Genomic DNA, 57,671 nt, shown 5'->3' with positions numbered 1-57,671 from the left:
AAATTTGACGTCAATTGGGGTCAAATGACTGCTTGGGGTATTATTTCACTCATACCTGTTGCGATTATGTTTATGTTTATACAGAAGTATATTGTGGCGGGGCTAACTGCAGGGTCAGTAAAAGAATAAGGTTGGATGGGAGAGAAAGAGATTTGAGAAATGTACACATAGAAACTATTAACCCTTATGATGAGGTAGATTTAAATCAGGATGTTCTGATTCCTGAAATAACAAAGGAAGAATATGAACAAAGAATCCGGCTTCTGGTCGAAAAAATGGAACAGGAAGGTATGACGTATTGCCTAGTTTATGCTGATAGAGAGCACTTTGCGAATATGCAATATCTTACCGGTTTCGAACCTCGATTTGAGGAATCCCTTCTAATTGTTTCTCAAGAAGGTAAATTGACACTTCTTGTTGGTAATGAATGCATGGCTTATTCAGATATTAGTCCATTGCCATTGCACAAAGTTCTCTATCAAAATTTTAGCTTGCAGGGTCAACCGAGAGAAAAGCTTGTCTCTCTTTGTGAAATTTTTCAGGATGCAGGCATTAACCATTTGTCAAAAGTGGGTATCATTGGTCATAAGTATTTTGAAAAAGAGCATATCGGTGCTCATTTACACAAAGTGGACATTCCGGCATATATTCTTGAGGAGCTATTGAAAATTACCGAGTGGCAAAACGTCATCAATTATACAGATCGTATGATCCATCCAACTGAAGGAATACGCATGAAGTTAAGGACAGCGACAGAAATTGCTTATTATGAAGCAGTTTCTCATCGAGCTTCAAATGGAATTATTCGCTTATTAAAAGAATTAAAACCTGGAATGGGTGAATTAGAGGCTTCCCGTTTAATTGGATATGATGCATTCCCAATCAGCATGTTCCCGATAGTAAACTTTGGAGAAAAACATGTTCAGTTAGGATTGAGGAGCCCGAACAATCGAAAGCTTGAAAAAGGAGAAATGATAACAATTTGTTATGGTTTACGCGGCTGTTTAATTGCCAGGTCCGGATTTGCAGCCTTAACTAAAAACGGTGTTGATTCATTCATAGAGAATTTCTACAAACCTTATTTTCGGGCAATTGTGGCTTGGTATGAAAGCCTTGCTATTGGAAGAGTGTATGGAGAGACATTTAAAAAGGTAATGGGGATTTTAGGTGATTCTGAAAAGTTTGGAATCTATCTAAATCCAGGACACCTTATTTCCTTAGATGAGTGGCCCCATTCACCGGTTTATGAAGATTCTGATATCCCCATGGTTTCGGGGCATTATTTACAATGCGATATCATTGCTTCAACTCAAAATCCGTTTTGTCAGGCAATTCTAGAAGATGGAGTTATTTTGGCAGATGAGGCGTTAAGGGAACAACTTCGGTTAAAATTCCCCGAGACATATTCAAGGATTCATCGAAGAAGAAGATTCATGATTGAAACATTAGGAATTCGAATTTCAGAGGATGTTCTTCCGCTTTCCAATTGCCAAGCTATTTTACATCCATATTTATTAGATCAAAGTCAATGTTTTGTAATAAGGAATTAATAATGCTAATTGAAGTGGTTGCTTCTACTTTTCAAGATGCGCGAAGAAAAAAATGAACTAAGTAAAGGGGGGGCTTTCTATGAAGATAATCGTTCTGCCAGAGCAACAAGTAGCTGGGTTTATTTTTAACGATTTAGAGCGACAGTTAAACAGAAAACCTAATTCAGTACTAGGTATGACGACAGGTTCCACTCCGTTGACATTAGGAATATACCAGGAATGGGTAAAGAGGGTAAACAATGGAGAAATAGACTTTTCAAAAGCTACATTTGTGAATCCTGATGAGTTGGTAGGCTTGCCTGAGAATCATCCAGAAACGTACCGAATGTACATGAAAAAGCATTTATTCTCACAAATTGGGGTTTCCAACGAACAAACATTGATCCCAAACAGTGGAGCTGAGGATCCTGAAGAAGAGTGCCGTATATTTGAATTATATCTGAAAGAATTGGTAGGAATTGATTGGCAACTAATGGGATTAGGATTGAATGGCCACATCGCCTTTATTGAACCAGCGGACTCCATTCCCACTACAACCTATGTTGTTAAATTGGAGGAAGTGAATTGTCCTCGACTGATAGACTTGGATTCTGAAAAGATCATTACTCATGCAATTACAGTCGGTCTAGGCACTGTTTTTGGGGCTGGGTCTATTATGCTTGCAGCGGTAGGAGAAAAAAAGGCAGACATCGTTGCACAGGCATTGCTTGGTCCAGTTACCACTCGAGTTCCAGCCTCGTTTCTTCAACTACATAGTAATGCTACCATTGTATTGGATGAAGGTGCTGCCAGTAAGTTGCCTGAAAATCTATTGATAAGACTGAATTGAGGTGAGAACATGTATTTATCACCCTGCATTGACGCTATTTTCTTTAACCGTTCTATTAATCTAAATGACCAAATCCTAGCAGTGAAGAATACTGGATATAAACATTTTGAATTTTGGAGCTGGTGGGATAAGGATCTTGATTTATTAGAGAGAGTGGTGAAAGAGGAAGGTCTTAGAATATCAGCCATGTGTACGCGTTTTATTTCTTTAGTAGATAAAAAGGAACGATCACACTATCAACAAGGCTTAATGGAAAGTATAGAAGCTGCTAAACTGCTAGGAGTGAAAACATTAATATCTCAAACGGGAAATGAGCTAGACTTTTCTAGAAGTAAACAGTTGGAGAATTTGAAAGAAGGATTAATGGCCTGTATTTCTATTCTGGAAAGGGCAGATATGATGCTTGTAATAGAGCCCTTAAATATAACAGTAGACCACCCTGGGTATTTTCTTTCTTCGTCGGATGAGGCTGCTGAACTGATTGCTCAGATTAATAACCCGCATATTAAAATGTTATTTGATGTGTACCATCAACAAATAACTGAAGGTAATGTCACAAGACGGTTAGAACAATATAATAACTATATTGGTCATATTCATATAGCTGACAATCCAGGAAGAAAAGAACCTGGTACTGGCGAATTAAATTATCATTATATATTCGATTCACTTAAGCATACCGGATATCTTGGTGGACTAGGTCTCGAGTTTTTTCCAGACCATTCTCCTGAAGAAAAACTTAGGTATGTAAAAGTAAACTTTCCAATATAGGGGGAGGGATAAATTAGTGAAAATGCTTAGATACGGAGTTATTGGGGCAGGATGGGTAGCAGACCGAAAACATTTAAAGACTTATGCACAATTTCCCAATATTGAATTGGTGGCTATTTGTAACCATCAAATCGAACGGGCACAATTACTCGCGGAGAAGTACCAAATTCCATTTGTATTTGATAACTATGAAGAAATGTTTAGGCAATGCCAATTAGACATTGTCAGTATCTGTAGCCCTAATGCGCTCCATCTTCCGATGATTGAAGCTGCTATCAAAAATCATGTTCATATTCATTGTGAAAAACCATTAGTCTTAAATGAGCAAGAGGCAGAGCGTATCCTATTGTTAAACCGGGACCATGGTGTAAAGATCTTCGTAGGCATGAATTATCGGTTTGATACTGCGATAAAATACTTAAAAGAATTGGTGACTACGGGGCAAATGGGTGAAGTTTATCATATTAAGGCAATTTGGAATCGAAGAAGAGGAATACCAGGAATGGGTGGATGGTTTACCAACAGTAAATTAGCAGGAGGGGGCCCCCTCATTGACTTGGGAGTTCACTTGATTGATCTTTCAATGTGGTTACTAGATTTTCCTAATCCGATTCATATTATCGGGCAAACTTATGCCCATTTTTCTCATTTGGATGAACAGCAAAATCGTGGGGCATGGGCAATTGACTCAATTCCAAAATCAAAATCTGATCGAATTGTTGATGTAGAGGATATGGCAATCGGGTTAATTAAATTTGATAATTATTCTACCCTTTACATAGAAACTTCTTGGGCTGCGAATGTAAAGGAGGATCAGCTTCAAATTGAACTCTTTGGTACAAATGCTGGCGCGAAAACAGACGGAAAATCTATCGAGGTTTATGGTGAACTTTGTGGAAAGTTGGTCGATATAAGACCAATTATCTATGATTATAACTCACATATATTAGAAGTACAATCTTTTCTTGATTGTATTCTACATGATACAGTCGAGGAGTGTAACGTCGAACAAGCTAAGAAGGTTATGCATATTATTGATAAAATCTATGAGAGCGGAATTCGATTGTAATGAAGATTTATGAAGGAGGGGAGGAAGGCCGCCCCTCTATTTTTATTGTTCTGCTTAAACATTGATATTAGATAGGATTCAATTTATGAAACACCATTGCCTGTGTTTTACATACAATAATGAAAAATTTAGCTCCGGGGTTGATATTATGGATAAGCTAAAACAACAAAACAAAGGCATTAGTGATGAAAAAAGCAAGAAAATCTTAGCTCTGGAAAAAAAGGTTGCCTTCGGTCTTTGGATTCAAGTGGTTGGTCAAATTATTGAACTAATAGCTTTATCAGAACTATTGCAGGTGAAGGAAGATGAAAACACAGTTGGGGAAGAACAAATTCTAACGGGTGTTTGGCTGAGAACGATTGGCCAAATATTTGAGGCTGTGTCTGTTTCAAAACAAATAAACGAAACTGACTTACTAAAGTTGTCCCAACAACAAAAACTGGCTATAACAGGAGATTTACTTGTATCTATAGGTGCAGGATATGAAGTTTTTGGCGGTATTCATGTGCTTGAAGAGGAAACGGTCACTCCACCACGGATTGTTCCATAACAGTCGGAGTAAGAGGAGTGGCTCCCAAAAAAAGTCACTGTAAATCCTTCATGCCCTCCATTTGACATTCTCCAGCTAAAAGCTTTTTACATATCTTAAAATAAAGAATACATTTGTTTTAAATCTTTCAGTCTTCTTTTTAAATATCGTGTAAATTGGATAAAACATTAAGAGATGGGGCGATTAATAAGGAGGAAAGCGATGATGGATCAACCATTTAATTATCCAGAAATTTTCTATAATGAAGTAATCTACTATTTAGAATCAAAATGGAATCGTCGATTAAGTGAGCACGAAAGACATGTGCTGATAGAAGGGTATCGATTTGGAAGGATGATTGAGGCAGAGGCTGAAATCAAAATCCTTTTTACAAATTAATGGGTTTAAAATAAGTTCCAAGAAATAATAAGAACCTAATAAAATGGCTATACGCAAAGGCTGACTCAATTGGTATGAGATCAGCCTTTTTTGCACAAATCTAATCCTTGAATTCCACATGTCCATTCTCGTCAATTTCTATGGTGGTATAACTTTTAAAAACATCCATGTTCGTGATTTCATGTTTTACCGAGCTTGCAAAGCTCTCCATGTACGGTTTGTACACCTCAGAGTTTTTTACTAGATGATAAAAATTCACTCTTTTTCCATCTTTCATATCTGTCATTCTTAGTAAAAAACGATCTCCAAACTGTCCTTTAAACCACTCTCTAGCTTCTTCATGGCTCTGAAAGGAAGGGATTTGACTATGCTCGACCGTAAAATCTTGATCCATTGATACATTCACCTCTTTACTTAAATATGCATTTTTTCATAATTACTATTCCCTATAATAGTTGCATTATTAGTAATATTTTTCCTTTTGGTATAAAAAGGATGTTACTATATTAATATGGGATGAATTTAATTTTTTTAAGGGGGGGAGAAGATTGGGTGAATAAGGAGTTAGCTATGTTTCTAAAAGAACTCGAAAATTTTGGAGTGGCCAATGATCAAAAAATAACGGATAAATCAAAGAGGATGAGAAATGTTACACCAGAAACAGGTCATTTTCTTTCATTCTTGGTTACCACTACTCAAGCAAAAAACATTCTTGAAATAGGAACGTCTAATGGATACTCTACTTTGTGGCTTGCAGATAGTGTAATAGAAAAAGATGGCTACGTAACAACTTTAGAATATTCAGCTAGTAAAGCAGAACTAGCAAAGAGAAATTTCGAACAAGCTAAGATGTCGAAGTGGATTGACCTTATTGTCATGGATGCAGGCAAGTATATTAACAAAGTAGTGAGCAATACAGTTGATATGATTTTTTTAGATTCAGATCGTAAAGAGTATGTAGAATGGTGGCAAGATCTGAGCAGAATTTTAAAAAGGAACGGACTAATTGTTGTAGACAATTTTTTATCACATTCTGAGGAATTACAAGATTTCTATGAATTAGTGTCAAATGATGAAAACTTTAAAACAATGAAATTGCCTATTGAAAGTGGGTTATTATTACTAACAAAAAAATAAAGATAGGTACTAAAAGGGTGGAACAGTGATGCAGATCAAATGTTTGGATCATTTCGTTTTAACTGTTTATGACATAGAGGCAACATGCAAGTTTTATACAACTGTCATGGGAATGGAGCTACAAAAGTTCGGCGAAGGTAGAAAAGCACTTCAATTTGGCCAACAAAAAATTAATCTCCATGTTTATGGTAGAGAGTTTGAACCAAAAGCTTTAAAGCCTACACCAGGTTCAGCAGATCTATGTTTTATAACAGAAACTCCATTAAAACAAGTATTGAGCTCTTAGAAAAAAATAATGTCCCTGTTTTGGAGGGCCCCGTTTCTCGAACAGGTGCTTTAGGGAAAATATTATCAGTCTACTTTCAAGATCCTGATGGAAACTTAATAGAAGTATCCAATTATTTAATGCAATAGAGGTTTTTAAAAAAGTCGACAGATGTCGACTTTTTTTAATTTCCTTCGTTTTAAAGGAAATAAATCATGTATAGCGTATTTTACACACAAGTCAAATATTTGGAGGGAGCGAGATTTTATGGAAGAAAGAAAACGTGTAAGAGAATTAGGTATCAAAATAGGGAGATTTCCAACAGGACAGAACAACACTATTACCGATATCCCTGGTGTAAAAGTCGGACATGAGACTGTTATTACTGACGGACAGGATGGGCAAGGTCCTGCACGAACAGGAGTAACGGTGATTCTACCCAATGAAGACATTTATAACCAGCGTATTTTCGCTAATAGTCATATCATTAATGGTGCAGGTGAAATGAGTGGAATGGTTCAAATGAAGGAATGGGGGGTCATTGAAACACCCATTGCTCTTACAAATTCGATGAATGTAGGGATTGTAAGTGATGGAATCGTTGAATACATGACCCAAAGATATCCCGAACTTGGGGATACGGAGGATATTGTTCTACCCATTGTAGCAGAGTGTGATGATAGCTTCTTAAACAACCCTCGTCGTAGACATGTGAAGCAAGAGCATGTTATTTCAGCCATCAAGAAAGCGACAAACGGGGAAGTGGAAGAGGGCAGTATAGGAAGTGGCACGGGTATGAGCTGTTTTGAGTTCAAAGGAGGGATTGGCACTTCTTCAAGAGTTATTTTAGAGAAATATACAATCGGAACCTTAGTAATGACCAACTTTGGTAAACGAAAGGATTTTCTTTTAAATGGGACCCCCGTTGGCGAACAACTTCAAGATTTTATGCCAAAAAGTCATGTTCCTGAAGGCTCCATTATCATTGTAATTGGAACTGATGCCCCATTGATGCCCCACCAGTTAGGAAGGCTAGCCAAAAGGTCCGCATTAGGATTGGGGAAAATTGGGTCGAAGGCCTACCATGGAAGTGGAGAAATATCACTTGCTTTTTCGACTGGGAATAGATTGAAAAGGGGGGAAAAGACTGAAGTTATGAACTTAAATATGATAAATGATTTACTCCTTAACGATTTATTTGAGGCTGCGATTGAGTGTATAGAAGAGGCAATATTAAATGCTATGTTTAAAGCGAAAACGGTTATTGGCAGGAACGGAAATATTCTTTATGAAATTCCTATTTCTAAAACAATGGAAATTCTAGCAGCAAAATAATCCATATATTTCTAACTACTCTAAATTATCAAAATATATTGACTTTTTATTTTTCAGATACCTATAATGGTACTTAGAAAGTGAAAACCATATTTCCACTAGGTGGAAGCGCAAAAACAAACTCGAAAAATGTTTAGGGGAGGTGTTAAAAATAGACAATGAAAAAAATCATAATATCCGTGCCTTAGAAAGGGCATTCGATATTATTGAAGCATTTTCTTTAGACGATTCGGAATTAACGCTAACAGAAATTTCAACTAAAACCTCGTTATCATTGGCTACCATTCATCGATTTATTCAAACGATGTTGGTAAGAGGATATATTGAACAAGACCCTATTTCCAGTAAGTACAAACTAAGCAAACAATTTGTGCGTTTAGGGGGAATAGTTGTTCGAGGACTAGATCTCGTTCAAACAGCGATGCCCTATCTTCAAGAACTATCCAATAAAACCTCACAGAATTGTAATCTAAGTGTGTATGACCAAGGAAAGGTCTTATGTCTAATCAACATTGAGTCCTTTAAAAGCTATTTTATGGGAATCAAGGTAGGACAGAGCCTCCCCGTATATGGAGGGGCTTTATCAAAAGTCATCTTAGCTCATCTTCCTACAGATTTAATATCTACCCTCATCTCAGAGGATTTACCATCCTTTACACCACAAACGATATCTCACCGAGAATTATTAATAATAGAACTTGAAAAAATTCGATTCCAAGGCTATGCAGAATCCAGGGGAGAACTAACTATAGGAGAAGCAGCCATAGCTGCACCTATCTACGACTATTCGAACGAAGTTGTTGCGGGGATTTCTCTATCTGGCCCTGACCATCATTACGTAGAGGAAAATCAAATTGTATTTAGAAACCTACTCCTTCAGACGGCAACACTCATTTCAAGTCAATTAGGTGCAGTCAACATGAGACCAGTGGGGAGTGAATAAAGTTGAAAAAAATAAAACCTGCCAGTTTAAAAAAAGGGGATACGATTGGAATCGTTGCGCCTGCAAGCCCTTTATACAATAAAAGTGATCTTGTTCGAGGAATAAGAACACTTGAGGAGTGGGGCTTTCAAGTAATAGTTGGAGAACATGTGAATGCAAGGTATGAATATCTAGCAGGGACGGATGAACAGCGGGCACAGGATGTGAACTCGATGTTTAAAGACGATCGGGTAGATGCCATTTTCGTCACCCAGGGGGGATATGGATCAGCCAGGCTTCTGCGATACATAGATTTTGATGCCATTAAACAGAATCCTAAAATCTTTATAGGCTACAGTGATATTACAGCCATTCATCTTGCGATTCAGAAGCTGACTGGTTTGGTATCCTTTCACGGACCGGGAATGGCGGGATTTAATCCTGAAGAGTTAACTGAATACAGAAAGAATCAGCTTTTCAAAGCTTTATTATCAAGCGAGTCGATTGGGGAAATTGAACTCGCTGATAAGAAAAAATGGATTAACATCATTAATCCAGGTGAAGCAAGAGGAGAGATGGTAGGAGGAAACCTTACTTTAATCTGTTCCACTTTAGGGACGCCATACGAAATTGAAACTGAGGGAAAAATTCTATTTTTTGAAGAGCTAGATACTGAGCCATGGGTTATGGATCATATGCTTTCGCATTTATTAAACGCAGGAAAACTGCAGAAGGCTGCAGGGATAGTCGTTGGTGAATGTAAAGATTGTGAGCCATACAAACACAATCCTGGGTTCCCAGTAACCTTCAGTTTAGAAGATATTTTAGAGGAGTATATAAAGCCATTACAAATCCCTGCCATTTATGGCTTGCCACTTGGACATACAAAAGATTTAGCAACCATCCCATTAGGGGTACAAGGCTTTTTAGATGCAACAAATGGAAAACTAATCATAGAGGAATGCGGAACGCGTTCGTAGGGGGTAAAGGATGAAAAAGAAGTTCTCGGCATTATTTATTGTTTCTATTATTTTCGTATTGATATGTGCACCACTGACTAGTATGAATGTAAAAGCTGCAAGTCCCTCTACCTTAAGAGTCGGTTGGACAAAAGAACCGGATAGCTTAAGTCCATTTATTTCGAATCGAGTTTCTACTTTTGAATTGCACTTATTAATCTATGATACTCTCGTTGCTTTCGATAATAATCTAAAGCCAGTAGGAAGGTTAGCAGAGAGCTGGAAAGTTAGTGATGATAAATTAACGTGGACATTTAAATTAAAGAAAGGCGTCAAGTGGCATGACGGCAAACCATTTACCTCCAAAGACGTTAAGTTTTCTTATGAAACGATTTTAAAATCGGAAATGGGAATGTACTCTGATTTCTTGAAAGGTATTTCTAGTATTAAAACGCCTGATGATTACACAGTAGTTATAAAAACAGACAAACCAAAAGCAAATATGCTTTATATTACAACTCCAATCATACCAAAGCATATTTGGGAGAAAGTGAAATTTAAAGATTTAGAAACTTGGCCGAATAAAAAACCAATTGGAACAGGTGCATTTAAATTTGTTGAATGGAAAAAAGGAGAATATGTAAAGTTAGAGGCGAATAAGGACTACTTCATGGGTGCACCAAAGTTCGATGAATTAATCTATCCACTGTATGCAAACAACGATACCATGGTCCAATCCTTAAAAGTCGGTGAAATTGATGCGGCAATTAACATTAACTCGAATCAAGTGATATTACTAGAGTCAGAGAAAAACATCAAAGTGGTTTCAAATCCTACCAACAGCTTTACCAATATCGGAATCAACACATGGAAGGATAAGGCATCAAAGGGGAATCCTTTATTATTAAACAATTCTATTAAACAGGCTATGGAATATGCGATTGATAAACAAAAAATAATTGATGTGGCGTTTTCTGGTCAAGGGAAACCAGGAACAACCATCGTCCCTTCCTTTTTAAGTGACTGGCATAATCAGTTGAGCCCAGAAAAGGCTAGAGCATTTGATCTTAATAAAGCAAAATCCATTTTAGATGAAGCAGGATTTATGGATAAAAATGGGGATGGGGTCCGTGAAGAACAAAGTGGCAAACCATTAGAGTTCCGTTTTTATTTACGAAGTGATTCTCCAGAAGAAGTTAAAGCAGGTCAAATGGTTCATTCCATGTTAAAGGATGCTGGAATTGAGACAAAAGTGGAGACGCTTGATGATGGGGTATTAGGTGATCGAATTTATGACAAAGGAGATTATGATTTATTCATTTGGGGATGGACCACAGATATTGATCCTACAACAATCTTAAGTATTGTAAGTACCGACCAAATTGGGAATCTTAGTGAAACCTATTATTCTAATCCCAAGTATGATGAGTTATTAGCTAAGCAAGGAACGACACTTGATTTTAAGGAACGCCAAGGCATGGTGAATCAGATGCAGGATATACTTGCAGAAGACCTTCCTTACATTATCCTAATGGAAGAAAATGCTATGCAAGCTGTCCGTACGGATAAATGGAAGGGATGGACTCCTGTAAAAGGCGCCTACTTTATGGCAGCGAATAACTATAATTATCTTCATGTAGAGCCAGTAAATGGAACAAAGAGTACTTCAAATTCTGAAGAAGGCAGTAAATCTTTGTTAATTTATGGAGGAGTTGCTCTTGTATTAATTATTGGAGTAATCGTTATTTTTACAAGAAGAAAAAAAGGCATCGATCAGTTTGACGAGTTGTAGAAGGAGAATCTATGAAACTAAAATACTTGATAAAAAAGATAGCTAACGCGATATTCACCTTGTTTTGTGTACTTGTCATCAATTATTTTTTGTTTCGGGTTATGCCAGGTGATCCTCTAGCAATGATGCTGCGTGATCCAAAGGCATCCCCTGAATCCATAGAAAAAATGAAGCATCTTTTTGGATTGGATCAGTCTTGGTACGTGCAGTTTGGCTTATATGTGAAACAGCTTCTATCCGGTGACTTAGGTATGTCCTTTTTATTTAAACAACCAGTAACGGAACTTATTGCCATTAAAATTGTACCTACGCTTCTTTTAGTAGGTGTTGCTACCTTAGTTTCGCTGATCGGCGGTATCTTCTTAGGGATTCTTGCTGCGAGGAAAAGAGGGAAGAAAGTGGATGTTATTTCACTCTCATTCTCCTTATTAACCTACTCCATGCCAACCTTTTGGGTTGGTGTGGTGCTGGTTGCACTATTAAGTGTTCATCTAACACTTTTCCCAACTTCAGGAATGACAACGGCTGGAATGGTCTTTTCAAGTTCTATGGACGCGGTAGTAGATGTTGCACACCATTTATTTCTCCCCGCGTTATCACTAAGCTTGGTATTATTAGGCCAATATGTGTTAATTATGAGAAATTCACTTATCGACGAATTAACAGAAGATTATGTCCAGACCGCAAAAGCAAAGGGATTTTCTGAAAAATATATTGTACGTAAGCATGCTGTACCTAATGCTATGTTACCGATGGTTACCGTCATTTCGATTAATCTTGGATTTATGATTGCAGGTGCGATTGAAATTGAAACGGTTTTTTCTTGGCCAGGTATAGGACGGTTGATGTATGAAGCTCTTTTAAATCGTGATTATCCGCTTTTGCAAGGAATTTTCCTTATTATTAGCACATGTGTTATTTTTGCCAACTTAATCGCTGATGTCCTCTACGGCTATTTAGATCCTAGAGTAAAAGGATAGAAAGGAGCTCATCATGGTCGAATCAAAAGTAGTACAGTCATTACCAGAAATAGAAATAATAAGAAAAAAGGATGTCAGTCGAAAAAAATATATAGAAATTATATCTATTTTTAAAAGTAATAAAATGGGTATGGTTGGTATCAGTATTTTCATTTTTTTCGGCTTAATTGCTCTGATTGGGCCTATCATTTTTCCATTTAATCCATTACAAATTGGATCTGGCAATGAGGTTTTACAGCCTCCAAGTAGTGAACACTGGCTTGGGACGGATGATTTAGGAAGGGATGTATTTGCAGCGTTGATTTCAGGTTCACGTGTATCATTGGGAGTTGGAGTTCTTGCAACCGTTATTACTATGTTAGTTGGTACCATGATTGGTATTGCTTCAGGATATAGCGGTGGTAAAGTAGATACCATCTTAATGAGATTTACAGAAATATTCCTTGTCTTACCTTGGCTGCCTTTGATGCTGGTGCTAGCTGCTCTTTTAGGCTCCAGTATATGGAATATTATTTTAGTCATTGGACTAACGAGTTGGTCAAGTACTGCAAGGATTGTCCGGGCACAAACATTATCAGTAAAAGAAAGACAATTTATTGAACGTGCAAAGGCTATTGGGGCCAATGATTTCTATATTATGTATAAACACATATTACCTAACGTTTTTCCGTTAATTTTTGCAAATACCATTCTTGTATCGGCTGTTGCTATATTATCAGAAACTAGTCTTAGTTTTTTAGGTATGGGAGATGCATCCCATCCGAGCTGGGGAATGATGTTACATTACGCCTTTACTTCAGGGGCTGCTAGTGTAGGAGCCTATTGGTTTCTACTCCCGCCTGGTTTATGTGTAGTAGGGGTTGTACTTGGTTTTACATTCCTGGGATATGCATTCGATGAATTCTTCAACCCAAAGCTACGGAGGAAATAATATGAGTTTATTAGAAGTAAAGGATTTGAAAACATACTTTCATACAAAAGATGGGGTGGTTAAAGCTGTAGATGGAGTCAGCTTTAACCTTGAAGAAGGTGAAGCTATTGCTCTTGTAGGGGAATCAGGATGTGGAAAAACAACAACGGCTCTATCTATAACAAAGCTACTGCCACAGGAAGGTCAAATTGCTGGAGGAAACGTCCTTTTTAATGGAAATGATTTGGTCCATTTACCACATGGAAAAATGAGAAGAACTCGCTGGAATGAAATTTCGATCGTATTTCAAGGTGCGATGAACTCACTGAACCCTGTTATGAAGGTCGGGGATCAAATTATTGAGGCTATCATGTTACATAAAGGTAGCAGTCGTATGGAAGCAAAAAAGAAGGTAAAGGAACTCTTTGAATTAGTAGAGATTAATAGTGAACGAATGGATCAATATCCACATGAGTTTAGTGGCGGAATGAAACAGCGTGCAATGATTGCGATGGCATTAGCATGTGATCCCAAGTTAATTATTGGGGATGAGCCAACAACAGCACTAGACGTTATGGTTCAAGCACAAATTCTTAATTTGCTCGAAAAACTTCGGAAAGACTTAAATATGTCCATGATTCTCATTACTCACGATTTATCAGTAATGGGAGAAACTTGTGATAAAGCGGCCATCATGTATGCGGGGAAAATTGTTGAATTAGGTAGTGTGGAAGATATATTAGATAAGCACCTCCATCCATATACAGAAAAGCTAATACAGTCCTTTCCAGATATATATGGAACTAGAGAAATGATTTCTTCCATACCGGGGTCCCCTCCTAATTTATTAAATCCTCCTGACGGTTGCTTATTTCATCCGCGTTGTGAGTTTGCAACGGAGGAGTGTCGTAAAAAAGAGCCTGTTTTAAAGGAAGTCTCTCCTAATCATTTTGTATCTTGTCATGTTAGAGGAGGGGTAGTGTGACCAACGTTGTTGAAGTGAAAAATTTAAAGGTTCATTTTGATGGTCACCAAGGATTTTTAAAGGATTTTTTCTCAAAAGAAAAAAAACTCATAAAAGCTGTTGATGGCATTGATTTAGAAATAAAAAAGGGTGAAATTGTTTCCCTTGTCGGAGAGAGCGGAAGCGGCAAGACAACAACAGGTAAAGCATTACTCAGCTTAACACATCAAAGCGATGGAGAGATCCTCTTTGAAGGAGAGTCTGTCTCTCAAAAAAATAAGAAAGCGATGAAATTATTCCGTCAGAAAGCACAGATGATTTACCAAGATCCTTATCAATCACTTAATCCGAGAAATATAATTATGGACATAGTCGCGGAACCGTTAGTGGTTAATAAACTGGTCACGTCAGAACAGGAAAAAAAGGAACGAGTCATTCAAGCTTTGGAAAGTGCGGGTATAAAGCCAGCTGAACGATTTATGTATAAGTACCCTCACGAATTAAGTGGTGGTCAAAGACAACGGGTAGTCATTGCAAGTGCGTTAATTTTAAATCCTTCCTTTATAGTGGCTGATGAGCCGGTTTCCATGCTTGATGTTTCGATCCGCGCGGATATTTTAAAACTTATGGTTGAGCAGAGAGACGAAAAAGGTATTTCGTATCTTTTTATTACTCATGACCTTTCATTAGCATGGTTGATTTCAGATCGAATTGCCATTATGTATTTAGGGAAAATCGTAGAGGTAGGTGACGCAGAACTTATTGCAGGTTCCTGTCTGCATCCATATTCAAAAGCATTAGTTAGTGTCATGCCTGTACCAAGAAAAATAAAAAATAGAGAAAGAATAATCTTAAAAGGTGAAACTCCCAATCCTGGTCGAATTCCCACAGGTTGTCGTTTTCATCCTCGCTGTTCGGTAGCAACGGATCGATGTAAGACAGAAGAGCCCGTACTAAGAGAAGTGGAAACTGGCCATTTTGTTGCATGTCACCTGGTATAGAAGGAGGAGGATCTTTTGGATAAATTAAATCAGGTTTTGGAGCGGGAACGAAGCGAAGTCATTCATTTGAGCAAACAAATATTCAATCATCCAGAGCTTGGCCTACAAGAAAAATTTGCTTCTTCTATAATGTGTGAATATTTGCAGTCAAGGGGTTTTACAGTCAAAAAAGGTGTGGGTGGTTTACCAACTTCATATATAGCTAGTTTTGAGATGGGCGAAGGTGGCTATCACATATCTTTTTGTGCAGAGTACGATGCACTACCAGAGATTGGGCATGCGTGTGGTCATCATTTAATTGGAATGGCAAGTGTTGCTGCTGGTGTAATGTTGGCCGAACGTTTAAAAGAAGAAGGAATTCCTTTCCGAGTGTCTGTTATAGGTACACCAGATGAAGAAGGGACTGGTGGTAAAATCGATTTAATTCATTCTGGTGCCTTCAGCGATGTGGATCTAGCCATGATGTTTCATCCCGGATTTAGTACGGAGATTCATGTTCAATCTCTTGCTTTCCATTCTTTTGAATTTATTTTTCATGGCCAAACAGCCCACGCTGCTTCAGAGCCTTGGGAGGGAAGAAATGCCCTAGATGGAGTCATTCAAACATTTAATGCTATTAACGCATTGCGGCAGCATGTGAAACCCGATGTAAGAATACATGGAATTATTAAAGAGGGTGGATTGGCGACCAATATTATTCCTGAACGTGCCATTGCTGAATTTTGTGTCCGCTCTCAGGACAATGTCTATCTCGAACAACTAGTTGAAAAAGTTAAAAATTGTGCAAAGGGTGCAGCGTTAAGCACCGGGACGGAACTTGAAATAAAAAAGATTGGTCATTCCTATGAAGCTATGAAAAGCAATCGAGTATTAGGTGACGTTTTTCAAGAATCTTTAGATGAATTGGATTTTATTGATCCTTCCCAATATGAAGAAGGAATGGGCTCAATTGACATGGGGAATGTAAGCAATGTCGTCCCTGCCATTCATCCCGTCCTATCATTAACTGATCAATTTGTTCCAGGACATACTGTTGAATTTGCGCAGATGTGTAATACCGACCATGCTTACGAGACGATGTTGTTAGCAGCAAATGCTATGGCGTTAACAGGATTAAAAGTAGTGAAAGATAAGGGATTACAAGATAAAATTCGTTCTGAATTTGAAGGGAATAGAAAATAAATTTTTCGACTGCACGAGAAATCATTGGTGGTGGAATGATGGTAAACGAGCAAACAGAAGATTATGTGTTCCATAGGGACTTTTCTAAAACGTATCCTATTATCACTCACGGTAAGGGGATCTATCTATATGATGAGAATGGAAAAAGATTCATGGATGCCTGCTCAGGAGCAGTCGCAGCGAACTTAGGCCATGGTGTGGAAGAAATTGCTGAGGCCATGGCTCTTCAGGCAAAGAAGGCTGCCTTTGTACACACGATGAGATTTGAAACAGAGGTATTGTTTAAACTTGCGGAGAAAATTGCAAAGCTTGCACCTCATTCATTGAATAAAGTTTATTTTACTAGTGGTGGGTCGGAAGCTAATGAAAGTGCCATTAAGCTAGCTAGGCAATTTCATAAGGATGCGGGAAGACCTGAAAAACACATTGTAATTGGCAGATGGCAATCCTATCATGGAAACACATTTGGTGCTCTATCTGCCGGAGGCGATATAAAGCGACGACAGACATATACTCCAAATTTAATCAATTTCAACCATGTTCATTCTCCTAACTGTAAGAGATGTCCATATCAAAGAGAGAAAGAGGACTGTGATTATAAACAAAATTGGTCCTGCGTCCGGGAATTTGAAAGCGTTATCAAGAAGCTCGGGCCAGATAATGTCTCTGCTTTTATTGCTGAACCCATTGTAGGCAGTCAGCTAGGTGCTGTCAGTCCCCCTGAAGGCTATTTTAAAGAGATTCGAAAGATTTGCGATCAATACAATATTGTCCTCATAGTGGATGAAGTAATGACAGGCTTTGGACGTACAGGGAAAGATTTTGCTATCCAACACTATGGAATTTCGCCTGACATTATGACGTTCGGAAAGGGAGTATCTGCGGGTTATGCTCCCTTAGCAGGCATGGTTGTACATGATCGCATTGTTGATAGTCTAATAGAAAACAGTAAGGGCAAGTTTGTTCATGGATATACCTACAGCGGTCATCCTGTTTCTGTTGCAGCTGGTCTTTCTGCTTTAACTATTTATGAGCGAGACGGGATTTTAAAAAACGTCCAAGTTGTTGGAGATTATCTTAAACAACAGCTATTGGCCCTGAAAAAACGCTATCCGATTATATTTGATGTGCGTGGAGAGGGGCTATTAGTAGGAGTTGAATTAGCTGCTGATGGTGAAGTAGGAACACCTTTCCCAGAAACGCTGCATGCGTCCGAACGGATTAATAATATTGCAATGGAGCTTGGTGCTGTATTTTACCCTGGTAGTGGATCGCTTAATGGAAATTTAGGAGACCATTTGTTAATATCTCCGCCGCTGAATGTAACATCGGATGAGGTCGACAGTATGGTGAAAATTCTTGGAAATTCCTTACAGATTTTTATAGAAGAATTAAAGGAGGAAATAATGTATGAAATTACAAAATAAATCAGATGAAATTAAAGAAAAGGCCAAAAAACATTTATCTCCTGTCTTAACAAGGGTAACAGAATTAGTTGTAGATAAAGCAAAAGGTGCCAGATTTTGGACGGCGGATGGAGAGGAATATATTGACTTTGTATCCGGTGTGGCTGTAAATGCTGTTGGTCACGCCAACGACGCCATGGTTCAAGCAATTAAGAAACAGGCAGAATCATTTATTCACTTCGGCCTGAACTATGGTTACTATGAATCAGCTGCTAACCTTGCAGAAAAACTTGCTGAAATTACACCAGGTAATTTAGATACTGTGTTCTTTGCTAATTCCGGTGGAGAGGCTATTGATGGAGCATTAAAATTGGCTAAAGCAGCTACAGGAAGACCAGGAATAATTGCTTTTGAAGGTTCCTTCCATGGAAGAACACTTGGAGCAACTGCTATCACTGCTTCTAGCTCCAAATACAGGAAAAACTATGAACCTATTTTAGGTGAGGTATACCATGCTCCTTATCCATATCCATCTCAACTAAAATGTGTGAACGAAGAAGAGATTGTTCCTTATTGCTTGCACCAGCTTCAAAAGATCTTTGAATTACGAATTGATCCATCCCGAGTGGCAGCCATTGTGATTGAACCTGTGATTGGTGAAGGAGGATATTACCCAGCCCCGGCTGAATTTCTCCAAGAACTGAGAAAAATGACAGAAAAACATGGCATTCTCTTAATCTTTGACGAAGTGCAAACTGGTTTTGGGCGAACAGGAAAAATGTTTGCAGCCGAGCATTCTGGTGTAACGCCTGACATTATGGTATTGGCAAAAGCACTTTCAGGTGGAATGCCTCTTGGTGCGATTGTAGCAAGTAGAGAGCTTCATGAAAAATGGCAAGTTGGAGGGCATGGGTCAACCTTTGGTGGTAACCCGATTTCCTGTGCTGCAGCATTAGCAAATATTGCTGTGATTGAAGAGGAAAAACTAGTCGACCGAAGCTGGGACTTAGGAGCAAACATTGTAGTCCGGTTAAAGGAATCTCTAGATGGATTACCTGGAATTAAGGAAGTTCGCGGAATAGGAATGATGATTGGTATCGAATTTCATGAAGATGTTGCTAGCCAGGCTGTTCCCATTATTAAGCAAAAGTGTTTAGAACAAAAACTTCTCATAATGAATTGCGGAGTACAGGGACAAACAATTAGGTTAATGCTCCCTCTCAATATTAATGAAGAGGATTTACATGAGGGCTTATCCATTTTAGAAGAGGCGATTAAAGAAACATTATAAAGGAGGTCAAAGTATGATCCAACAAGCTGAAAGAAAAGGATTGTATATAAATGGTTCTTGGATTCAACAAGAGGAGCAGGAATTTTTTAATAGTATCAACCCTGCGACAGAGGAAGTAGTTGGCTATTGTGCGGCAGCTACACCTTCACAAGTTGATGAAGCGGTAGAAAGTGCCCGATTGGCTTTTAAAGAATGGAAGAACACTCCACTGCCAGAGAGGGCACAATTTCTTTGGAAAGCTGCCAAGGCTTTTGAAGAGAAAAAGGAATTCTTAGCTCAAATGATGACCAAGGAAATGGGAAAAGTAGTAGCTGAATCACTTGGTGAAGTGGGTGTCGTAATTGAAACCTGTAAATATATGGCGGGAGAGGGAAGAAGACTTTTCGGTGAAACCGTTGGTGCGGGTGCTGAAAACCGCCATATTATGATGGTTCGTGAGCCGGTGGGTGTTGTCGCTTGTATCACACCTTGGAACTTCCCAGTCTCCCTGGCTGGCTATAAAATATTAGCAGCCCTTATTAGTGGAAATACCGTTGTATGGAAGCCTGCCTCTGAGGTTGCCCTTTCAGCCCAAATTTTCACAGATATTTTCCATGAGATTGGGCTTCCAAAAGGGGTATTAAACTTAATTACAGGTTCAGGAAGTAAGGTTGGGGCTAAGCTGGCTGAACATAAAGATGTAAAGGTCATCTCATTTACTGGCTCAACGGAAGTGGGGATTAAACTATCAGAAACTGCCGCCAAGACATTAAAAAGAGTAGCTTTAGAGCTTGGGGGCAAAAATGCTGTTATTGTGTTAAAAGATGCAGATTTAAAACTATCTGCGGAAGCGATTGTTAAGGCTGCGTTTACAACAACGGGGCAAAGATGTACAGCCGCTAGCCGTGTCATTGTTGAATCAGAAGTAAAGGATGAATTACTCAACCGAGTTGTTTCTCTAACTCAACAACTAAAAGCAGGAAATGGTCTTGAACCAGGAATTGACATTGGTCCATTAACCAATAAACAGCAGCTAGAAACGGTTGAAAAATATGTAACCTTAGCTGTTGAACAGGGAGCTGTGATAGAATGCGGCGGAAAACGATTAGCAAGTGAAAGAGGATACTTCTATGAGCCTACGATCTTAAGTAATGTAAAAAATAAGGCTGTGGTTGCACAAGAAGAAATTTTCGGTCCGGTTTTAGCATTTATAGAAGTTAATAGTTTTGAAGAAGCGATCGACGTAAATAATGATACCATTTATGGGCTATCTACTTCGTTATTTACAAATAGCCTTTACTATGCGAATCGTGGAGCAAAAGAAATTGAAAGCGGGTTAGTTTACATTAATAATGGTACTTCCAACGCAGAATTGGGTGTAGCATTCGGTGGAACGAAACAATCGGGAAACGGACATCGCGAGGTATCCCATCATGCTTTTGATGTGATGACAGAGTGGAAATCAATTTATACTACCTATTAGGATTGATTAAAGGGAGATGTCTAATGAAAAAGCTTCGAGTTGGAATCGCTTTTTTCTATCATGAATCCCACAGTTTTGCTCCTTTAAAAACGGATATCGAAGCATTTTATAATGAAGGATTTTTTAAAGGAGACGAAATCTTTTCAGCCTATACAGCAACGAAAACAGAAGTAGGCGGTTTTTTGGATGTGCTTTCAAAGGAAGAGCAAATTGAAGTGGTTCCACTTCTATGTGCAGCGGCGACACCTGCTGGACCAGTAACGAATGAAGCCTATCAGCTAATAGAAAAAGAAATGCTGACTGCATTAGAGAAGGCCTACAATTTAGACGGTTTGTTAATAGCTCTACATGGTGCAATGGTCGTAGAAGACCTCTTTGACCCTGAAGAGAAGCTGTTAAGAGAAATAAGAAAAGTTATAGGGAAGGATATTCCGATTGCAACGACTTTAGATATGCATGCAAATGTAAGTGCGAGGATGTTAGAGCATACACCTTATCATTTTGGATTTAAAACCTATCCCCATATTGATATGTATAATCAAGGAGTTAATGCAGCTAATTTACTCATCGAGGTTTTATTAGAACAAAAAAAATATGTCGCTTCTTTCATTAAACTACCCATGATGCCACCTTCAATTAACATGCGTACAGAAGAAGGCCCCATGCATCACTTGATTGAACTAGCATTAAAACTTGAAGGAGAACCTTCTATTATAAATGCTTCTGTATTTGGCGGATTTCCGTATTCCGATATTCCAATGGTGGGGGCTAGTGTTCTTGTTATTGGAAGGGATCAAAACAATGCAGATAGAGTAGCAAAAATGTTAGCCAATCAATTTTGGGCGCTTCGTAATGATTTCATAAAACGACTCCCGACAGTTAAAGAGGGAATCAAGCAAGCTTTATCATTAAAGGAAGAAAAACCTATTGTTTTGGCTGATATCTCTGATAACCCTTTAAGCTGTGGAAGCGGAGACACGACCCTTTTATTAGAAGAGTTTATTAGTATGAATCAACCGCACACGTTATTTGGCGGATTGACTGATCCGGAATCGATTGAAAGATGTAGGAAGGCTGGAGTTGGAAATTTGGTCATGCTTGAACTTGGAGGTAAAATTTCTCCTGAGTTTGGAAGACCTGTTCATGTAAATGCAAAGGTTCGGGCTCTTTCAGCTGGAGTTTTTTACAATAGCGGTCCTTTTAATCAACATTTACGAGTGGATGTGAAATCTGCAGCTTATATAACAGCAGGAGAAGTGGATATTCTTCTCATCGGCCGTCCAATGTCAGCCAATGACCCGGAAATGTTTCGCCATATAGGTATTGAGCCAACCTCTTATACCATTCTAGGGTTAAAAGTCAAAAATCACTTCCGGGCAGCATTTGATCCCTTAATTAGTAAGGTCATCTATGTCGATGCGCCAGGCGTGGCATCGAATGATTTAAAGCATTTTTCTTATAAAAATATACCAGAGAAAATCTGGCCTCTTAAAGATATAGATTATACTGAACTCATGGAGGTATAAGTAATGAAAGTTATTGAGAAGAATTTTTATATTGATGTTCCAGCGAAATTAACACCCGAAGACCAAAAAATGATGATGGATCTCGAATTGGATGCATTTCCAGGAACAGGTGCAGTTGACGAACAGACACTTGTTCCCTTAGCCCGTTATGGAAAACTCATATTATATAAACAGCAGAATGATGAACGGCCTGTGGCCGTTTGCGAGTGCATGAGAGATTACAATAATCCCGATAAAGCCTATATCTTTGGCTATTATGTTCGATCCGATTATAAAGGCAAGGGAGTCGGAAAAATGTTTTTGCAGGAAGTAAGTTCTATTCTGAAAAATGATGGGTTTTCTGTTGTTTGCTTAACTGTTAGTGTGAAAAACCTTCCTGCTGTAAAGTTATATGAAAAAGAAGGATTTGAAATTAAAGAAACAAGATACTCTGAGTTCGGAGTAGGGGAAGATCGATATTATATGGAGAAAGTCCTGTAGCTTCGATATGGAAAAGTTAAAAATGCTGCAGTCTGATATCAGGCTGCAGCATTTTCTATTTAACAAAAGTCCGTTTCAATACAGTTTTTAGTATTTTAGGGTGCATGAGTGTTGTCATTGGATGAATAAGGTTCATTACTTTAAATAACGAGTTATAAACATATTGATTTTGTGACGAAATAAGAAAGATATTTTTTGCGTACCATTGTTGGATGAAGAGTCCTAGCGGTTTTTTCCCCCTTGTTTCTGGATAGCGAAAATCTTCAGTCATGACCATATTCCAGATAGGACAAATGATTTTCGCTGCATGTTTATGAAACGTAGTTGGAATTTTTTTTATGGAATGGTCACTCTTCTTAAAAAGTCGTTGCAGGGCAATTGCTTCTAAAACGGATATACTCATGCCTTGTCCAAAAACAGGATCAATTCTGCAAATGGTATCACCTATAACTAAAAGTCCTTCTGGAAAATGTTTAACTTGTTGATATTGTCTCCAGACAATTTGTGGTATTCGGTAAATGGAGGTGCTTGATAATGGGACAGCATCCTTAATTTCTTCATAAATATCTAGTTTTGGTAATTTTTTAGCGAGTTCTAGAAAGCCGGTATTGTTTTTTAGGATTTCTTTTTCATCTATTACATTATGGTAGCCATTAATGGTGACGAGGAAACGGTTTCCTTCTACTTTTGAAATGGTACCACCAATTTTCTCTACTGGAGGGTTGGGGTATAAAATTTTTATTGCCCAGTCTCTGTCATGATTGTTAGCTAATTGAAAGGTTTTACTAATATAACTTAAGCCTATTTTAGCCTTTGTTTCTGGTATATGTATTCCCAGCTTTTCAAACCACTTAGAGGTAATACCGCTCACCCCACTAGCATCCACTACTAAGTCTGCTAGTATGTTTTCTGTATCGCCACTTCTATCAACAACTTCAACCCCAACAATGATATTCTCTTTTTCCTTATATAAAAAGTTCTGGACCGATTGGTTGTACTGAACTGTTACATTAGGTATTCTCTTAATATATTGTTCTAAGTGCCATTCTAAATGCGGACGGGTTTGGAGAATAGTGGAGTTTTCACCATCAAATCGTAGCTTCCAAACACCATGATGAAACCATGCAAGATCTTTTGTAGAGTTTATTTTTATGGCACCACTTGAATAAAATTTTTCAGTAATTCCTGGAAATAAGGATTCGAGTCCGGATTCACCCGCATGGAGAAGTGCGTGTAGGTGTTCCCCTTGTGGAACACCTTTTCTAGGGAGAGGTCCTTCTGGTTTTTGATCCCGTTCAATGATGAGTACCTCTTGGAAAAAATCAGATAACACACGTGCTGCTAATTTTCCGGAAATCCCTCCACCAATGATTACTGCTTTTTCCTTTCGAGACAAAGGATGAACACCTCACATATCTATTTTTCTTCTTACTAAAGATAGCATACTATCGACACTAGGGATATATTGTTAACTCGAGTAAGTTAATAAAACATTAAGTCAGTCATTTAAATATAAAAACAGTATAATAGAATTACAATTTACATTTTTGGAGTTGAGTCTGTTGAGTCGTTTATTTGCTAAATGGTATGACTTTTTTATGAATCCGCTTGAGAAAAAGAAGTTTAAGAGGATAAGAGATGAACTTATTTCAAAGGCAGAGGGGAATGTCCTGGAAATTGGGGCAGGTACTGGAATCAATTTCCCATTATATAAAGGAGTAGAAAAGGTGACTGCAATAGAACCTAGTCCGCACATGATTGAACGTTCGCTATCCAAAATGAAGCAAACGGTCATCCCTATCGAAATGGTTCAGGCAAGTGCAGAGGAATTGCCTTTTGAAGATAATTCATTTGATACAGTTGTAGCAACGCTTGTCTTTTGTACGATTCCTAATCCAGAGAAAGCTCTTTTAGAACTGCAGCGGGTATGCAAACCTGAAGGGGGTATTTTATTATTTGAGCATGTAAAAATGAAAAGTCAATTTTTAGGTGCACTTCAGGAATGGTTAACCCCGGCATGGAAAAAAGTCTGTGATGGTTGTTGTTTAAATCGGAACACAATGGAGTTATTTCAAGAACACGGAGTCTTAATAAATAGTATTGAAACATATTATAGTGATTTATTTATTTCTATAGAGGCGTCCAATAAGAAATAGATAGACTAGGCACATTTATTGAATATTCTTTTTTTTCTTTCTATAATCGAAATGTTACATAATATGATTCTATACAAAGGTGTGAACAATTATGAAATTAGTAGCGATTGTAGGAAGCTTGCGGAAGGGCTCTTATAACAAGCAATTAGCAGCAACTATTAAGGAGCGGCACGGCCAAACATTCGATTTAGAAATATTGGACCTTGGCTTACTCCCGTATTATGATCAGGATACTGAAAACAATCCTCCTGAGTCTGTAATCGACTTTAAGAGGAAGGTAAAAGAAGCAGACGGGGTGATCATCATTACCCCTGAATATAATTGGTCTATTCCCGGTGTGTTAAAAAATGCACTAGATTGGTTATCTCGTGTTGATAAAGTGCTCATTGGAAAACCAGTGATGACGGCGGGTGCGGCTACTGGAATAATGGGTACTATACGTGCACAGCTCCATTTGCGTCAAATCCTAACCGCCTTACAGGTAACACTTTTGCCGCCAGTTGGCAATGAGATTCTAATTAATCAAGCATCCGCGAAGTTTGATGAAAAAACAGGAAAGTTAATAGATGAAGCAACACTTTCATTTCTTGATGTTGTCATTGAACGATTTGTCAAATTTATTAAAGAATAAGGGATAGTGTATGCCTAAAGACTTTGAATGATAAATAGTGATGGGGCAGTCATAGGTTCCACTCATAGTAAACTATAATATATTGTAGTAAAAGTGAGGTGGAACCTATGTATTTTTTAAGATTAATTTCTGTTGATGTTACACCTAGCCAATTGACCTTCCATAAGCAATCAAAAACAAGACAGCTTGTTTTTGGTGCACTATTCGCTAGTTTGGCAGCTGTTCTCCAAGCAGCGGGCGGTTTTTTACCTGGAGTGGGATATTTTATAAGTCCATTTGCCACAGCTCCCATCATACTCTGCGCCATGCTTTCATTTCCTCTTGGAGTTATGTCCTATATTCTAACAAATCTATTACTACTCATCCTTCAACCAAGTGAATTAATGGTATTTCCTTTCACAACTGGCTTGTTAGGACTTAGTGTAGGAGCTGCTTTTCATTTTTTCAAGAGGAGACTGACCATCATTATAACTGGTGCCATTGTCTTAACGTTAGGAATTCATAGCCTATTATATGTTTTTCATTTCCCCGTTCTAGGTCCACTTGTTTCTAAATCTTTTTCATTTTTTATTACAGGTGGAATTATTTTATTTTCCTTTCTTTATAATTGGATTTGGGTAGATGTTGGCTTATTTTGTTTTAAACGACTTAAGAAAATTAAAGCCTGGTAACCTTCCAAATCACATGACAATATCAATTAAGACAATTCCCTCCAAAGACTGTAATTCTTCTTTGAGTATGGTCTCAAATTCAATGAGGTTACTTGCTCTTCTTCCTTTTATTCCAAAGCTTTCTGCTAATTGAACGAAGTCTGGATTCTTGAAGGTTACTCCATAACTTTTTCCAAACATTTTGTCCATCTGTTGCACCTCAAGTTTTAACATCGAGTCATTTAAAACAATTATGACAAAGGAGAGACCAAGGCGTTTAGCCGTCTCAATTTCTGCAAAATTCATTAGCACACCACCATCGCCAGTAATACAGATTACGGGGTCAGATGGACAAGCAAGTTTGGCTCCTATTGATCCTGGAAGTGCGATTCCCATTGAAGCAAGGCCGTTTGAAATGATACATCTATTTGGCATTTTTGGTTGAAAGGTACGAGCAATTGAAACTTTATGAGACCCGACATCTGAAATTACAATCGTATTCTCCAAAGTATGTCTTTCAATGATATGAAGAACATTTTCAATGGTTAGAGGCTCGCTATTAAGATTGTCAGGTTTATAACTTATTTGGTAAGCTTTTTTTATTTCTTCCTTAAGATTGCCAGAAGGTACCCATGATTTTATAGGAATTTCCATTTGATTCAGGAATTGAAGAGTTTCCTGTATACAACCAACCAATTCACAATCTACAGGATAATATTCATTTATTTCAGCAGGGAGGCTGTCGATATGTAAAACAGGAAGTTTGTTAGGATTCCAATCCTTGGGCAGCTTCTCTACAAAGTCGAAACCAATAACAATTAGGAGGTCAGCTTCATTAATGCCTCGTAAAACCATATCGTTTTCATTAAATCCAAATGTAAAAAAATTTAGTGGGTTCTCTTTATCTAACACACCTTTTGCCATAAAGCTGTGAGAAACTGGCGATTGAAGGGTATTGATAAACGTCTGAAGCTCTAAGATTGCATCTTGCCTAATTACTCCGTTTCCGATAATAAAAAAGGGTTTTCTATGTTTTTGAATAAAAGTGATAGCTGATTTGATTGATTCTAAAAAAGGGATACTTTCAGGTAGAGGAGTCACAGGTAAGGGACTATTTTGAATCATTTGAGTAGAAAAGTTCTCCGGTAATGTAATGGCTACCGAACCTGGTTTCTCCATTTGTGCGATTCTAAAAGCTTTTCGAATTACGACAGGCACAGACACTGCTTCCTTGATTTGTGTGCTCCATTTGGTTGTGGGCTCTACTATTTTTACTATATCTAAATATTGATGTGATTCATTATGATGTCGATCCACTCCAGCTTGGCCAATTAATGCAACCATAGGTGAATGATCAAGCTGCGCGCTAGCAATACCCGTCAATAAATTTGTAGCCCCTGGGCCCAATGTCGCTAAACAAACACCCACTTTTTTTGACAGTCTGCCATATACATCCGCCATAAATGCAGCACCTTGTTCGTGCCTCACATTTATGAACTTAATTTGTTTTGATTTTGATAACGAATCAGTTAAATCAAGCGATTCCTTACCAACAATGCCAAATACATATTCCACACCTTCATTTTCTAAGCAATGTACAAGTACGTCCGTGACTTTCATAGTTCCTCCTTTAGATCGTTATTTCCATTGTTTGGCTTCGTTACAGAAAATGAATATGAACCATAATAATCCTAGTTTTAGCCAATTCTTTATTAATCATTAGTTAGGTACCTGATATACTTTAATGAATCCGCATTGTCTGAAATTTTTTTTACAATAGTAGGATATTTTTCCTCTATTTACCTTGTGTATATGTTAAAACAAGAAAAATTAAAAGGGGTAATAGGAGTTTTGTTTTATAACATTGTATATTTATACATATTTTAGGGGCTATTCTCATGTTTGTAGCCGTTGGTTTCACCTTATTGGCTATGATTTCGATGCTTTATTCTACAAAAACGGAAGGATTACGAAATTGGTCTGCCTTAGCGGTTAAGCTGGATGGCTTACTTCCATTCAGCGTAATTTTGATTTTAGTCCCAGGCCTATACTTGGTATTCACATCGTGGGGATGGGGGAATTCATGGGTAGACATTTCGTTAGCTTTGTTGCTTATTATGACATTTATGGGGCCGATAATTAACTTGCGCAGGTTAAAGTCAATTTTAAATGGTACCATAGCTGAGACGGAGTTGGTCCCGTCAGCAGGATTATTGGAAAAAGTGAGAGATCGTACGCTATGGAATTCTGTTTTTATAATGACGATGTTAACGATCTCTATACTGTTCTTAATGACAGTAAAATTAACTATGAGTGGTTCTATAATTACAATTGTTATAGCAATAATCTTAGGGCTTCTTGCGGCTAACATTCTTATAAGTCGAGCAACAAAAACATTCTCAACAACTAATTTGAAAGCGACTGTAGTGAAGTAATATTAAAAAGATGGTCTCGTAGAAAATCTACGAGACCATCTTTTTTACCATTTTAGAAATCAAAATTATCCGGATCCGCTCCAAATCGCTTGTTCTCGTTTAGTGCATTAATTTTCTCCATGTCACTTTCATTTAACGTAAAATCAAAAATATTAGCATTTTCAATAATTCTGCTTTCTTTGATTGACTTTGGTATGGTTACAATTCTATTTTGTAGATCCCAGCGCAAGATAACTTGCGCGATTGATTTATGGTGAGCTGAAGCAATTTCCTGTAATACAGGGTGTTCAAGTAGACGACCTTGTCCTAGAGGAGCCCAAGCCTCAATTTGTATCTCATGCTTCGTGCAAAATTCTCGTAATTCTGGCTGTGCTAATAGGGGATGTAATTCCACCTGATTGACCATTGGTTTGATCTCTGCAACAGACATTAAATCTTCAAGATGGTGGATATTAAAATTGCTGACACCAATTGCTCTCACTCGACCCTCTTTATATAATGTTTCTAGAACTTTCCACGTTTCTTTATATTTTCCCTTTACTGGCCAGTGAACAAGATATAAATCAACATAATCAAGACCAAGTTTACTTAAGCTTGTTTCAAATGCTTCAAGGACGGTATCATTCCGCTGATCTGAATTCCACACTTTTGTAGTGATAAACAACTCTTCCCGTGGAATACCTGCCTCTTTAATGGCTTGTCCTACACTTTCTTCATTATCATAAAGTGAAGCAGTATCAATACTTTTGTAGCCAGCGTTTATAGCATGTTTTACAGCATGAAGTGCTTCTTCTCCTTGGCGCACTTTATAAACACCAAGGCCAAACCATGGCATTTTAACTCCATTATGTAATGTGGTTGTATCGTGTAAACCTTTCATATCATCAGTTTCCTCCTTGAAATAAATTAAAACTAGTATAGTACTTACTAAAGTTGAAAATCAATGTAATGGGTTTTATGGATTATCGATCCATGTAAAATAGGACCTTGAATAATAGGATACATATATCCTGTTCAAGGGTCCTATTTGATGATTTTCTTAATAATCGGTTACTTCAAAACCTCTGTCAAGAAAAGCTTCAATGACCTCACTAATTTGAAAAGAAACTTGTGGTAGGTCATAGTTTTCAAAGGCATGTTCACAACTGGATTTATAGGCCATAATTTCATCATAATGGCTCATATGACGATTGATATCGTCAGTATGATATTGGCGTGCTTTTTGTCTTTCAATAACTGTATCTCGATCAGCATAAATGAAGAAACGCATGACCCGTTCTCCATATAACTTCTTCAATTTTTCTGTACCTTCAGGATTTAAAGTTAAATAAACAAGATTATGATTCTCGAATGCTTTTACAATATCCTGCTCACAAATACCATAATAGAATCCATCTATTTCTACACTTTCTAGAAACGCATGGTTTTCTTGCATTTTTTTGAATTCTTCTTCATTAATAAAATGGTAGTCTTCACCATTTTTCTCGTATGGACGGGGAGGACGAGTAGTGTAGGAGAGTACAGTTTCCATATCAAACGCAGTTGCCACCATTTTGGCGACAGTTTTTCTTCCAGAGCCATCTGGTCCAGTGTAAATAAATATTTTTTCTTTTTCTTTAATCTTGTACATAGCAAACCTCCTGCAATGAATTATAGATCTCATAAAAAAGAACAATGGGGAACAAGAACAATTATTTTCCCTTACTTGATTTTTGGGGATACTAATAGTATAACAGATTCTTATATAAAAATCTGACTTTTCTGCTTTTTGGGACCAGTTAGTGAAGATGTGGTCTGGAAAAAATGTATTGTTCATTTCTCTAAAAGGATATAAATGTTACAAAGCTGTGAACGAACTAGTGTTTTAAATTGATTTTTATTCACACGAATATAGCAGGTTTTGTCATTCATATCATAAAATAAAGAATATACAATGCCGGTGTAGTGAAAAACGTGGAGTATCCATAAAAGAAGAGAAAAAACAACTAGAACTGAGGTGGATGGGTATGTGGCCTTTTGATGGCAAGAAAAAGAAGTTTGAAAGGGATGAAAGGCCATATTATTATTCCCTTAAACAGACCACTGGAGGAACTGAGTTTCAAGAAATGGTTAGTAAATTGAAAGAATTGTTTTCCAACACCTCCAATCCATTCATTATTTTGTGTGTGGGTTCTGATCGCTCAACAGGAGACTCACTCGGGCCTCTTGTGGGTACGATGTTAAAAGATAGAAAGATTCCTTATCCTGTTTATGGAACATTAGAAGAACCAGTCCATGCATTAAATATAAAGAAAATAATGAAGGATATTTTTCAAACTTATCATGAGCCATTTATTTTGGGTATTGATGCCTGTTTGGGTGATGAAAGGCAAATAGGGTACATCTTGCTAAAGGAAGGTCCGTTTATACCAGGAATGGCCTTAAACAAATCTTTACCTAATGTTGGGGATTATCATTTGAAAGCAATTGTTAATTACCTAGACCCGCTATCACCCACTCAATCACTTAATAATACAAGATTGTTTGTCGTTATGAGACTAGCTGAAATGATGGCAAGGATGATTACGGATGCTGTTTTTGATGACTCTAGGGGCCCTAATTAAGTAAACTTAGAAGAAATGCAAGGAATTTTATCGTGGAAAATCCATCCATAGAAGTTGATGTTTACAAATAGATTAAGATATAATTGGTACAATGTATACCTAGAAAGAAGGAGAAAAAGTGGGGAATAATTGGGTAGAGGAAGACCTAATATCTTTGCGTGAAAGAGTCTATATACACATAAAAGACTTGATCTTAGAAGGTGAATTTAAAACAGGAGATCGTTTAGTGGAGCGTGAACTGGCTGAACGATTGAATATAAGTAGAACACCTATTCGTGAAGCGCTATTTAGATTAGAATCACAAGGGTTTGTCAAAACAGTTCCTAGGAAAGGTGTAATCGTTGCAGATATTTCTGAGAAGGAAATTATCGAAGTATTTACAATTCTTTCGTCTCTTGAAGTATTGGCAGCAAAATTAGCCGCTCAAAAGTTAGATGATGAAACGAAAAGTAAATTTATTGAATACAGTCAGAAGATTGAAGCCTGTTTAAAGGATGATAATGATTCTGATTTCTCTTCGCTACATGGTGAATTGAATCATCTCCTATACAGTTCTGCTAAAAATAACAAGCTATATGAAATGCTGAGTGGATTATCTGATTATATTAGGGCATTTGCAAAAACGGGATATAAAAATCCAGGCCGCCCAAAGAAGTCTATGGAAGAACATTTGAAAATTATGGAAGCCATCGTAAATCAAGAAGTGGAGATGGCTGAATATTTGACTAAAATTCATATCGAAAATTCACGCAAAGCCTATATTGAAGCCGTAAATTTAGGAAAGAAAAACAAATAAAAAGTGAAACTTCATCAACGGATGGAGTTTCACTTTTTTGTATTTATACTCCTATGACAAGTGAAGAGGTTAGATTTTTTAAAACCTTTGCTACACTCATTGATACAATGGGGCTAGATTTTGGGTTTTGTGTATAAGGATTGTTTTGCACTGAAATCTCCACCTGACCAAAATAGCCTTTTGCTATGATTGTATGTGTGTTTTTATTGATCGTCGGGTCTACATACACTTGAACCTTAGTATCCTCAAATCCTATACCAGCAAGACTTAATGCAGCTGAGACATTTACATTTTCCGGGAATAATTTAGCGGCGTGTCTAGCATTGCCATCGAAAATGCAATACGGCTCTTGGATAGTTTCAAGATTTACTTTTTCCTCTGCAATTGTTCCATACCAACTTTTTGGTGGTTTCCTCGTAATAAGTTTTATTTCATCAATCTCACCTAAAATGCCAGCAGCTATTCGATCTAAGCCAGCAATAGCTGCAGAGGGGATAAACAGTTGTTTGTTTTGGATAGTGGCTGTTTTCATCAATGACTCATAGAAGTCAATATTTGCAAGTGCACCGACGGAAAGAATAACTAGGTTACTCCCTGATGTAAGGGATTTTTCACCGTAGAGCTGGAGGGCATGATGTCCAGCTGCTTCAATAATGATATCTAAATTTTGATTAAAAAAAACTTCTTCCTCCGTTGTAACCGTACAATGTACGGGGGGAGTATCAGTCGGGTTTAGTGGGGTTCTAACTAAAATAGCTTGAAGTTTTACATTTCCAGCCTGTCCGGACGCAATTAATTCGCTAATACTCCTACCAAGTGTTCCGAAACCTATAATACCAGCTCTAAGCATATTTATTCTCCTCTTGTCTAAATTTTAACAAACTATAAATCTTTTTAACTATGTAGATATTTTTGTATACCGTATACCAATAATTTTCTTTATTCTATCTAAAACAAGTTTTGAAATCAAGGCTTAAATTATGAATATATATAAACTTCTAAATTTTCAAAATTGTTTTGCAAAATATTCAGAATAATGATATATTAATTTCAACCTTATAGTTAACAAGGTCTACATAGTGAAAAAGGAAGGGGTGAAGCTCAAAAATACCTGGAGGATCATTCTACAAGAACAAGATCTCGTTATTTGTAGTATGAATACTTAAGGAAGGTAGGAATTGCAGATTAAATGTTTCTATGTTTATTGGATAAGAAGGGTATTATGTTTTTCTTTTTATAACCATGGTATACAATCTACAAAATACAAAATAATATTTTTAGCGAAAATTCTACTATTAAAAATAACACTTGTTTAGCTCTAAGGTGACCAAAAGGATTTTTGAAGTAGAGGAAATACACCATGAGTAAAGAACAATTTTTAACTAAACTCCTCTCCTGCGCTCCTTTCCAAGAAATTTAAGGAAGACTTTCGTATTGTTTTAAATTTTTTAAGATAACGGAGGGGAACTATGGAATTAACAATGGCTCATTGGGTTTATTTAGTTGTCACTGCAGCAGTAATTGTTATTATGCTATTTAGAAAAGGTGTTGTTTTACCTCTTATTATTGGAACTTTTTTAGTTGCCGCAGTGTATAAAGGGAGTTTAATTGCAGGGTTTCAGGCTGTCTTTAACGCTAACCTTGTTGCAGCAAAGGAGTTATTCAGTATTTTCCTGATTATTTCCATTATGATTGGTCTCCTTAATTCTTTAAAGGATTTAGGCGCAGATAAAAGGATGGTCGTACCAATACAAAAAATAATGATTAACGGCCATGTTTCATATCTTGTATTAATGGTCACGACCTATGTTATTTCACTCTTTTTCTGGCCAACTCCAGCTGTACCACTAATTTGTGCTTTGTTAGTTCCTGCAGCAGTAAGTGCAGGATTGCCAGTTATGACATCTGCAATGGTTATTGTCATTGCGGGTCAAGGAATGGCACTTTCATCAGATTATATTATGCAAGTAGCTCCTATGCTAAGTGCAAAAGCGGCGGGAATTGATAAATCCGCTGTATCGGATAAGGCATTCATTCTTTCTCTCATTACTGGGTTAAGTTCTCTTGCGATTGTGTATGCGACTCATAGGAAAGCTATTACAAAAAAGGTTGGCTCTAAGAGTAGTATTAATAAAGATGAAAAAGCGTATTTTGAAGTAAACGAAGAGCTTGCAGCTACAGTTGAAGAAAGTGCTGAAATTAATCAAAGAAAAGAAACTTGGGGTAAAATATTTGCTATTATTGTGCCTTTGGCTATGTTAGCTGTTATGATTTTTATGTTCCAAACCAAAATTGGTAATGGTGCTGGATTTGAGGGTGGAGACGGTGCAGCTTTTATCGGTGGAGTTGCAACTATACTTTTAGTTTTGGCCACTATTGCTTTTAACAGAATACATGCACTCGATAAAATTAGCGAACATATTACAGAAGGATTTGTTTTTGCATTTCGTGCAATGGCACCTGTAATTCCAATTGCAGGTTACTTCTTTATGGGTAGTGGAGATTTCTCTGCGTCAATTCTTTCCTTAGGTGAAGACGCGGCCAAACCAGCATTTCTATTTGATTTAATCCAAGCAGGACAAAACTATATTCCGCATAGTCCATTGTTTGCAGCATTTAGTATTTTAATAGTTGGAATAATTACAGGGTTAGATGGTTCTGGATTTGCGGGGCTTCCTTTAACAGGTGCTTTGTCAGGAGCGATTGGGCCTGGAAGTCACATTGATCCTTCGGTTCTGGCAGCAATTGGTCAGATGGGTGCGGTTTGGAGCGGAGGGGGAACACTAATTGCCTGGTCATCTCTTGTGGCCGTAGCAGGTTTCCTACAAGTATCACCATTAGAGTTGGCCAGAAAAAACTTCCTACCAGTAATAACTGGACTTATTTTAGCAACTATTTTGGCAGTTATCATTTGGTAAAAAGTTATTTGTTCTAACCTGAAAATATTTAAGTATAAATGTTAATGGTTATTCAAAATTAAGGGGTTTCCCAAAAGTTAGAAAGGACCTAACTTTTGAGATGCCCCTATTTTTATAGGAAATTAGAGATTGTTAAGTTAAGGGAGACTGTAAAATGAAAACGAGGTGTTGAGGGGATGAAACCAATTAAAGTAGGCTTAATTGGCCTTGGTAAATTGGGCACGGCAATGCTAACTCACTGGGATCAACAAAGGCAATCAATAGGTCTATACCACCCTAATCGAACGAAAGCAGAACAATGTGTTCAGAATTATCAATCCAGCTATCTCTTAAAGGAAGAAGATTTATCGGAAGTAGATGTGTTAATCCTGGCACTTCCAGCGATGGAGGTAATCCCATTTATCTCAAGGCTTAAACTCCAAAGTAATATGAAGCATTCGCCATTTCTCATTAATATGGCAACGAACCTTCCTACGAATAAAATCATCACCGAGTTTCCTTTCTTAAAGGTTCATGGAATAAAATATATGGGACATGCAAAAGATTTATTGGAACATGGAAATGGCCTATTTATTTCAGAAACAGTTTTACCACCAATCATAGAGGAATTCTATCAGTTTATTGGAAAGATAATAATAGACAGTGAAAATTGTTTGAAGGAAGTCAATAAATTAGCTACTTATTTTTCATTAAAAACGGCGATTCATTTAGAGAATGAATTTACAAAAAGAGGTTTATCACCGGAATATCTAAAAAGAGCTTTAACATCCCTTGCTCCTGAGGTTATCCGTTCGTATAGTGAGGGGAGTCTTGGACATTTTGCGAAGGAAATTGTGAAACAAATTCATGAAGAAAAGTGAAGGTCATTGTAAAGAGGTGTCATTAGATTGACACCTCTTTTAATGTTCACATTCAACCTAAGAACAATTGTAAGACAAATAAATACAACATTACGCATGCAATATAAAGCCCAGCGAAGGATAAATTCCAATTGGACACTTTGTAGGAGCTCTCCTTTACAATGTTTGACATAAGACCTAACGTGGCGTTATATGGCCCCACAAGAAAGGAGGAAACAGCTCCTGCCAACATAGCTACTGTTAATATATGAGGAGATATCCCTATGACCTTTGGATTTAAGCCCTCAAGCATTAATGCAAGAGAAACAGCAGGATGAAGTCCTAGAAAAGCAAAAGCCAGAGGGATTAAGGGCAGTAAAAGTAAAAAGATTTCCACACCAGCAAAACTAATAAAATGATTGACTAGCGCGTCCAACCAGACATTGGTATGAGAAACGTTGATAGTTGAAATAAAAAAACCTGCTGATAGATAAATGAAGAATTGGTCTTTCATACTTACAGAAAAGGATTGAAAATGCGTAATTAAGTGTGAACCGAACTCTTTCCCTTTTTTTAAAAATAGAGACCAAGTAAGCGAAAAAGGGATGACCATTAAGGATATTAGAATTAAAAACGGATAAGGAAACTTTGTTTCTACTAATGAAATAACAACATTGAAAATAATAATAGCTAGAAAAATTTGAAAGACTCTACCAGAACGAGGGGACTGACTAGAATCTATCGTAGCAGCAGTCTCATGTATGGCAGTGTTTTCTTGATTAGGGGTCATAATTTTTGCTTTACGAGAACCAATATACCAGTCAATCCCCATGCCAAAGATACTTAAGGGAACAACATAAGGCAAAATTGATACCCAGCTTACGTCCGTCATTGTAATGACAATGCCGACAATGGGGGTAACAGGGGCCCACAGTAAAGGCATGGCGAATCCTCGCGTAATGGCTCTGCTCATGAAGCGTTCTTTATTTTTTACTGGAATGATATCTAATGCAGGCCTTATAGAGTAGTAAGTCATTGGTAAGGTGGCAAGATTCATAAAGATACTAAAAAAATAGGATATACCCGATGTAATCATATAGAGTTGTCCAGAGGTTTTCACTTTCTTTTGAATAATCGTTTGAATACCTCCGCTGTAACCTCCTAATTTAATCGGTATTCCTAAAATTGGAATCAATGTAAACATAGTTAGCAAGTCCAGCATTGGACCGAAGGATAGGATATAGTGCTGCCAAGAGGCTCCGCTCGACCACAATAATACAGAACCGAGGATCAAAAATGTGCTTCCCAATAGTTGGACAAATCGTTTCGCTTGAAATAATGTCCATAGGACTATAACAAGACTTAAACAGGATATTATGGGGCTAATATGGAACATAGGCAAAAGAACATCGAATAAATACAATAAAATAACCGAAAACAGCATAAATCTAAGCATATTTACACCCTTACCTTTAAAGTTGTATACCAAACGTATTTTTTTTTGGATATTGTCACGTTTTATCCATATTTTTAAATTAATTTTGGTATTTGGTATACAAAATGTTGTTTTATTTTTAATCACATAATACAATTACAGTATCAAATAACTATTTATATAGGGGGATATAACATGTTTAACTTTCTATTTGGATCTAAAAAAGCGGCGGAGAAAGCTGAAAAGAAATTAGCATCACTTAAAAAAACATTAAAGTTCTAAAATCTTCGATTACAAACCGCCACTTTATGTGGCGGTTTTTTCATTTATTAGACACAAAACCAAAATATAAAAAAACGGAGAGACACCGCTTTTCTCTCCGGATTTTGTATATAAAGAAGATCTCTTATGGCTAATTATTTCTTAAACGGCTACCTCATCTGATTTTACTAGCTTAGAATTTACAGAGTCATCACTGTTACCAGATGCTTTAACGATCTCGCTTAATTCCTCTCGAGCGGCTTCAATTGTATCAAATCGTTCAAAAAACTTCACAGCTATATGATTTACGTATTCTTTTCCTTCATAGATTTCAAATAGTTGAATTTTCATATTTTCATCAAGTACTTTTGCAATTGTGTATTTCGCCTTTAACTTATCAAAGAAGTAGAAGTGATAGGTTTCAACAGGCTCTAAACCATCATTCTCGAGAATTGTTTGAAACGTATCCTTATTCGTTAGTACAATATATTTTCCCAAATAAAACACCCCTTTAAGTAAGTATTAAACCATTTGTAATTAAGTATAATGAATAAAAAAATTATTAAAGTGCTCTATCACCCCTAAGTGGAACATTGTATACCAAAGTACTTGTTAACATTTTATCTCAAGTAGATTAAATGTTCAAGATATATTCGAAATATTTAAATAATTATTGAAATTACAAAATCCAGTTTGCTTCTTCCACAAAAAGATTGTATACTTCAGGAAAGGTTCAAATTTTTTAGAATAAATAGAAAGGGGAAGTTTTATGCCAAAAGTTATTCTTCATGTAGATGGGACAACAATTGAACAAGAAGTAAAAGATAATGCCAATTTAGTAGTGCTAGCAGGGACACGCCAATTGCCTAAATTAAAGTATGGTTGTGGTATGGGACGATGTACTAAATGTACGTGTATTGTTATAAACGGCGCAGACTCATTAGCACCACCAAATTGGAAAGAAGAAAAAATGCTAGGTGAAAAAGTAAATGAGGGATACCGTCTTACATGCCAATTAACAATTCAACAAGATATTGAAATCTCTCAAGAAAATATTACAATCCAGGCTCCAAAGAAAAAATCAGCATATCAAGCATAATGCGCTTTTTTTTAAAAGGAAGATGGTATACAAAATACAATGATTACCGGTAGGTGAATGAGTGTTGAATAGTTATGATCTTACAGCCATGACATGGAAAGAAGTAGAAGAAGCTTTACAGACTGTGAAGTTTGCTATTATTCCAATTGGGGCACATGAACAGCATGGACCACATATGGTAGAAAGCTGTGATGCAGTCTTAGCAGAAAGAATGGCGAAGAAACTAGGTGAAAGAATGTTTCCCTATGCGCTAGTTACTCCTACAATTAATATGGGTGTTTCACCACATCATTTGAATTTTCCAGGGACCATATCGTTGCAGCCAACGACGTTAATAGCCATTTTAAAGGATGTCATTTCATCCTTAAAGCATCATGGTGTGAAAAAGTTTTTATTATTAAATTCTCACGGCGGAAACCAATCGACGCTTAATGTTGCTTCAATGATAATAACGGAAGAATTGAATGTTGAAGTTTATTATGCCAAAACGACAGCTTCTGCAAAAGAGGCAATTAAAGAGCATGTGAAATCCACATTATTTGGCCATAGCTGCGAACGAGAAGTTTCAGAAGCACTCTATTTAGCACCCGAGCTCGTCCGTCCTGAACAATTAGGGAAAGGTGATATTCAGGTAGAAGGAAGATGGAAACAGCTTAGACCTGGTAAAGCAATTCAAGGGTTTTATTACTACGAAGAAATGACCAAAAATGGTTGTATTGGTGATGGAACCAAAGCAAGCTGGGAGATAGGGCGGCAGATTGTCGAAGAGTCATTAGATCAACTTACTCTAGAACTTTATAAATTAATCAATATTAAAGTAGATGTGCAAAATTAAAACGTGAAAATAAATAATCTTTAAAAAATTCTAAAAATTATATTTACAAATAAACAACTTCTTGATAGTATTAATTCAAGGTATACCAAATGGATAGTTTCATAGAGTAAAAGGCTGTTGGACAGTGAATAAAACAACAATCTTTTTATTTTTTAACTAATTTGGTATACAAAATATCAAATACCAAGAAAAACATTGGTACCTACATAAAAAAAGAGGAGGAGTTTCAGTTGACACAATTATTATCAAAAGATGAATTTCGCAAGGAATTAGAAGAAGCTATTAAAGGAAATCATAGCCAAAAGGCTCCATTCACAGTAGCTTGGGCCGAGGGAAGACTTGAAAGAAAACATTTTGCTAGTTGGGCTGAAAATCATTACCACTATGTAGGACCGTTTGCAGATTACTTAGCTTATATTTATCACAATACTCCAAGCGATCCAAAATTCGAATCGGCAAAAGACTTTACATTACAAAACATGTATGAAGAAGAAATTGCTGCAGATCGCCATACTGATTTACTAATTCGTTTTGCTGAAGCATGTGGTACAACAAGAGAACGCATTATCGACCCGGCCAATATGGCGCCGACTACTTTAGGGTTACAAAGCTGGTGCTACGCGGTTGCGGCGAGGGAAAATTTCGTTGTAGCAACAGCAGCATTAGTTGTAGGGTTAGAATCTCAAGTGCCTGATATCTATAGAAAGCAGACTCCAGCATTACGCGAACAATATGGATTTACTGATGAAGAAATTGAGTTCTTCGACTTACACATCGTATCTGACGAGATCCATGGTGAGCGTGGATACAAAATTGTTCTAGACCATGCTGATACTCCTGAATTGCAGCAACGATGCCTAGAAGTTGTACGGACTGGAGCAAAAATGCGCCGTATGTACATGGATGGGCTATGGAGAGAGTATTTAGAACAAGATTTAGGCGCGTTAGTTGAAGCGAAATAATAATCATATATAACGGATTTAAATGAATCATTCTGAATCCGTCCCTTTGACAGGCCGTCATTATAATCTTGTAGTTTAGAGGTTTAATTGACGGCCATTTTTATAAAATAATCCATGTTTTACAGGATTAAATCAATCATGAAAAAGGTGATCGTAGTGCTTACAACAAAAGTAGCAACCTTCAATAATTATATTAATGGAGAATGGCAAGAATCAGTAAGCAAGAAAACGTTTAATAGTGTGAACCCAGCCAATAACGAAGATATTGTCGGCAGTTTCCAAGCATCAAACAAACAGGATGTACAATTAGCAATTGAATCTGCCCATACGGCCTTTCCTAGCTGGTCTCAAACTGCACCATCAAAACGGGCGTCCATCTTAAATCAAGCGGCAAGTATTTTAGAACAAAATGTTCAAGCCCTTGCTGAAGAGTTAACTAGAGAAGAAGGTAAGCACGTTGATGATGCCAAGAATGAAGTGTTACGTTCTGCGCAAACTCTTCGGTATTATGCAGTAGAAGGTCAAAGCTTTACAGGGGAGACCTTTCCAAATGATGACTCAAATATGAAAGTTTCAACCGAAAGAGAACCGCTTGGGGTGGTGAGTGTAATTACTCCTTGGAACTTTCCACTTTCTATTCCTGCTAGAAAAATTGCTCCTGCATTAATCACAGGAAATACGGTTGTTTTTAAACCTTCTTCTGATACTCCACTGATAGCCTTACGTTTAGTCGAAGCATTGGATAAGGCTGGAATTCCTAAAGGTGTTATTAATTTTGTAACCGGGAAAGCATCTGACGTGGGTGATTTGTTGGTGACGCATCCTTCTGTTCGGGCAGTGACTTTTACAGGATCAACTGCTGCAGGGGAAGATATTCATAAAAAGGCAGGATTTACGACGCGTACACAAATGGAGCTTGGAGGGAAAAATCCGTTAATTGTTATGGATGATGCCGACCTCAATCTAGCAGCTACGTTGGTTGTTAATGGAGGGTTTTCCTTAACGGGGCAAGCATGTACAGGAACGAGCAGGGTCATTGTTTTAAGAGATGTTAAAGACGAATTTGTTCAAAAACTTGTGGAAAAAACTAGTGCCCTTAAAATAGGACATGGTTTTGAGCCTGGTGTTAAAATTGGACCGCTTGCGAATGAAAAGCAATTGAAAAACGTCTTGAAATATGTGGAATATGGAAAACAAGATGGTGCGACATTGGAATACGGTGGTGACCATTTAACTTCTGGTGAATACCAAATGGGATTCTATGTTAAGCCAGCAATTTTTACAAATGTTAACCCCAATTCCCGAATTGCGAAGGAAGAGATCTTTGGTCCGGTTGTGGCTGTGATAGAAGTAGATACATATGAAGAAGCTATCGCCATTGCAAATGATGTCGAGTACGGCTTGTCTGCCTCAATCGTGACGAATAATCTAAGGATTGCCAACCAATTTACAAAGGATATACAAGCAGGGACCGTAAAGGTGAATCGCACTACAACTGGTAATTTAATGAATGCACCTTTTGGAGGTCTAAAAAAATCAAGCACGTCCACTTTCCGAGAGTCAGGAAGAGTTGGGTTAGAATTCTTTACTCAATTAAAAACTGTGTATATGGGCTATTAAAAAATTCTTAATGTGAGGAGATTCTACATGAAATCAGTACTAAAACTAGAATTAGAAGAAGCTAAATTAATGATTGAGGCTGCTAAAAAGAGGTCGGAAGAAATTGATGTCCTCGAAACAATTGCCATTTGTGATGATGGGGGAAATCTACTTGCTCTTGAACGAATGAATGGAGCACGTATTACAGGACCAGAGATTGCGATTGCTAAAGCCTACACTGCTGCTGGACATAAACGCTCCACCCATTTATTTAACAAAGAACCTAATGGCCCTGCCCTACCAGGAAATGAAGCATTTGGAATCCAAATGATGCTCCCTGGAAAATTCGCTATTTTTGTAGGTGGTTTTCCTATTGTAGTAAATGGAGAAGTAGTAGGTGGAATTGGTGTAAGTGGTGGAAACGGTGAGCAAGATACGGCCGTAGGAACAGCGGCATTACAAGCTTTACAAAGCTATGTAGCTAGTACAGGTCATGAGGTTATTACCACGGCGGATATAAAAAAATAATAGTAAAAGGACCTCATTCAGGGGAGAGGTATAGGCTGAATGGGGTCTTCAAACTACTACTCTCAAATTAATAATGAAAAGGTATAAAAAGGGGGAGAGTTAACTGAAAGCCTATCTGGAGTTAGCAATTGGATTTGCCCGCACTGGTGTAACCGGTTATGGGGGCGGCCCCTCGACCATACCGTTGATTGAGTTTGAGGCAGTCAAAAAATATAAATGGATGACAGAAGAAGAGTTTGTTGAGATTTTAGCCTTAGCCAATACCATGCCAGGCCCAATCGCTACCAAAATGGCGGCGTATATCGGATATAAAGTTAAAGGATCTATTGGGGCAGTAGTCGCCATCCTAACTCACATTCTTCCTTCGATTATTGCAATGATCGCTTTATTAGGTGTTCTATATTCTTACAAGGAATCGCCCATTGTCAGCGGAATGGTCCAAGGAGTTACCCCTGTTATTGGCTTTATGTTAGTCGAGATGGCGTATCGATTTTTCCAAAATGGTCGTAAAGGGATAGGGTTACAAAAAATGGTTACTCTTTCAGTGGTATCTCTAGTCTTTGTGCAGTTCCTTGGTTTACATCCGGGAATCTTAATAGCTATTTTTCTAATCGTTGCCTACTTGATTGCAGATCGTAAAGAAAAAGCTGCTACAGGCACCACTGAGGTACTTATTCAGAGAAAGGAAAAAAGCTCATGATTTATTGGCACATCTTTTGGTCTTTTTTCATTGCTAATTTACTGGGGTACGGAGGAGGGCCTGCGACCATTCCTCTAATTCAAAATGAAGTGGTCAATCATTACCATTGGATGACCTTATCTGAATTTGGCGATGTTTTAGCAATAGCGAATGCCTTGCCCGGTCCAATTGCGACTAAGATGGGGGGGTATATTGGTTTTCAGTTAGGAGGATTTTTGGGAGCCATTATTGCGCTAATTGCTACCATACTACCATCTGCTCTTGCTGTCATCTTATTATTTAAATTTGTAAATCTATTTAAAGGCTCTCCAAAGGTAACCTTAATAACAAGAGCAGTACAGCCTATTATTGCCATCTTACTTGCCATAATGGCTTATCAGTTCTTTTTAACAGCATTTGAAAATAGTGGGATATTCCATTTAACCCTTTTGGCTGGGGTCAGTTATTTTGCTTTAATGAGATTCAAAATTCATCCCTCCTTATTAATTCTATGTGCATTAATATATGGCGGAGTATTTCTCTCGTAAGCTAGCATTTTTTTAAACTATGGCTGTGTTAAAGAACAGTTTTAATTTTTACACCCTATTGATTGGAGTGGAAGGCACGAAGACTCCTGTGGGAGTATGGTTCAGGGGAGACCCCGCAGGCGCAAGCGCCGAGGAGGCTCGCCGAAACACCCACGAACCGCTTGTGCCTGGAGCGGAAATCAATAGGCAAGTTTAACAGAGCTAAAACTATAAAAATAAGCAGGTGGAATAGATGGACATAAGATGGGAGGAAAATAATCTTTTATCGATTCGTGAACATGCCTATTTGTTTCTAAAGGAAATGATTTTGGAAGGCGAATTGAAGGCAGGTGACCGTTTAATTGAAAGAGAACTTGCAGGGAAATTAAACATAAGTCGAACGCCTATAAGGGAAGCATTATTCCGGCTTGAGTCTCAAGGCTTTGTTAAAACGGTTCCCAGGAAAGGGGTCGTCGTTTCGAATATTTCTGAAAGTGAAGTAATTGAGGTTTTTACAATCCTTGCTTCGTTAGAGGTTTTGGCCGTAAAGTTGGCAGCACAACGAATGGATCAAGAAACTCAATTAGAACTAGAACAAAAGATTCAAGAACTGTTAGCATTAGAAAAGCAATCGGAAGAGGATTTTAATCTTGAACATATTCAGATGAACCGGTTGATAAATAAAGCATCTAAAAGTCCAAAATTATTCGAAATTTTATCTGGCCTTATCGATTATATACACATGGCAGCTAATATGGGCTATGAGACTCCAGGTAGAAGGAAAGAATCATTAAGAGAGCATATTGATATCATGAAAGCTTTAAGGGATAAAGAAGCGGAATTAGCAGAGTATTTAATGAGAATCCATATTGAAAACTCTAAAAAAGCATATATCAACTATATAAAAAATATTAAAGTGAAAATGAATAGAAGAGATAAAGTGAAAAGCACCTAAAATAATTTAGATTAATATAAGGGAGGAAATGATCATATGCCAAACATTCATTTCAAAAACAGTAATAAGCGGTTAGAGGTTCCGGACAATTCAAATATTTTGAGAATGTCACTCCGTTATGATGGGGAGTTGCCTAATCGTTGCGGTGGAGGTATTTGTGGTACCTGCGTTTTTAAAGTTGAAGAAGGTTCTGAATATCTTGACAAGGTAAAGGTACAGGAACGAAGAAAATTAGGTGAAGAGTGGTTAGGAAATGGATATCGTCTTGGGTGTCAAACCTTTGTGACAAATGGGGATATTACGATTTCTTGGGATGAGGAAATTACCAAACAAGTAATTAAGAAAAAGCCGGAAAAGATTCAAAAAGAAGTATCATCCGTAAAATAAATCCAAGTAAAGAATATTAATCTATAAAACTTTCTATTCGGGGTGAGATCATGTGGGCATGTGACAGGCATATGAAAGAAATATTACCATTCTTAGAAACTCCCCATATTAGTAAAGCTTCCTATCATATAAAATGTTCACTTTGTGATAGTCGTGCACTTGTAAAAGTTTATTATACTCATCAGCCACTGCAATTAAAAAAGAATAAAAAACTACGATCATTAGCCTAACACCTGGTTCAGGTGTAATAAATAAATCCACAAACCTTCCTAAATGGTTAGAAGGTTTGTGGATTTATTTTTTTGTTACATCTACTCCAGGAGTGGATTTTTATAGAATATTATACCAGAGAAATGAATTCCTATTTCACCGTAATTTGTCAAATCCCTCCGACTTTCTACTTGTTTTTATGATTTAAATCGAATAATTTGTCGTTTCGATGTATAATAAGGACTTGCAAATTTCTCTTTATAAGAAGGAGGGCGTTACTCTAATGGAATGGACATTAATTTCGTTATTTGTGGTTTCCGTACTACTGCTAATCTTTTCTATTCTTAAAACGAATCATGCTGCAAAAGTAGAACATAAACAAATTGATTTAGCACATATTTCAACAATGAAGGAAATCAATGCGATTCAAGAGACGATTCGTAATATGGAACTTGACATGGAAGTGGTGATGAAAGAGGCAGGTGTTCAACTTTCTTCTAATGAAAAACTTTTCACGCGTGAAGTACTAGATTTATATAAACGAAATTATTCAGTTGAGAGCATTGCTGAAATGAAACAAGTAACAGTAAGTGAAATTGAACAGCTGCTTATACCTTACCAACACTTAAAGGATGAAGGGAGAAAAGTTGCCAATGAGAATTAACTTATTAAGCAGCTTTGCAGCAGGTATTCTACTTACCACAAGTATTTGTAGCGTCGTGTACCTTACGCATGATCATGCATCTACAAAAACAAAGGAAACCGACAAAACAATAACTATGCAACCATCTGTAAAAGAAATGGAAAAGAAGCTGGTAGCTAAAGGCTACATAGTTCAAAAGAAAGCAGATTATGATAAAAATTTAAAAGCAGTAAAGGATGCTAAAACAAAACAGGCAGCAACAGAAAACGATAAGCCTTCTAAGACAGTAGTAACCGTTAACGTAACCGAGGGTATGACAAGTTTCGATGTAGGAAAAATGCTTATACCAACTAAAATCGTTTCAGACGCTTTCGAGTTTTCTCAAATCATAGAGCAAAGAGGGCTTTCGAACAAATTGCGACCGGGGACATATGTAGTAGATAGTGAAATGACATTCGACCAAGTTCTTTCAACTATTTTTAAGTAAAAAAAATCAATTACATCAATAAAAAGTACTAGGTTTTCAAATACCTAGTATTTTTTTATAGGCTTATAACTAGTTCAAAAAAAGAAAAAATTTAACAATGACATTATCGGTGTGATTTCGTTTACATTTCACAAAATGTGACTTATTATTTATTTATAGTGTAATGATAATGGCAAGGTAATTATTTAAGTAATAACCATCCAAGCTGAAATTATCTTCATTCTTTATAAATCTGTTGTTAAAGAGGAAGTAGGCATATGACCAATAAACGTAAAAAATATAATTTTATTCAGCGCTTAGGACGAGCGTTCAAGTATAATTTCATAAAACTGCTACGTTCACCAGGTGGGGCTCGAAAGGTATCGCTTGGATTTGCCATTGGCTTTGGTATGGAAATGGTTGTTCTTTCCTCTGCATCACTGATATATATATTGTTTTTGCCCGTTGTTCGACTTGCCAAAGGTTCTTTGCCAGCAGCAATTATTGGAAATGTTGTTGGGAAACTTACCTTTCTCCCCGTACTGTTATTACCTTTTGCAAAAAAAATCGGGAAAATTATCTTTCCAATGAAGGTTAAATTAGGACATAATACTCCATTTTCCTTTCAAAGTTTATTACACGGTGATTTTCGAGGTGTAATCAGTCTTCTTCATGGAGGAGTCCACGTGTTAATTGGAATGGCAATTTTTGGGGTCGTATTTGGCGTAATTTCTTACTTCATTGTTCATTATTTTTACGAAAAAGAAAAAACGAAGCGACTAACTAGAATCTTAAATAAACAAGCGCTTCGAAAAAAAAATCTTGAAAATAATTATATTTGAGTAAAGAGGCTGCTATGAGTCAGCCTCTTTTTATCAATTTTTCAAAGGACTTCAAACCAAATTTCTGTATCATCATCGGGGTCCCCATTGTAATTAACTTTGATTTCTTCACCTTCCTTAATATCTGTGTAAGCAAAAAAGTCAATTGTTTTCTCCTTTTTTCGGAGTTTGTATAAAGCATTTGGTGCATAGGAGTGGTTAAATAAAGAACCATATCCCAATGCTAAAGCACAATCTTCTCCCCACCAAAATACATAGTCCATCAAGATGGTCTTTTTTAAATATTTGTACTCATTCTTAGGAGATATGATGACTGGGGCTACATGAATAAGTTCGCCCTTCTGGATATCCCGGGTTGCAAATATGCCTCTACCGTATTTACATTTCTTCACTTCAAACACTTTTTATACACCACCATCATTCAAACTCTTGTTAGGCAAAATCACGGTAAGATTTTTCTACTAATCTATGCTCACTAAGTTATATTTGTTTGGGTCCTTCCATAACGAAAAAGAAAAAAGCCGTTTTCTCATTCGAGAATACGGCTTTATTACAAAATATCTAGAATAATAAAAATTAAATATTGAGAAATGGCCAAAAATGCTAAAAATGCAAAATTATATATACTGAATTTAATGAGGTAATTTTTACTTTCATTCGGGTTTGCCTGAATAAACAGTTTATAGGAAATAACACTGGCCAATGAAGCAATTATCGTACCTAATCCACCCACATTTACACCAAGGAGTAATGGTTTCCAGTCTGTAGAGAATTGTGCAAGTAGAATCGAAGCAGGAACATTACTAATCAATTGGCTTAACCCAATCGAACTAAAATAGACGGAAGAAGGATCTTTCATGCTGACACTTGCAAATGTCTGTACAGCCGTTGTATTGGAAATATTCCCGATAAAAATAAAAAAGCAAACAAAAGTAATTAGCAGAAGATAATCAATTTTTATTAGTAGAGTAGCGTTAACAATACACGCTGTACCAAGTGTGATGACAAGTGCGAGAGGGTAACTGATAACACCAAATATCGATGCAATGATGATGACTAACACTATTCCCCAAACGATTGCCTTTTTTTGATCTCCAACAGTAACAGGATATAAATCAACTTTTATTTCTTTTGGCTCAAGTCTTTGAAAAAGGAAATATAGAGTTCCTATTCCCAGCACAGCAATAAAAGAGACAGCCATGAAGAACGGCATGGGTTTTAAACCGTAAAAAGAATAAATAAATAAATTTTGTGGATTCCCCATTGGAGTTAAGCTGCTTCCAATATTAGCGGCAATGGTTTGTAAAATAATAGTGTCAATCATATTTATTTTGGTCTTTTTACTAATTAAAAGGGTTAAGGGTACAAAAGTAAGTAAAGCAACATCATTTGTCACTAACATTGAGCTAAAGAAGCAAAATATAATAAGAATGGCTGAGACACTTTTACTATTTTTATTTTTATTCAAGATAGATATCGCAAATTTGTCTAGTACCTTTAATTCTTCTAAAGCTTTTATAGCAAGCATCAGGTTAAACAAACTTATCAAAACATGAAAATTAATATATTCAATTTTGGGTATACGAATGAAACAACTTATAGCTGCTAAGATAAAGGAGATCGTAAAAACCAGGTCTTTTTTTAATAGACTAAAATTCAAATTCGGACTTTTTTTCTGCTGAATGACGACAGATTCCTTCACGAGTACACCACCGATTACAATTCTAGGCTTGTTATATTAAACCTGTAAACTATTTAATATGCCTTATCAGATATTAATAACAAACCAAAGACTACAATAAATTCAATTTCTATCCTTGTCAATAAGCAGGTGAATAGAAAAAAAGCCGTTTTTTTTATGGTCACGGCTTTTAATTGGGTGCTTACAACAAATCTTCTCTATCAGCAGCTTGTGGTGGCTGTTCCATCCAGCCATTTTCAATCAGGATATTAGCACCATCATCGACAAACAAAGCTATGCTCTTGAGTGAGCGAGCATACAGCAAGCTTATATCTCGTCGCCCATTTACTGCTACTGAATTTCCAAATGCTCTTATTTTCATTGAAAACATATCCACTTTGTGAAAGAGCATGAGTTTGTCTGAAAAAGGAGCAACCTTAGATTCAGTTACCAAATGATCTAAAAGTGATGGAGAGGGTAGGTTATCTTTATGAAGTTTTTCTTTATAACTGGACACTGCTTTATCAGTCATTTCAGTCCCCCGAATAAACAACTGTTTGACTTTTTCGTTTCTGGCAACTTGGCTAAATGCTAGTATCAATGCTTTACTTGTGACATTGTTTTCAATGTTATCGTAAAGGTGAGTGACTTCTAGTGCATGTAGAGGTCTAACTTTACCCATAAACCCATGTAAAAAACTTTGGTCCTTAACAAAGTCCACTTTATCGGGAATGGGAAGAATAGGTGGTTTAATAATTAGCCCCTTTGTCATTAAAATATCATTTATTTGTGTTAAAAGAGCAATGGTACAAGAATTACAATATATAAAAAAATCTCTAATATCCTCACGTAACACGATTGGAAGTGCAACGCTATATATACTTATTCCTGCCTTAGCAGCATATTTTATATAATGCACGTAATATTCTTCTTCAAATAGCCGAGGAGCATTCAAATTAACATCATCTTTTGTAAAACCTTTTGGAATAGGAAAGTTATCTTTATTTAGTATTTGTTCAATTCTTCGCATAAAATCCTCAGTTAAATAAAAAGCATTTTCTACTATGGTCTTAATTAAATCATCCTCAACGTGTTGTAGGAAGTAATGTAATATTTTATTTGACATACTGTTGCCAACGTAAGTTGCCCAAAGTTTGGCCATTTCCGGAGCAGTTAACTTTGCACTCGTCTGTGTTTGAATTGGACGTAAATTAATCGGTTGAATGGGTTGATTCAATTCCATCTAACAGTCCCCTTAGCTCTTTTTTCTTAGTTTTTTCTAAGAATTAAAAGTTATGCTAATTTTTCTCAGGTAAAAAATTAAGGAAAGAGGCTGCCATAATGGCAGCCTCTATTTTGGAAATCACAGATTATTGACCTTGTTGATTTCTTAATGTTTGTTCAGCATATGCGACAAGACGTTTTGTCATTTCGCCGCCTACTGAACCATTTGCTCGTGCGGTCGTATCAGCACCAAGTTGAACTCCAAACTCGCTGGCGATTTCTTCCTTCATTTGATCCAGAACATTCTCTGCACCAGGAACCAAAAGTTTGTTTCTAGCCATGATACATCACTCCCGACGAAGTTTTTTGAGCAATTAAAAATTGCTCGTATTTAATTTAACCGATTAAAAAAAACATAATGGTAGAAAATAATGGTTAAAGATGAAAAAGGTAGAAAGAAAGATGTGAATGCATGTTCAAAAGAAAACCAAAATTCCAACTACCAATAGATACTCAGGTAAAGGAAACAACAAAAGATTCCAATCAATCTAATGAAAAGACTGAGTTGAAAAATGCCTTTGAATTAATTAGAACATCCATGAAATCAGATGACTTCGTTCACTACTGTTACCCAGTAATAAACCACCATTACTGGATTTCTTATTATCAAACTATTGTGGATCCAGATGTTTTACATAAAGATATTATGTGTTATTTAGAAAAAGCAAGCGGAAACTCACTAGAAAGTGTAAAATCGGTCATTCCAATAGAGAATATCATTATTACAAGTGATGTAAACACAATAAGAAATAAACTGCATTCAGGGTACGTGGTTATTCAATTAGAAGAGTATGATCCTTCCTGTTTGTTGGTTCAATCAGAATCCCATCAGTCTCGTACCATTTCCATGCCTGAAGTGGAGTTTTCAGTTGTAGGGCCGAAGGAAGCATTCGTAGAATCTTTAAATATTAATATCAATTTAGTGAGAAAAAGATTACCTGTTCAGGAATTGACAGTTAAGCAATTTGAAATTGGCAGATTATCAAAAACAAATATTGCTGTCTTGTATGTTGCTGGTATTGCTAATGAGGAAAATGTCAATACGGTCATTCAAAGGGTGTCTGAGATTGATTTTGACCAAATTATCGATAGCTCATTTATTACACAGATCATATCAGATAATCATAAATCATTATTTCCACAATTAGTTGATACAGAAAGACCGGATCGTGTAGTTGCCGTATTGGCCGAGGGAAAGGTAGTCATTATTGTTGATGGGTCTCCTCATGCTTTAATTGGACCCACTTCCTTAGTGGAATTTTTCTCTGCCTTTGAGGATTATTATTTAAATCCATTAATTGCGTCAACTTTTCGAATCATTCGTTTATTTGCAGTAAGCTTCTCCATCTTAGTTACTCCAATTTATGTGGCGGCGTTGACTTTTCATTATGAATTGATTCCAAAGGATTTAATGGGAACACTTATTACTTCAAGAAGAGGTGTTCCACTCCCACCTATATTAGAAGCAGTTTTTCTCGAATTAACGATTGAACTATTAAGAGAAGCGGGTGCCAGGCTTCCAACCAAGGTAGGACAAACAATTGGTATCGTTGGAGGGATTGTTATTGGGACCGCTTCAGTTGAAGCGGGTTTAACTAGTAATGTCCTTCTGATTATTGTTGCTCTAGCTGCCCTTGCGTCGTTTACGACTCCTGTTTATCAAATGGGTAACACGATTCGTTTACTCCGCTTTCCGTTTCTATTATTTGCGAATATATATGGAATGCTAGGTGTGGTCATTTGCTTTTGTTACTTGTTAACCCATTTACTGAGATTAACTTCATTAGGAAGACCCTTTTTGGAACCGTTATATCCTAGTCGTTTACAAGATCTAAAAGATGCTATCTTTAGGTTTCCGTTTTCATCTAGCGCTAAGAGACCTATTAAGCTCCAAACAGAAAATCCATTACGTTTTAATCCCAAAAAAGCAAAAGAAAATAAAGATGTTGATGAGTGATTGGTGTGAAAAATAATGCAATCAACTGTTGAGGAAAGATTCCAGGTTTCACCGTATCTAGTTTTTTTCTTAGTCCATTCCATTCAAATTGGAGTGGGAATTCTTACATTTCAATCTGAAATTGTAAGATGGGCTGGAAATGATGCCTGGATTTCTATTTTACTAACTGGTACGCTTATACACGTTTTGATTTGGATGATGTTTCACGTGTTAAATAAAGAGGGTACGGATGTTTTAGCCATTAATCAAATAATTTTTGGAAAATGGATTGGTAACTTATTGAATATTGCCATACTGCTTTATTTTCTTTTAATTGCTATTGTGGTTATCAGAGTTTATTTTGAAGTCATTCAGGTTTGGATGTTTCCAAGAATTAGTTTATTTTCATTATGCTTGTTTTTTCTACCACTCCTTTACTACATAGTAGAAGGTGGTTTTAGAATAGTGACTGGTATTTGTTTTTTTGGAGTTATGCTGCCTTTATATTTAGTTTTGACTTTATTGTTTCCATTACAATTTGCGCATGGTGAAAACTTACTTCCTATTTGGAACCATTCCATTAAGGAAATCTTGTTATCATCGAAAGGGATGGTAATTAGTTTTCTAGGGTTTGAGACGCTCTTTATTTATTATCCCTTTATCAAGGAGCCTAAAAAATCGCAGAAATGGGCCCATTATGGTATTGCATTTAGTACGTTTCTTTATTTAGCCACTTATCTTGTAACCATCGTATTTTATAGTGAAGAGCAATTAATATCCAATCTTTGGCCGACGTTAGGTTTGTGGAAGATAATGAAAATGCCATTTGTCGAACGCTTTGAATATATAGGAATCAGTTCATGGGCTTTAGTGATACTCCCTAACATTACCTTAGCTATATGGTGTTTTATGAGAGGTATGAAACGGATTTTTGGTGTGAAACAGCGAATCATTTTGCTGATTGCTTTAATGATCATATTAAGTATGGTGACATTAATAAGAGGGTATAACCAAATAAGACAACTGAGTGAGATACTATCATATGGAGGATATATCATGATGGGAGGATACATACCATTCATTTTTATCAGTCATTTTATTTATAGCAAGGTGAAAAAACAAAATGAATAAAAACCACTTACTCATACTTAACTTAATCATTCTATTGGTAGTAACAGGTTGTTCATCAGAACAGAATATCATTGATGATATCGATTTAGTGACAGCAGTGGGCTATGACTATATTGATGAAAGTCACGTAAGAGGAACCGTTTCTATTCCTATTTTTAAGCCTGATAAATCTATTACTAGCGGAACATTTTCAAATATCTCAACCTTGCTACGAGAAAATCGTTCAAAGCTAGATTCCGAATCAAATAAACCATTATTAAGCGGAAGACTAGAGATTGCCTTATATAATGAAGAGGTTTCCAGGCATGGAATATATGATTACCTCGATTACCTTAATAGAGACCCTAGTGTCGGTTCACAAGTTTTTCTTGCAGTGGTAAAGGGAAATGCAAAGGATTATCTTTCAAAAAAATACGAAACACAGGATACAGGCATCTATATATCCGGTATCCTAGAAAAAAATATGAAAAGGGGGACCATTCCAAAGACAAATTTACATCAGATGCTCTATAAGTATTATTCAAAAGGTTCTGATTTGTTTCTACCTCTATTAGTATTAAGGGATGATAAGGTTAAGATCAACGGAATAGCTTTATTTAAAGGAGATAAATACGTTGGTAAAATCTCGTTTAAAGAACTTTTTGCCTTTAAAACTCTTGTTGAAGACTATAAATTTGGGATATATCCACTGCATGTTCAAAAATCTTCAGCAGACCTTGAGAATATTCAATCAAAAAGGCATTATAAAGTGGATAACACAGGTTCGATTCCAAAAGTAAACATTGATATTGAGATAGAAGGAGTAATTAGGGAATATAAAGGAACAAAAATGAATCACCAAGTTATACAAAGATTGGAGAATCAATTTGAGGAGCGGTTAAATAAAGATTATCAACGCATTATTTCAAGGACTCAAGCATTAAAGGTTGATTCCCTTGGAATTGGAGATATCTTAAATAGTCGAATAAGAAACTTTGATTTTAAAAGATACAAGGATTATTATCCAGAGATGAGTATTGAGGCGAGGGTAAATGTAAACATAACCGAGTATGGAGTAGCACAATAAAATAAAAAACTCAATCATATTCTGTTCATTCTGGGAAAGAGTAACTATAAATATGATTGGAGGGAATGGCATGATTAATCAAAATACTTCAAATAGTACCTTTCCTATAATTAACCCTGGTCTTTCAAGCGACGTGGATTCAAAATTAAATGAAGATCGCTATGATGTTTATGTAAACGATAATTTCGTTGGACACAAAGCTTTAAAGACCCAAGGAGAGGAACTATCCGATATCGATAACTTCTTACGTAACCAAGGTTTTAATAGCTTCTCCTCTTCATTAGATGGAGACCACTATACTATTCAAGCGAAGGAACAAGTGGACGATATTGCAAACGCATTGTCCATTTATTTTCATAATCGCTAAAAATACATCTGTATTTGTTATAGGGTGGAAGGTCCGCTCTAAACACTAGGTCTCTATCATACCTAGTGTTTTTTAAATTTCCTGTTACATAACAATTTGTTTTGAAAGTAAATTCTAGGCATTTTTGTTAAAATAACATAAAAAGGAGGGTTTTCATGAAATATAATTTTGATGAGATCGTCAACCGCAGAGGTACCTATTCTGTTAAATGGGATGGTGGAGAGTTAATTAAAAAGATGGGCCTGACGGAGAGGTATGATGAAAACACAATTCCACTATTTACAGCTGATATGGATTTACCCGTACCTCAACCATTAATCGACGCTTTACATAAGACGGTAGACCATCGGATATTTGGTTATTCTATTTTTCCTAATGAGTATTTTGAAGCGATTCAACATTGGTTCAAAAAGAGGCATGATTGGGAAATTCAAAAGGAAGAAATTCTCTTTAGCCCAGGTACCGTTCATGCACTGACTGTTGCTGTTAGGGCATTTACTCAGCCAGGAGATGGAATAATTATTCAACGCCCGGTTTACCCTCCATTTACATCCGCCATTGAAGCAAATGGCAGAGAACTATTAAATAATGCTCTCGTTTGTAATGAAGACGGCTATTATCAAATTGATTTTGAAGATTTTGAAGAAAAAGCAAAAGATGAAAAAACCAAAATGTTTATTTTATGTAATCCTCAAAATCCTACAGGAAGAATCTTTAACAAGGATGAACTTAGAAGATTATCGGAGATTTGTGAAAAAAATAATGTGCTTATTATTGCAGATGAAATTCACGGAGATCTAACTCGATGCAATCAAACATTTATTCCTATTGCAAAAGCTTCTGATCAGCAGGGGCATATTATTACTTTTACAGCCATAAACAAAACGTTTAATGTTGCAGGACTTCATTGTACGAATGTCATAATATCCGATTCAGAACATAGGAAAACATTCGGTAGTGTTATGGGCATGCATTTACCATCCCCATTCACTGTTTCAGCCCTTATAGCGGTTTATCATGAGGGGGAAGATTGGTTAGAGCAATTGAAGGAATATATTGATGGCACGATGGAGTGGGTAGTGGATTTCTTAGCCGATAGAATGCCGAGGGTAAAGGTGAGAATTCCTGAAGGAACCTATATCATGTGGATGGATTTTAGTGGTTATGGATTAACACCAGAAGAAGTTCATGATCGTATCTATAATAAAGCAAATGTCTTACTTGAAGACGGTAAAATGTTTGGAGAAGAAGGTTTGCATTTCCAACGTATTTGCATCCCTTCACCTAGACCGATTATTAAAGAAGCATTTGAACGAATCGCACGGGAATTTGAAGATTTAAAGTAAGATTCTTCTGTTTCTGGATGTAACAAATGTATGATGTTTCAATCCCGAGGGAATAGTATTCTTGATTGTTGAAGCAAGATTGATCAAGATGAAGCGTGGTGTGGGTAATGATCGAATTTCCTAAAAACCTATATTGTGAACTGTGTGGAAAAGAAACTGACCACAGCGTAAGGGAAGATGCATTAGAAATAGAATATATTTGTAGTGAATGCAAGAGAGAACAAAACATCATTAAGTCTTTTTTTTAAGTTAGTTTCAAGGTGAGTCATGGTATTTTAATCCTCAGTTGACGGCTATTCCTAAAAAATGCCTGGCAGTATGTTCTTACTGTCAGGTGTTTCTATGTTTATTCATACGTTTAACTATGAAAAGTAATTATTTTTGCTAGAATACTACATAATGACATAAATAAATTGAAGAAGGTGATTTATTCTGAAAATGATTGTCATTGGCGCAGGGATTCTCGGTGCGTCTACCGCGTATCACTTAACAAAACTTGGTGCAGAAGTCACGCTAGTGGATCGCGGGGATGTAGGTCAAGCAACGGATGCAGCAGCAGGGATTGTTTGTCCATGGCTGTCACAGCGGCGGAACAAAGCTTGGTATCAGCTGGCAAAAGGTGGGGCTCGGTATTATCCTGAATTAATTGCACAGCTAGAGGCAGACGGAGAAAAAGAGACAGGATATAAACGTGTAGGAGCAATTAGTCTTCATTCCGACATAAATAAGCTCGAACAAATGGCAGAGCGAGCGCGAAAACGTCGAGAGGAAGCACCTGAAATAGGTGATATTACGATATTATCGCCAGCAGAAACAAAACAGCTTTTCCCACCTCTGTCAGAGGAATTTGGGTCTGTACATGTAAGTGGAGGGGCGCGTGTAAATGGAAGAGCATTGCGCGAATCATTAATACGATCATCAATAAAACATGGAGTAACCTTTTTAAGAGGTGATGCGTCTATAGTTAGAGAGGAAACCCGAGTCATGGGTATCAAGGTGGGGTCTGAAACATTTTTGGCAGACCTTGTTATCGTCTCTGCTGGTGCATGGTCTAAAGAGCTGCTACGTCCTTTAGGGGTTCAGTTTTTAGTTACTCCACAAAAAGCACAAATTGTGCATCTTGAATTACCAAAATCAAATACAAGCCAATGGCCCGTCGTAATCCCCCCAAGTAACCATTACATATTAACCTTCGAGGATGGGCGTGTGGTGGTAGGTTCTACTCATGAAAATGAAGCTGGATTTGACACCAGAATTACGCCGGGTGGAATAAATGAAATATTAAGTAAGGCTTTAGAAGTAGCTCCTGGTTTATCGGAAAGTACTTATCTAGAAACGAGAGTAGGGTTCCGACCGTTCACCCCTGGGTTTTTACCAGTGGTGGGAGCGTTGCCTAACTTTGATGGAATATATCTTGCTAATGGTTTAGGGGCATCCGGTTTAACAAGCGGACCGTATCTCGGGGCAGAACTGGCCAAGCTTCTCTTAGGAAAAAGAACGGAAATAGACTTGGGTAGCTATGATGTTTCAGGTGCAATCTCCACTAAAGAATAAGTAAAAGCACCCAATTGATCTGACCCAATAAAGTTAGACAAAATATTTCTATGCAACTTTTAAGACTTGAGTTCGGTACTCCACCGGACTC

At 36.9% G+C, this 57,671-nt stretch carries 61 protein-coding genes (1 of these 61 running past the window's edge); 49 read left to right on the top strand and 12 right to left on the bottom strand.

Features of this window, described 5'->3' with window-relative positions; genetic code table 11:
* The 7 genes from AC3A54_RS21560 to AC3A54_RS21530 form a co-directional block, all read left to right on the top strand.
* A protein-coding gene (locus tag AC3A54_RS21560) for a carbohydrate ABC transporter permease (protein ID WP_487656157.1) crosses the window boundary here: on the top strand, positions 1-129 show its 3' end. 702 nt of this gene lie to the left of the window's left edge; 129 of the gene's 831 nt are visible here — the last part of the coding sequence; its start codon lies off the left edge, out of view; the stop codon is at positions 127-129.
* Positions 130-152: 23 nt separating this feature from the next.
* Positions 153-1,550: a M24 family metallopeptidase gene (locus AC3A54_RS21555; protein WP_487656156.1), complete on the top strand. Its 1,398-nt coding sequence runs from the start codon at positions 153-155 to the stop codon at positions 1,548-1,550.
* A gap of 79 nt (positions 1,551-1,629) precedes the next feature.
* Positions 1,630-2,379: a glucosamine-6-phosphate deaminase gene (locus AC3A54_RS21550; RefSeq protein ID WP_487656155.1), complete on the top strand. Its 750-nt coding sequence runs from the start codon at positions 1,630-1,632 to the stop codon at positions 2,377-2,379.
* A 9-nt stretch (positions 2,380-2,388) separates the two neighbouring features.
* Positions 2,389-3,150 (top strand): TIM barrel protein, encoded by a 762-nt coding sequence (locus AC3A54_RS21545; RefSeq protein ID WP_487656154.1) that lies wholly within the window; start codon positions 2,389-2,391, stop codon positions 3,148-3,150.
* Positions 3,151-3,172: 22 nt separating this feature from the next.
* A complete protein-coding gene (locus tag AC3A54_RS21540) occupies positions 3,173-4,219 on the top strand; it encodes a Gfo/Idh/MocA family protein (RefSeq protein WP_487656181.1) in 1,047 nt (348 codons plus the stop codon).
* 148 nt (positions 4,220-4,367) lie between these two features.
* Complete coding sequence (locus AC3A54_RS21535) at positions 4,368-4,769, top strand: hypothetical protein (protein ID WP_487656153.1); 402 nt, start codon at positions 4,368-4,370, stop codon at positions 4,767-4,769.
* A gap of 201 nt (positions 4,770-4,970) precedes the next feature.
* Entirely contained in the window at positions 4,971-5,147 is a 177-nt protein-coding gene (locus AC3A54_RS21530) for a hypothetical protein (RefSeq protein WP_308083845.1), read from the top strand.
* Positions 5,148-5,247: 100 nt separating this feature from the next.
* Here AC3A54_RS21530 and AC3A54_RS21525 read toward each other — a convergent pair whose 3' ends face one another.
* Positions 5,248-5,541, bottom strand: coding sequence for a hypothetical protein (locus tag AC3A54_RS21525; protein WP_487656152.1), 294 nt, complete (start codon positions 5,539-5,541; stop codon positions 5,248-5,250).
* A gap of 158 nt (positions 5,542-5,699) precedes the next feature.
* Between AC3A54_RS21525 and AC3A54_RS21520 the strand changes: the two genes are divergently transcribed.
* The 16 genes from AC3A54_RS21520 (at position 5,700) to AC3A54_RS21445 (ending at position 22,759) form a co-directional block, all read left to right on the top strand.
* Entirely contained in the window at positions 5,700-6,284 is a 585-nt protein-coding gene (locus tag AC3A54_RS21520; RefSeq protein ID WP_487656151.1) for an O-methyltransferase, read from the top strand.
* A gap of 28 nt (positions 6,285-6,312) precedes the next feature.
* Entirely contained in the window at positions 6,313-6,570 is a 258-nt protein-coding gene (locus tag AC3A54_RS21515) for a VOC family protein (protein ID WP_487656150.1), read from the top strand.
* A 246-nt stretch (positions 6,571-6,816) separates the two neighbouring features.
* Positions 6,817-7,884: a DmpA family aminopeptidase gene (locus AC3A54_RS21510; protein WP_487656149.1), complete on the top strand. Its 1,068-nt coding sequence runs from the start codon at positions 6,817-6,819 to the stop codon at positions 7,882-7,884.
* A gap of 142 nt (positions 7,885-8,026) precedes the next feature.
* Entirely contained in the window at positions 8,027-8,827 is an 801-nt protein-coding gene (locus tag AC3A54_RS21505) for an IclR family transcriptional regulator (protein ID WP_487656148.1), read from the top strand.
* A 2-nt stretch (positions 8,828-8,829) separates the two neighbouring features.
* Complete coding sequence (locus tag AC3A54_RS21500) at positions 8,830-9,786, top strand: S66 peptidase family protein (protein ID WP_487656147.1); 957 nt, start codon at positions 8,830-8,832, stop codon at positions 9,784-9,786.
* Positions 9,787-9,796: 10 nt separating this feature from the next.
* Positions 9,797-11,557 carry an ABC transporter substrate-binding protein gene (locus AC3A54_RS21495; RefSeq protein WP_487656146.1) on the top strand — a complete coding sequence of 587 codons (1,761 nt, stop codon included), beginning with the start codon at positions 9,797-9,799 and terminating at the stop codon, positions 11,555-11,557.
* A gap of 11 nt (positions 11,558-11,568) precedes the next feature.
* Positions 11,569-12,537, top strand: a complete 969-nt coding sequence (locus AC3A54_RS21490) for an ABC transporter permease (protein WP_487656145.1) — start codon at positions 11,569-11,571, stop codon at positions 12,535-12,537.
* Positions 12,538-12,550: 13 nt separating this feature from the next.
* Positions 12,551-13,468, top strand: coding sequence for an ABC transporter permease (locus AC3A54_RS21485; protein WP_487656144.1), 918 nt, complete (start codon positions 12,551-12,553; stop codon positions 13,466-13,468).
* A 1-nt stretch (position 13,469) separates the two neighbouring features.
* On the top strand, positions 13,470-14,432 hold the full coding sequence (locus tag AC3A54_RS21480; protein WP_335549070.1) for an ABC transporter ATP-binding protein: 963 nt from the start codon (positions 13,470-13,472) through the stop codon (positions 14,430-14,432).
* Positions 14,429-15,412, top strand: coding sequence for an ABC transporter ATP-binding protein (locus AC3A54_RS21475; protein WP_487656143.1), 984 nt, complete (start codon positions 14,429-14,431; stop codon positions 15,410-15,412). The genes AC3A54_RS21480 and AC3A54_RS21475 overlap by 4 nt, the downstream gene beginning before the upstream one ends.
* Positions 15,413-15,427: 15 nt before the next feature.
* Positions 15,428-16,594 carry a M20 family metallopeptidase gene (locus tag AC3A54_RS21470; RefSeq protein ID WP_487656142.1) on the top strand — a complete coding sequence of 389 codons (1,167 nt, stop codon included), beginning with the start codon at positions 15,428-15,430 and terminating at the stop codon, positions 16,592-16,594.
* A gap of 38 nt (positions 16,595-16,632) precedes the next feature.
* Positions 16,633-18,021: an aminotransferase family protein gene (locus AC3A54_RS21465; RefSeq protein WP_487656141.1), complete on the top strand. Its 1,389-nt coding sequence runs from the start codon at positions 16,633-16,635 to the stop codon at positions 18,019-18,021.
* Complete coding sequence (locus AC3A54_RS21460; protein ID WP_487656140.1) at positions 18,005-19,291, top strand: aspartate aminotransferase family protein; 1,287 nt, start codon at positions 18,005-18,007, stop codon at positions 19,289-19,291. The genes AC3A54_RS21465 and AC3A54_RS21460 overlap by 17 nt, the downstream gene beginning before the upstream one ends.
* Before the next feature lie 13 nt (positions 19,292-19,304).
* Complete coding sequence (locus AC3A54_RS21455; RefSeq protein WP_487656139.1) at positions 19,305-20,753, top strand: aldehyde dehydrogenase family protein; 1,449 nt, start codon at positions 19,305-19,307, stop codon at positions 20,751-20,753.
* A 23-nt stretch (positions 20,754-20,776) separates the two neighbouring features.
* Entirely contained in the window at positions 20,777-22,279 is a 1,503-nt protein-coding gene (locus tag AC3A54_RS21450) for a M81 family metallopeptidase (protein WP_487656138.1), read from the top strand.
* Positions 22,280-22,282: 3 nt separating this feature from the next.
* On the top strand, positions 22,283-22,759 hold the full coding sequence (locus AC3A54_RS21445; RefSeq protein ID WP_487656137.1) for a GNAT family N-acetyltransferase: 477 nt from the start codon (positions 22,283-22,285) through the stop codon (positions 22,757-22,759).
* Positions 22,760-22,814: 55 nt separating this feature from the next.
* Here AC3A54_RS21445 and AC3A54_RS21440 read toward each other — a convergent pair whose 3' ends face one another.
* Positions 22,815-24,155, bottom strand: coding sequence for an FAD-dependent oxidoreductase (locus AC3A54_RS21440; protein WP_487656136.1), 1,341 nt, complete (start codon positions 24,153-24,155; stop codon positions 22,815-22,817).
* A 166-nt stretch (positions 24,156-24,321) separates the two neighbouring features.
* Between AC3A54_RS21440 and AC3A54_RS21435 the strand changes: the two genes are divergently transcribed.
* From AC3A54_RS21435 to AC3A54_RS21425, 3 genes are all read left to right on the top strand, one after another.
* Positions 24,322-24,915 carry a class I SAM-dependent methyltransferase gene (locus tag AC3A54_RS21435; RefSeq protein WP_487656135.1) on the top strand — a complete coding sequence of 198 codons (594 nt, stop codon included), beginning with the start codon at positions 24,322-24,324 and terminating at the stop codon, positions 24,913-24,915.
* 91 nt (positions 24,916-25,006) lie between these two features.
* Positions 25,007-25,546 carry an NADPH-dependent FMN reductase gene (locus AC3A54_RS21430; RefSeq protein ID WP_487656134.1) on the top strand — a complete coding sequence of 180 codons (540 nt, stop codon included), beginning with the start codon at positions 25,007-25,009 and terminating at the stop codon, positions 25,544-25,546.
* Between the two features lie 107 nt (positions 25,547-25,653).
* Positions 25,654-26,217 (top strand): YybS family protein, encoded by a 564-nt coding sequence (locus tag AC3A54_RS21425; RefSeq protein ID WP_487656133.1) that lies wholly within the window; start codon positions 25,654-25,656, stop codon positions 26,215-26,217.
* Positions 26,218-26,226: 9 nt separating this feature from the next.
* Here AC3A54_RS21425 and AC3A54_RS21420 read toward each other — a convergent pair whose 3' ends face one another.
* Positions 26,227-27,816 (bottom strand): acetolactate synthase large subunit, encoded by a 1,590-nt coding sequence (locus AC3A54_RS21420; protein WP_487656132.1) that lies wholly within the window; start codon positions 27,814-27,816, stop codon positions 26,227-26,229.
* Between the two features lie 278 nt (positions 27,817-28,094).
* Here AC3A54_RS21420 and AC3A54_RS21415 point away from each other — a divergent pair, with 278 nt between their 5' ends.
* A complete protein-coding gene (locus AC3A54_RS21415) occupies positions 28,095-28,631 on the top strand; it encodes a hypothetical protein (RefSeq protein WP_487656131.1) in 537 nt (178 codons plus the stop codon).
* Positions 28,632-28,683: 52 nt separating this feature from the next.
* On the opposite strand, the gene AC3A54_RS21410 is transcribed toward AC3A54_RS21415, so the two are convergent.
* Positions 28,684-29,511 (bottom strand): aldo/keto reductase, encoded by an 828-nt coding sequence (locus tag AC3A54_RS21410; RefSeq protein ID WP_487656130.1) that lies wholly within the window; start codon positions 29,509-29,511, stop codon positions 28,684-28,686.
* A 159-nt stretch (positions 29,512-29,670) separates the two neighbouring features.
* On the bottom strand, positions 29,671-30,261 hold the full coding sequence (locus AC3A54_RS21405; protein ID WP_487656129.1) for a guanylate kinase: 591 nt from the start codon (positions 30,259-30,261) through the stop codon (positions 29,671-29,673).
* A 376-nt stretch (positions 30,262-30,637) separates the two neighbouring features.
* Between AC3A54_RS21405 and yyaC the strand changes: the two genes are divergently transcribed.
* Both yyaC and AC3A54_RS21395 read left to right on the top strand, forming a co-directional pair.
* A complete protein-coding gene (gene yyaC, locus AC3A54_RS21400) occupies positions 30,638-31,234 on the top strand; it encodes a spore protease YyaC (RefSeq protein ID WP_487656128.1) in 597 nt (198 codons plus the stop codon).
* Positions 31,235-31,352: 118 nt separating this feature from the next.
* Entirely contained in the window at positions 31,353-32,030 is a 678-nt protein-coding gene (locus AC3A54_RS21395; protein WP_487656127.1) for a GntR family transcriptional regulator, read from the top strand.
* Between the two features lie 43 nt (positions 32,031-32,073).
* Here the strand turns inward: AC3A54_RS21395 and AC3A54_RS21390 are convergent, their stop codons facing one another.
* A complete protein-coding gene (locus AC3A54_RS21390; protein WP_487656126.1) occupies positions 32,074-32,880 on the bottom strand; it encodes an aspartate dehydrogenase in 807 nt (268 codons plus the stop codon).
* Positions 32,881-33,499: 619 nt separating this feature from the next.
* Here AC3A54_RS21390 and AC3A54_RS21385 point away from each other — a divergent pair.
* Both AC3A54_RS21385 and AC3A54_RS21380 read left to right on the top strand, forming a co-directional pair.
* Positions 33,500-34,948: a hypothetical protein gene (locus AC3A54_RS21385; protein WP_335549495.1), complete on the top strand. Its 1,449-nt coding sequence runs from the start codon at positions 33,500-33,502 to the stop codon at positions 34,946-34,948.
* A gap of 176 nt (positions 34,949-35,124) precedes the next feature.
* Complete coding sequence (locus AC3A54_RS21380; protein WP_487656125.1) at positions 35,125-35,808, top strand: NAD(P)-binding domain-containing protein; 684 nt, start codon at positions 35,125-35,127, stop codon at positions 35,806-35,808.
* 52 nt (positions 35,809-35,860) lie between these two features.
* Here the strand turns inward: AC3A54_RS21380 and AC3A54_RS21375 are convergent, their stop codons facing one another.
* Positions 35,861-37,243, bottom strand: coding sequence for a hypothetical protein (locus AC3A54_RS21375; protein ID WP_487656124.1), 1,383 nt, complete (start codon positions 37,241-37,243; stop codon positions 35,861-35,863).
* A gap of 402 nt (positions 37,244-37,645) precedes the next feature.
* Positions 37,646-37,990 (bottom strand): hypothetical protein, encoded by a 345-nt coding sequence (locus tag AC3A54_RS21370; protein ID WP_487656123.1) that lies wholly within the window; start codon positions 37,988-37,990, stop codon positions 37,646-37,648.
* 262 nt (positions 37,991-38,252) lie between these two features.
* Between AC3A54_RS21370 and AC3A54_RS21365 the strand changes: the two genes are divergently transcribed.
* The 12 genes from AC3A54_RS21365 (at position 38,253) to AC3A54_RS21310 (ending at position 47,215) form a co-directional block, all read left to right on the top strand.
* The gene (locus AC3A54_RS21365) at positions 38,253-38,582 is read left to right on the top strand and encodes a 2Fe-2S iron-sulfur cluster-binding protein (protein WP_335531827.1); all 330 of its coding nucleotides are present in this window, start codon (positions 38,253-38,255) and stop codon (positions 38,580-38,582) included.
* 64 nt (positions 38,583-38,646) lie between these two features.
* Positions 38,647-39,417: a creatininase family protein gene (locus AC3A54_RS21360; RefSeq protein ID WP_487656122.1), complete on the top strand. Its 771-nt coding sequence runs from the start codon at positions 38,647-38,649 to the stop codon at positions 39,415-39,417.
* 230 nt (positions 39,418-39,647) lie between these two features.
* Entirely contained in the window at positions 39,648-40,379 is a 732-nt protein-coding gene (locus tag AC3A54_RS21355) for an iron-containing redox enzyme family protein (protein ID WP_335547123.1), read from the top strand.
* 138 nt (positions 40,380-40,517) lie between these two features.
* Positions 40,518-41,999 (top strand): aldehyde dehydrogenase family protein, encoded by a 1,482-nt coding sequence (locus tag AC3A54_RS21350; RefSeq protein WP_487656121.1) that lies wholly within the window; start codon positions 40,518-40,520, stop codon positions 41,997-41,999.
* A gap of 27 nt (positions 42,000-42,026) precedes the next feature.
* Complete coding sequence (locus tag AC3A54_RS21345) at positions 42,027-42,506, top strand: GlcG/HbpS family heme-binding protein (protein WP_487656120.1); 480 nt, start codon at positions 42,027-42,029, stop codon at positions 42,504-42,506.
* A 103-nt stretch (positions 42,507-42,609) separates the two neighbouring features.
* Positions 42,610-43,206, top strand: coding sequence for a chromate transporter (locus AC3A54_RS21340; RefSeq protein ID WP_335547126.1), 597 nt, complete (start codon positions 42,610-42,612; stop codon positions 43,204-43,206).
* Positions 43,203-43,733: a chromate transporter gene (locus tag AC3A54_RS21335; RefSeq protein ID WP_487656119.1), complete on the top strand. Its 531-nt coding sequence runs from the start codon at positions 43,203-43,205 to the stop codon at positions 43,731-43,733. Before AC3A54_RS21340 ends, AC3A54_RS21335 begins: the two co-directional genes overlap by 4 nt.
* Before the next feature lie 232 nt (positions 43,734-43,965).
* On the top strand, positions 43,966-44,667 hold the full coding sequence (locus tag AC3A54_RS21330) for a GntR family transcriptional regulator (RefSeq protein ID WP_487656118.1): 702 nt from the start codon (positions 43,966-43,968) through the stop codon (positions 44,665-44,667).
* 36 nt (positions 44,668-44,703) lie between these two features.
* Complete coding sequence (locus tag AC3A54_RS21325; RefSeq protein WP_308083883.1) at positions 44,704-45,054, top strand: 2Fe-2S iron-sulfur cluster binding domain-containing protein; 351 nt, start codon at positions 44,704-44,706, stop codon at positions 45,052-45,054.
* A 493-nt stretch (positions 45,055-45,547) separates the two neighbouring features.
* A complete protein-coding gene (locus AC3A54_RS21320; RefSeq protein WP_335548840.1) occupies positions 45,548-45,928 on the top strand; it encodes a hypothetical protein in 381 nt (126 codons plus the stop codon).
* Positions 45,918-46,394: an aminodeoxychorismate lyase gene (locus tag AC3A54_RS21315; protein WP_487656117.1), complete on the top strand. Its 477-nt coding sequence runs from the start codon at positions 45,918-45,920 to the stop codon at positions 46,392-46,394. Before AC3A54_RS21320 ends, AC3A54_RS21315 begins: the two co-directional genes overlap by 11 nt.
* Before the next feature lie 257 nt (positions 46,395-46,651).
* Positions 46,652-47,215, top strand: coding sequence for a DUF2062 domain-containing protein (locus AC3A54_RS21310; RefSeq protein ID WP_487656116.1), 564 nt, complete (start codon positions 46,652-46,654; stop codon positions 47,213-47,215).
* A gap of 41 nt (positions 47,216-47,256) precedes the next feature.
* On the opposite strand, the gene AC3A54_RS21305 is transcribed toward AC3A54_RS21310, so the two are convergent.
* The 4 genes from AC3A54_RS21305 to AC3A54_RS21290 all read right to left on the bottom strand — a co-directional run bounded on the left by AC3A54_RS21305 (position 47,257) and on the right by AC3A54_RS21290 (position 50,461).
* On the bottom strand, positions 47,257-47,616 hold the full coding sequence (locus tag AC3A54_RS21305) for an SET domain-containing protein (RefSeq protein WP_487656115.1): 360 nt from the start codon (positions 47,614-47,616) through the stop codon (positions 47,257-47,259).
* Positions 47,617-47,765: 149 nt separating this feature from the next.
* Positions 47,766-48,917, bottom strand: coding sequence for an SLC13 family permease (locus tag AC3A54_RS21300; protein ID WP_487656114.1), 1,152 nt, complete (start codon positions 48,915-48,917; stop codon positions 47,766-47,768).
* A 181-nt stretch (positions 48,918-49,098) separates the two neighbouring features.
* Complete coding sequence (locus tag AC3A54_RS21295; protein ID WP_487656113.1) at positions 49,099-50,139, bottom strand: DUF3231 family protein; 1,041 nt, start codon at positions 50,137-50,139, stop codon at positions 49,099-49,101.
* Between the two features lie 127 nt (positions 50,140-50,266).
* Positions 50,267-50,461: an alpha/beta-type small acid-soluble spore protein gene (locus AC3A54_RS21290; protein ID WP_308083890.1), complete on the bottom strand. Its 195-nt coding sequence runs from the start codon at positions 50,459-50,461 to the stop codon at positions 50,267-50,269.
* A 131-nt stretch (positions 50,462-50,592) separates the two neighbouring features.
* On the opposite strand from AC3A54_RS21290, the gene AC3A54_RS21285 reads away from it, so the two are divergent.
* The 6 genes from AC3A54_RS21285 to AC3A54_RS21260 all read left to right on the top strand — a co-directional run bounded on the left by AC3A54_RS21285 (position 50,593) and on the right by AC3A54_RS21260 (position 57,580).
* Entirely contained in the window at positions 50,593-52,137 is a 1,545-nt protein-coding gene (locus tag AC3A54_RS21285) for a spore germination protein (protein ID WP_487656112.1), read from the top strand.
* Positions 52,138-52,152: 15 nt separating this feature from the next.
* Entirely contained in the window at positions 52,153-53,247 is a 1,095-nt protein-coding gene (locus tag AC3A54_RS21280) for a GerAB/ArcD/ProY family transporter (RefSeq protein ID WP_487656111.1), read from the top strand.
* Positions 53,240-54,313, top strand: coding sequence for a Ger(x)C family spore germination protein (locus tag AC3A54_RS21275; RefSeq protein ID WP_487656110.1), 1,074 nt, complete (start codon positions 53,240-53,242; stop codon positions 54,311-54,313). Before AC3A54_RS21280 ends, AC3A54_RS21275 begins: the two co-directional genes overlap by 8 nt.
* Positions 54,314-54,383: 70 nt before the next feature.
* The gene (locus tag AC3A54_RS21270; RefSeq protein WP_487656109.1) at positions 54,384-54,680 is read left to right on the top strand and encodes a hypothetical protein; all 297 of its coding nucleotides are present in this window, start codon (positions 54,384-54,386) and stop codon (positions 54,678-54,680) included.
* A gap of 155 nt (positions 54,681-54,835) precedes the next feature.
* Positions 54,836-56,026 carry a MalY/PatB family protein gene (locus tag AC3A54_RS21265; RefSeq protein WP_487656108.1) on the top strand — a complete coding sequence of 397 codons (1,191 nt, stop codon included), beginning with the start codon at positions 54,836-54,838 and terminating at the stop codon, positions 56,024-56,026.
* Positions 56,027-56,464: 438 nt separating this feature from the next.
* The gene (locus AC3A54_RS21260) at positions 56,465-57,580 is read left to right on the top strand and encodes an NAD(P)/FAD-dependent oxidoreductase (protein WP_487656107.1); all 1,116 of its coding nucleotides are present in this window, start codon (positions 56,465-56,467) and stop codon (positions 57,578-57,580) included.
* Positions 57,581-57,671 lie beyond the last annotated feature (91 nt).

This window comes from Neobacillus sp. Soil_C_43, assembly GCF_057656715.1.
Note: the sequence above shows the minus strand (reverse complement) of the source record. Positions and strands in the feature narration are given on the sequence as shown.

What these genes read in the sequence shown, in the direction of transcription:
- AC3A54_RS21550 (WP_487656155.1), top strand. Translation starts at nt 1,630, where the DNA reads ATGAAGATAATCGTTCTGCCAGAGCAACAAGTAGCTGGGTTTATTTTT.
- AC3A54_RS21545 (WP_487656154.1), top strand. Translation starts at nt 2,389, where the DNA reads ATGTATTTATCACCCTGCATTGACGCTATTTTCTTTAACCGTTCTATT.
- AC3A54_RS21540 (WP_487656181.1), top strand. Translation starts at nt 3,173, where the DNA reads ATGCTTAGATACGGAGTTATTGGGGCAGGATGGGTAGCAGACCGAAAA.
- AC3A54_RS21535 (WP_487656153.1), top strand. Translation starts at nt 4,368, where the DNA reads ATGGATAAGCTAAAACAACAAAACAAAGGCATTAGTGATGAAAAAAGC.
- AC3A54_RS21530 (WP_308083845.1), top strand. Translation starts at nt 4,971, where the DNA reads ATGATGGATCAACCATTTAATTATCCAGAAATTTTCTATAATGAAGTA.
- AC3A54_RS21525 (WP_487656152.1), bottom strand. Translation starts at nt 5,541, where the DNA reads ATGGATCAAGATTTTACGGTCGAGCATAGTCAAATCCCTTCCTTTCAG.
- AC3A54_RS21515 (WP_487656150.1), top strand. Translation starts at nt 6,313, where the DNA reads ATGCAGATCAAATGTTTGGATCATTTCGTTTTAACTGTTTATGACATA.
- AC3A54_RS21510 (WP_487656149.1), top strand. Translation starts at nt 6,817, where the DNA reads ATGGAAGAAAGAAAACGTGTAAGAGAATTAGGTATCAAAATAGGGAGA.
- AC3A54_RS21495 (WP_487656146.1), top strand. Translation starts at nt 9,797, where the DNA reads ATGAAAAAGAAGTTCTCGGCATTATTTATTGTTTCTATTATTTTCGTA.
- AC3A54_RS21490 (WP_487656145.1), top strand. Translation starts at nt 11,569, where the DNA reads ATGAAACTAAAATACTTGATAAAAAAGATAGCTAACGCGATATTCACC.
- AC3A54_RS21485 (WP_487656144.1), top strand. Translation starts at nt 12,551, where the DNA reads ATGGTCGAATCAAAAGTAGTACAGTCATTACCAGAAATAGAAATAATA.
- AC3A54_RS21480 (WP_335549070.1), top strand. Translation starts at nt 13,470, where the DNA reads ATGAGTTTATTAGAAGTAAAGGATTTGAAAACATACTTTCATACAAAA.
- AC3A54_RS21465 (WP_487656141.1), top strand. Translation starts at nt 16,633, where the DNA reads ATGGTAAACGAGCAAACAGAAGATTATGTGTTCCATAGGGACTTTTCT.
- AC3A54_RS21460 (WP_487656140.1), top strand. Translation starts at nt 18,005, where the DNA reads ATGAAATTACAAAATAAATCAGATGAAATTAAAGAAAAGGCCAAAAAA.
- AC3A54_RS21455 (WP_487656139.1), top strand. Translation starts at nt 19,305, where the DNA reads ATGATCCAACAAGCTGAAAGAAAAGGATTGTATATAAATGGTTCTTGG.
- AC3A54_RS21450 (WP_487656138.1), top strand. Translation starts at nt 20,777, where the DNA reads ATGAAAAAGCTTCGAGTTGGAATCGCTTTTTTCTATCATGAATCCCAC.
- AC3A54_RS21445 (WP_487656137.1), top strand. Translation starts at nt 22,283, where the DNA reads ATGAAAGTTATTGAGAAGAATTTTTATATTGATGTTCCAGCGAAATTA.
- AC3A54_RS21430 (WP_487656134.1), top strand. Translation starts at nt 25,007, where the DNA reads ATGAAATTAGTAGCGATTGTAGGAAGCTTGCGGAAGGGCTCTTATAAC.
- AC3A54_RS21425 (WP_487656133.1), top strand. Translation starts at nt 25,654, where the DNA reads ATGTATTTTTTAAGATTAATTTCTGTTGATGTTACACCTAGCCAATTG.
- AC3A54_RS21420 (WP_487656132.1), bottom strand. Translation starts at nt 27,816, where the DNA reads ATGAAAGTCACGGACGTACTTGTACATTGCTTAGAAAATGAAGGTGTG.
- AC3A54_RS21415 (WP_487656131.1), top strand. Translation starts at nt 28,095, where the DNA reads ATGTTTGTAGCCGTTGGTTTCACCTTATTGGCTATGATTTCGATGCTT.
- AC3A54_RS21410 (WP_487656130.1), bottom strand. Translation starts at nt 29,511, where the DNA reads ATGAAAGGTTTACACGATACAACCACATTACATAATGGAGTTAAAATG.
- AC3A54_RS21405 (WP_487656129.1), bottom strand. Translation starts at nt 30,261, where the DNA reads ATGTACAAGATTAAAGAAAAAGAAAAAATATTTATTTACACTGGACCA.
- yyaC (WP_487656128.1), top strand. Translation starts at nt 30,638, where the DNA reads ATGTGGCCTTTTGATGGCAAGAAAAAGAAGTTTGAAAGGGATGAAAGG.
- AC3A54_RS21390 (WP_487656126.1), bottom strand. Translation starts at nt 32,880, where the DNA reads ATGCTTAGAGCTGGTATTATAGGTTTCGGAACACTTGGTAGGAGTATT.
- AC3A54_RS21385 (WP_335549495.1), top strand. Translation starts at nt 33,500, where the DNA reads ATGGAATTAACAATGGCTCATTGGGTTTATTTAGTTGTCACTGCAGCA.
- AC3A54_RS21380 (WP_487656125.1), top strand. Translation starts at nt 35,125, where the DNA reads ATGAAACCAATTAAAGTAGGCTTAATTGGCCTTGGTAAATTGGGCACG.
- AC3A54_RS21375 (WP_487656124.1), bottom strand. Translation starts at nt 37,243, where the DNA reads ATGCTTAGATTTATGCTGTTTTCGGTTATTTTATTGTATTTATTCGAT.
- AC3A54_RS21365 (WP_335531827.1), top strand. Translation starts at nt 38,253, where the DNA reads ATGCCAAAAGTTATTCTTCATGTAGATGGGACAACAATTGAACAAGAA.
- AC3A54_RS21350 (WP_487656121.1), top strand. Translation starts at nt 40,518, where the DNA reads ATGAAAAAGGTGATCGTAGTGCTTACAACAAAAGTAGCAACCTTCAAT.
- AC3A54_RS21345 (WP_487656120.1), top strand. Translation starts at nt 42,027, where the DNA reads ATGAAATCAGTACTAAAACTAGAATTAGAAGAAGCTAAATTAATGATT.
- AC3A54_RS21335 (WP_487656119.1), top strand. Translation starts at nt 43,203, where the DNA reads ATGATTTATTGGCACATCTTTTGGTCTTTTTTCATTGCTAATTTACTG.
- AC3A54_RS21330 (WP_487656118.1), top strand. Translation starts at nt 43,966, where the DNA reads ATGGACATAAGATGGGAGGAAAATAATCTTTTATCGATTCGTGAACAT.
- AC3A54_RS21325 (WP_308083883.1), top strand. Translation starts at nt 44,704, where the DNA reads ATGCCAAACATTCATTTCAAAAACAGTAATAAGCGGTTAGAGGTTCCG.
- AC3A54_RS21320 (WP_335548840.1), top strand. Translation starts at nt 45,548, where the DNA reads ATGGAATGGACATTAATTTCGTTATTTGTGGTTTCCGTACTACTGCTA.
- AC3A54_RS21315 (WP_487656117.1), top strand. Translation starts at nt 45,918, where the DNA reads ATGAGAATTAACTTATTAAGCAGCTTTGCAGCAGGTATTCTACTTACC.
- AC3A54_RS21310 (WP_487656116.1), top strand. Translation starts at nt 46,652, where the DNA reads ATGACCAATAAACGTAAAAAATATAATTTTATTCAGCGCTTAGGACGA.
- AC3A54_RS21295 (WP_487656113.1), bottom strand. Translation starts at nt 50,139, where the DNA reads ATGGAATTGAATCAACCCATTCAACCGATTAATTTACGTCCAATTCAA.
- AC3A54_RS21290 (WP_308083890.1), bottom strand. Translation starts at nt 50,461, where the DNA reads ATGGCTAGAAACAAACTTTTGGTTCCTGGTGCAGAGAATGTTCTGGAT.
- AC3A54_RS21285 (WP_487656112.1), top strand. Translation starts at nt 50,593, where the DNA reads ATGTTCAAAAGAAAACCAAAATTCCAACTACCAATAGATACTCAGGTA.
- AC3A54_RS21280 (WP_487656111.1), top strand. Translation starts at nt 52,153, where the DNA reads ATGCAATCAACTGTTGAGGAAAGATTCCAGGTTTCACCGTATCTAGTT.
- AC3A54_RS21275 (WP_487656110.1), top strand. Translation starts at nt 53,240, where the DNA reads ATGAATAAAAACCACTTACTCATACTTAACTTAATCATTCTATTGGTA.
- AC3A54_RS21270 (WP_487656109.1), top strand. Translation starts at nt 54,384, where the DNA reads ATGATTAATCAAAATACTTCAAATAGTACCTTTCCTATAATTAACCCT.
- AC3A54_RS21265 (WP_487656108.1), top strand. Translation starts at nt 54,836, where the DNA reads ATGAAATATAATTTTGATGAGATCGTCAACCGCAGAGGTACCTATTCT.
- AC3A54_RS21260 (WP_487656107.1), top strand. Translation starts at nt 56,465, where the DNA reads ATGATTGTCATTGGCGCAGGGATTCTCGGTGCGTCTACCGCGTATCAC.